Genomic DNA, 55,805 nt, shown 5'->3' on the forward strand with positions numbered 1-55,805 from the left:
ATTTAAAACCATATATAGGTACAGAAGGTGAAATCAGCTATGATGATGGCTCGGCTGAAAGTGTCTTGCTGGTCTCTGGAACTGACGAGATCGCAGTAAAAATGTCATTGAAGGATGGACAGGAACAAGCATTGCTGACCGCCGGACTGTTTTATATCGACCCCCGCTGGTATAGCCCAGGCGGTGAAAGTTTTCAAGTTGATGTATATGATGCAACTGGACATGAAGGAGGGCCTGGAAAGAAATTAACGGAATCAATTCCTGCAAAATCGGATATCGTTCCTGGCTGGGTGAAAGTAGATCTTAGCCCTTACTCTATTTACGTACCGAAGGAGTATTTCCTTGTATTCAGCGTTCAAGCTCCAGATCCATATGTGCCGGCCCTTGGATTCGATTACAGCCCTTTCTCAGACAGATTTTGGAGGTTTTACAAAGGCACATGGATGAAAGTAGACGATGGATCGGTGATTGGACCATTTGATCTTGATGCAAAGAATCCGATGATTCGCTCTGTCGTTTCATATGAAATGAAATAAAAATCTAAAACGCCCGATTCCGGTCTGCCGGTATTGGGCGTTTTATTATTAAATTGAACCATGGGCTACGCCTGCTTGGTTTTTTCTCATTCAGGAATTTTAGATAGTCATTTTTTATTATTCATTTAAATACTTAATCGATTTGATTAAAAATCCAGTATTGTTAATATTTCAGAATACTTATACCATTTGGTCTAGTAGTTTTAAATTTCAAGGAGGGATTTCACATACGCTCAGTTAAGATCAAAAATGTATAATAGAGGTTTTGGGAAAAATTTTCAATAGTATATTATATGGCTTTTTCTTTAATATGGATTTATAGATATCTAAGGGGTAGGTGTAGAATATTGGAATTAAGACAATTAGAACATTTCATGGCTCTTTGTGAAGAAATGCATTTTACAAAGACTGCAGAAAAACTAAGGATTGGGCAACCTACTTTAAGCTACCAAATGAAAGCTTTAGAAGATGAACTAGATGTTCGTTTATTTGATCGTTTAGGAAAGAAAATAGCAATTACAGAGTCTGGTAAAATCCTTCTTGAACACTGTAAAATGGTATTCGCTAATTTAGAAAGTGCTAAAGAACAAATAGAAGAGCTTCAAAATGTTAAAAGAGGAAAACTAGTAATTGGAACCCTTTCAGGAGATTTAAATCAAATTGCATCCACGGTATTAGTGGAATTTCATTCCATTTTTCCGGATGTCCAAATACAGATTTTCTCTCTAGATGATGTGGTTGAAAATGTTATACAAAATAAAGTTGATTTAGCCTTGACACTATTGCCAGAAAAAGATGAAAGGTTAACAAATATTTCATTATACGAAGAAGAATTTCTCTTAGCCGTACAAAGGAATCACGTTTGGTCAAATAGAAATTCGATAGATTTTAAAGAGATTCAGCGCATACCCTTAATATTAAATCCTATAGGCCACTGTTTTAGACGATCACTTGATGCAGCCTGCATTACATCAGGAATTCAAATCAGGCCAATCATAGAATTAACTGATTCAATATCAATATTGAATCTAGTGAAGAAAGGGATAGGAGCAACTATAATATCTAATACACTTTTTTCTCTTGAAAATGAAGGTGAATTGAAGGCGTTACAGATTATGAATCCAACTATTATTAGGGAAGTCACCATTGTACACCATAAACAAAAACACATAGGTACTGCTGCAAAAGGCTTTATTGAATTATTGATTTCATATGTGAATAGAAATAAATTAGGTGCCTATAGTGTAAGTAATTAACCTCGTCTTAGGGATTTTTCACTTGTTTAGCTTACCTATTAGTAAGTAAAGCAATTTTGGATTTAAATACTTTTCAGGTACTTTTTATTAGATTGCGATGCACAAAAAATCTTAAAAAACTAGAGAAAAATACTACTAAAGCTTTTGAAAACCAAGACTTTAAAAGTCTTTTTTAACAATTTTATTCTTTATTTAAGACTAAATTAAGTTAAATGGAAGGTTTCACGGGTTAATAGATATTTACGATAAACCGTTTACCAGTCATGGTAAGCGGGTTTTTATATTGGGAGGATGGTTTAGAATCACGTAAAACTTTTTGCTGATAAAGGTAGAATCTTTTAAAAATTTTATGCATGCAGGAATTTTCATAATTAGAACAATTGAAGTTGCTGTTATATCAAAAAATTTGATGATATTTCGCTAATAATGAGGTTACATTTGGAAAATTGAATGTAAAATTGTTAAAGTTGATTATATATAGCTTAATAAGCCCTATATACACTTTTTATAGATGGTCTCCATGCCCTAAAGTGGGGCTTTTATCGAAAATTCCCTGCTTAAGAGGTGTTTTTATATAAATATTAAATTTTACCTTCTTAAAAAGAAAAAAACGGAGGTGTTTTAATGATTATCATAGGCGTAACAGGCTGGGGCGACCATGATAGCCTTTATGCTGGCAATATTTCGCCGAGAGATAAATTAAAGGAGTATGCCGGCCATTTTCCGACTGTGGAGGTGGACTCTGCTTTTTATGCGGTGCAGCCAAAGCGCAACTCTTCCAAATGGGTAAAGGACACGCCTGAATCTTTTCAATTCATAGTCAAAGCCTACCAGGGCATGACCGGCCATCAGAGAGGCGAAATCCCCTTTGAAAGCAAAGAAGAAATGTTTGAAGCTTTCAAAGACTCATTGGAGCCTTATATCGAATCGGGAAAACTGGCTATGGTGCTGTTTCAATTTCCGCCATGGTTTGACTGCAAAAAAGCCAATGTCGACTATCTTCGCTGGTGCAAAGAGCAGATGGCAGATATCCCATGTGCCCTGGAATTCAGGCATCAATCATGGTTTCGGCCGGAGTTCAAGGAAAGTACATTAAGGTTTATGAGAGAAGAAGGCTGGATTCACAGCATCTGTGACGAACCGCAAGCCGGTGAGGGTTCAGTTCCAACTGTCCTGGAAACAACCAGTCCTGATAAGGTGCTTGTTCGGTTTCATGGCCGTAATTTTCATGGCTGGCAGAAGAAGAATGGAGACAACTGGCGCGAGGTCCGCTATCTTTACCGCTATAACGAAAAAGAACTGGCTGAATGGGCAGAACATCTAAAACAGCTTGAGAAAAATTGTAAAACTGTATTCGTCGTCTTCAATAACAACTCTGGCGGTGACGCGGCAGACAACGCTAAACAAATGATCGAAATGCTGAATATCGAATACCAGCAGCTCGCTCCCAGACAGCTTGATTTATTTTAAGCGGTGCCTGGCACTTTCACCTTTTTTCTTGTCCGCACATATTGTGTAAGGGAAAAGGAAAGGAGTGGCGGCAAGTATGATTGATTTAAAACCGATTGATATAGATGGCCATACTTTTTTGAGTGTATCGGTGCAATTGCCGAAGACCAATCTGCTGGCGGTAACGAATGATAAAGGGTATATCATGTGCGGCGCCCTTGATGTAGCATTACTGAATGAGAAGCTTAAGGACCGCAAAGTAATTGCCGGCAGGGCGGTCGGCGTAAAAACCATAGAGCAGCTGTTAAATGCCCCCCTTGAATCTGTCACTTATGAAGCAGAGGAACTGGGCATAGTTAAAGGGACTATTGGAAGAGAAGCACTTTTAAAAATGATCTAAAGGCATGCCTTAATAGGGCTGTCTTTTTTTATTTGGTCATATACGAGCCTTCGCCGCACATAAATTTTTATCTGCACGTAAAAAAGGGTTATCCGCACATAAATTTTTTTATCCGCACATAAAAACAGCTATCCGCATATAAAAAAAGGTTATCCGCACATAAAATACATAATTGAGGAAAATAGCTCCCCGGAGTGAAGACAGGCACCCTAAAGTTATCCTTAAAAACGGCATAAGAATCAATTTTCATAAAAACTGTGAGAACTTCCGCCAATGCCGGAATTTTGTCGTATAATGTAAATAAAACCAAATTATACCCGAAATAAAAAGTAGCACTGAAAAAAGGATATGGGAGATACATATGAGATTAGCAGCAACCAATACAATTGAGACTGGCAGCGTTTTGGCCAAGGCTATATATAATGACAAGGGTCAGGTCCTCTTGCATGAAGGTGTGGAGCTGGCTGATAAATTGATACATAAATTGCAGGAAATGGGTATTACTTATGTGTATATAAGGGATTGGCGCACTGAGGATATCCAATATAGGGACCCTCTGACTGCCAAAATGCGCACGAAGGCAATCGAAACCATAGAATCTGTTCTGAAGGAAGTAGAAGCAAATAAAGATTTATCAGACTCTTTAGTGATTGAGAAAGCCTCAAAACGGCTATCAGGGCTAATTCGTCAGCTAATCGGTGAAATAAGGGGAAATAGAGAGCTGCTTTCGATCCTATCAGACGTTTATACATATGACCACTATATTTTCACACACTCCCTGAATGTAACCCTTTATTCTCTGGCAATCGGGATGAAGCTACAGCTCCTGCCAAAGGAACTTGAAATCCTGGGGCTAGGTGCTATTCTCCATGATGTAGGTAAAATGAAGGTGCCAGCAGATATTCTTTTGAAACCGGGTAAATTGACAGCTGAAGAATTTGAATCAATAAAGAAGCATCCTGAAGATGGATTTAATATATTAAGAAAAGTAATGACGATTCCGCTCCTTGTTGCACATTGTGCCTTTCAGCATCATGAGCGTTTGAATGGCTCCGGCTACCCGCGCGGCCTTGAGGGAGACGAGATACATGATTTCGGCAAGATTATTGCGATTGCAGATGTGTTTGATGCAGTAACATCTAATCGCATTTACAGACAGGCTATGCTCCCGCATGAAGGCCTGGAGATTTTGTATGCAGGGGCAGAAAAGTTATTTGATAAGAGGATAATAGAAGTTTTTCGTCAAGCGGTCGCGGTATATCCTGTGGGTGTTACAGTCGAGCTGAATGATGGCAGGAAAGGTGTTGTCTGCCGGCAGAACACGGGTCTGAGTGATAGGCCTGTCATCCGCGTACTTGAAGAAAAGGGCAGGAATGTGGAGCCGTATGAAGCAGATTTGAGGATTGAATTGAATTCTGTCATTATAGGCTGCGATACGACTTTTGTACAACAATAAACTATTTTGGATTTTTGAGCCTAGTTCCCTCTTTTACAGCATACATATAGCTTGTAAAGGGGGGATTTGTTTTGGCAAAATTTCGAGGCCGGCTGCCCCGGAAAGGTCCTCTGCCATTTCGCTATGTATTTCTGTTGACCTTTATATTTTTCGTCATCTCAACTGCTGCCGGCCTATGGATTATCAACGAAGGGCTTAAGCCCACTCTCATGAGCTATGCCGATTCACAGACAAGGAAAATCGCATCATTGGTGATAAACAATGCGATTAATAAAAAAATTACCAATGTGATGGATTTGGAAGATATGTTTGAAGCAAGTGAAAGCGGGGTTGTCAGCATAAACGTAGAAAAGCTGAACAGGGTCAAAGCGGAAGTAACCGAACTTGTTCAGGATAATATTAAGAAAGCGGAAAAGGGCGATTTGGATGCATTGGAGTCCTTTACAGATGTGGAAATTACTACGGAACAAATGCAGAATACAAATGGAATAGTTTATTACGTGCCGCTTGGCCAGGCAACCAATAATGCGCTTCTCGGAAACCTGGGTCCCCGGATACCGGTTAAATTTAATGCAGTTGGTTCTGTTACCTCCAACTTTATAACGGAAACAAAGGATCACGGCATTAATAATGTTGAAGTGAAGGTACTGGTCCGTCTGGATGTGCAGGTTCAAATCATTATACCTTTTGCCACCAAGATTATCACTGTACAGGAGGATGTACTGGCCGCTTATGGCATTTATCCGGGAAAAGTCCCGCAATTTTACAATGGCGGAGGGGGCACCTCGCCTTCAATAGAAATACCGGCCGGCCAATAACACTTGCAAAAAGATTAGTATTTTGATAAAATTTCAATATAATTTCATAAAAACCTTATCATATCCGATGGGGTAGAGGCGCAAGATTTAAGAGTACGCTGTGCGAGGATGACAACTAGGACCGCAGCCGAAAGGGAATGTTGCCGAAGCATGATTAGTGAGTCAGAACTAATCTTGCTGGGGTTACTTCGAATAGGAGTAACACTGTCATTATGAGGGGAAAGTATGAATATACTTTGTCAAAGCCTTCATAATGGGGAGCTACAGATCGTGATGGAGAAACTAATTACTTCAAAAGAGTAATGATAGATTTTTCTCTATCGTTACTCTTTTTTTATTTTGACTCTGTCATCATCCTTGTTGTTCCCCTACGAAAAGCTACAGGCGCCCGCTTATCGGAGCCTGTAGCTGGACACCAATCAAATTTCAGAGGAGGACAAGTAATGGCAAACACGATTTTCTCCCTTCTGCCGCCTTTGGTAGCAATCGCCATGGTTATCCTGACCCGGCGCGTATTGCTGTCATTGGGAGTGGGGATCGTAACAGCCGCACTATTGCTGGCTGAATTCAGCATCACAGAAACATTCAGCATCATTTGGGATGCTGTAAAAGGAATTTTTGTTTCAGACGGAGAGCTGAACACCTGGAATGTATATATTATTTTATTCTTGCTTGTATTAGGAGTTATTACTGCATTTATATCTATTTCAGGCGGAAGCCGCGCTTTTGGAGAATGGGCGATGAAGCGGGTCAAGACCCGTGCAGGCGCACAGATTGTCGGAGCTGTTTTAGGTATTATCATATTCATTGACGACTATTTCAATGCTCTGGCTGTCGGCCAGATATCACGTCCGATTACAGACCGCCAGCGTGTATCCCGTGCGAAACTTGCCTATTTGATTGATTCCACATCAGCACCTGTTTGTGTGGTTTCACCGGTATCAAGCTGGGGAGCATACATTATTGCGCTGATTGGAACTATCCTTGCTGCCCATAATGTTACCGAGTATTCAGCTTTCTCGGCATTTATTCAGATGATTCCAATGAATCTTTATGTATGGGCTACCCTCGCTATTGTGTTTATTGTTGCATTAAGAGGCCTTGAAATTGGACCAATGAAGGTTCATGAGAAGCGTGCAGTTGAAGAGGGGCTAGTAATGGATCCTGAGAAGCCGGCGCCTGGTGAACTGAAGGATGACCTTCCTACAAGTTCAAAAGGATCGGTCGGAGATCTTGTGTGGCCGATAATAGCACTTGTCATTGGTACAGTGGGCTCGATGTTTTGGACTGGGTCACAGGCGGTTGAAGGAAGTGCGACCATTTTACAAATATTTGAGAATACAGATGTCTCAAAATCTCTTATCCTTGGAGGCCTGGTGGGTCTATTGGTATCATTGGGACTATTCTTCCGACAAGCCTATGCTTTGAAAGGTGTTAACCCAAATGTTTTTGGTAAAGGGGTATGGGAAGGCATTAAGTCTATGCTTCCAGCTGTCTATATCTTGCTGTTTGCCTGGGCGATTGTTGATTTGATCGGCCGTCTGGAAACTGGAAAATATTTAGCCGGTCTTGTGGAAAGTTCAAATATGAGCACATCATGGCTTCCGCTTTTACTTTTTGTCATAGCTGGAATTATGGCATTCAGTACTGGAACTTCATGGGGATCTTTCGGCATCCTGCTTCCAATTGCAGGAGACATTGCTGCTGCAACAGATATCTCTCTGTTATTGCCGGCTATGTCAGCAGTTCTCGCCGGTGCAGTGTTCGGGGATCATTGTTCACCGATTTCCGATACAACGATTCTTTCATCAACCGGGGCTGGATGTAATCATATGGACCATGTGATGACCCAGCTTCCATATGCATTGATTTCAGCGGGAATCGCTGCTGTTGGTTATTTAATTGTCGGTTTTACTGGCAGTACTGCAATCGCATTACTTACAGTGGCTGTTCTTGTAGCGGCATTTGCTTTCCTTGCCCGTGGCAAAAAAGAAGCCTGGCAGGAAAATAGAGCTAGTTAAAAAACCATAGATAAAGGCTTTCTCTTTGAGAAGGCCTTTTTTGGTGTTCATCCATCATGATTAAAGAGGTCCCCCGGAAGGGACCCTTTTAATTATAGGTTGTCATTATTTCTTCTTTTAAGAGAGCGATTTAAGTCTTCATCGTCAGTAACATATTCACGGCCGCCCTCAAGATGCACTTCTTCTTTCTTGAGGTTTTCTTTAACCTGCTGCGTTTCCTGAACCTCCCGTTTGCCTACGACAATCTCTTCGGTGACAACAGGCTTTTTGGAGACTTCCACTCGCTCCTCTGTAATTGGGATCCTGATTGTCTCCTCATCTGATATTGGTGAGGTGCTTGCGCCAGTTGGATCATCCACTTTTCTTCTTTCTACATATACTTCTTCATGCTCTACCGGTACATTGATTGCTTTTTGTTCTTCCACAACGTCTTTATGGATTTCAACTTCTCCGGCTTGAACACGTTCTTTTGACACATCCAGCTGTTCTTCCCGAAGTTTTAATGATTGTTCATCTTCTTCCGCGGGATTTCTCTGCTGGCTATAACCCCCAGTGTAGGTGCTATCCACATTGGCTTCAGAAGTCCCTGCATTGGTAAGACCTGTTGCAGTATCAATTCTATCGCTGTACAAAATGATTTTTCCCTCGTTCACATAAGTTTCATATTTGCGGGCTTCATCATCTGACAAGCCCAGTTCCTTGAATTTTTCAACTGGAGAGTCACTGCTCATGCGATCATCATCAAACCATGATGCGAGACTATTTAAGAATCCTGCGCTCTCACTGCTCTCTCGATCCTTAGTTTCGAAGGTTTCTGTTTGAACACCGGTTTTATCTTCAAGAGACGTATCCAGGTGTTCTGTCTGCCCAATGATGGATAGATCCTGAACAGGGTATCCGTCATTCTGCAGTTCTTGAATGGCATTTACTACTTCCCTTTGTGAATTATAAACTCCAATAATATTGGCATCCATTTGTAAAACCTCCTTTATAGTGCTTTATGCTATATTTGGTAATGGTTAAGCACACTGGTTATATTCCCGGGACCTGGTAGACCAAACGAGGATAATATTGGCATACCGACAATATTATTTTGAATTATCTGAATAAATAACGAAAGTTTTTTACTTTTAAGAATAAATTTTACTAAGGGGGTGAGGACAAAGAAATACTTGATCAGCTTTGCTGGAATAACTCCTGGCCGAGTTGAATTCTAATGATAATTAAAATACGAGTATACTAATTTTCTTATGTGCTTTACTCTGGCAATGTACTAAAACTTATTATTTCGAAAAATAATACTATTAGGAAAATAATGTTTTGACAGATTATCAAAAACTAGCTATACTAGGCTTAGTTAGATTTAATTATCTGAAAATATAAAAAGTTCCCATTGTTCTTTTTAATTGGGAATATTTACAGGGGGTAGTAATTACTATGGATAATCGTCCGCAGTGGGGATCCAGAGCTGGCTTTATAATGGCAGCGGTGGGTTCTGCAATTGGTCTAGGAAACATCTGGCGTTTCCCTGCAGTTGCATATGAAAATGGAGGGGGAGCATTCTTTTTTCCATACTTGTTTGCTCTGCTGACAGCAGGTATACCGCTTCTGATTATGGAATTTACCATTGGCCATAAGTATCGCGGTTCAGCACCACTGTCTTATGCTAGATTAAGTAAAAAATACGAATGGTTAGGCTGGTGGCAGGTAGCCATCTCATTTGTCATTTCAACATATTATGCGGTTATTATCGCATGGGCAATGTCCTTCGCAGGCTTCTCGTTTAATCTTAAATGGGGTGACGATCCAAACGGATTCCTATTTGGAGAATATTTGAAGCTTTCTGAAACGCCAGGAGATGTAGGCGGGATTGTACCAGGAGTTTTCATTCCGTTAATAATTGTTTGGGTAGTAACACTTGGCATCCTGTTCAAGGGAATTAAAAAAGGTATTGAAATCGCGAACAAAATCTTTATTCCTGTCCTTGTAGTTTTATTCTTAATTATTGTTGTTCGCGCATTGACGCTTGATGGAGCAATCGCAGGCTTGGATGCATTCTTTAAGCCTAACTGGGAGATGATTGCAGAACCTAAAGTTTGGGTTGCAGCATATGGCCAGATCTTCTTTAGCTTATCAATTGGATTTGCCATCATGGTAACATATTCAAGCTACCTTCCTAAGAAAACGGATCTGACAAATAGTGCTTTCATTACAGGTTTTGCAAACTCTGGATTTGAACTTCTAGCAGGGATCGGGGTTTTTGCCGCATTAGGATTCATGGCTGCACAGCAGGGTGTAGGTATTAATGAAGTGGTATCATCCGGTGTAGGATTAGCATTTGTGGTATTCCCGCAAATCATTAACGAATTCCCTGCTTTTAATGGGCTATTCGGGTCTTTCTTCTTTATCTGTTTAACACTTGCGGGCTTAACATCGCTAATATCAATTGTTGAAACATTTGTTGCCGGAGTACAGGATAAGTTTAATGTGTCACGTAATAAAGCTGTTCTTGTTGGCGGCGGTTTGTCTGCTGTTATTTCCATCCTTTTTGCGACACAGGGCGGTTTATACTTCCTTGATGCAGCGGATTACTTCATTAACCAGTTTGGCGTTGCCCTGGCAGGACTTGTCCAGGTTGTAATTGTTGGATGGGTATTGAAAGAATTGAAAAATCTTCAAAACCATGCAGATGCTGTTTCCGATATTAAACTTGGAGCATGGTGGAAAGTGTGTCTAATTGGAATTACACCAATCGTTCTTGGTTATATGATGATTCAAAACATTATTACCAATGTTAAAGATAATTATGAAGGATATCCTACAAGCTTCCTGCTCTATTCAGGTTGGGGAGTAGCAATTGGAGCCATTATCTTAGGCTTTGTATTTATGGCAATTAAAAAGAACGAAACACAGACTAAACTTACGATCCCAAATGATAAGGAGGTATCTCAATAATGTCCGGTGGCGCAATTACAATGATGGTGGTTGGGATGCTCATTATCTGGGGCGGTCTGGCAGCAAGTATCATGAATGCCGTATCTAAAGCAAAACAAGCTAAATAATTGAAATTAAGGACTGTCCGTTTAAAGGGCAGTCCTTTTTTACATTATTTTCTCCTGGCTTTTATCCGATCCTGTCTTTCCCATAATCTCAAATGAGGATATGGATCATAGGACCACTCAGCATAGCCATTGTCTTTGTAGATGCCATAATGGAGATGGGGAGGGAATTTGCCTGATGTACCCGGAGGCCCGTAGCCAGAGCTTCCTACCCCTCCTATCATCATCCCGGGTTCAACGATTTGCCCAACTTTCAGGTCTTTTGCAAATCCGCTTAAATGGGCAAAGTAATGATAGTTGTTATTAATATCACGGATTCCGATTCTCCATCCCCCATATTTGTTCCAGCCTTTCATTTCCACTATTCCATAGGATGTAGCCCGGACGGGCACCCCGTAATCAGCGAAAATATCGGTTCCCTCGTGAATCCGTCTTCCGCCCCATCCTCTTGCGTCACCCCAGGTATTTCTATAGCTGTAATTGCTCCTCAGGGGGACAGGGAAGGCGTGATCATCAAGATCAAGGCGGCCGAACTGCTTATAAATCTGGGCTTTGCCGATAATGATGCCGACAGCTTTATCACGCTTATAATAGTTCCACAATCCAATTTTTAAATTATCATGGTCTGTACCATAGGAGAGAAGGAAATTGGCAAAGGAATGAAGAACATCTTCATCACTTTTCAAGCTGGCTTTTCCGTCCCCGTCCCCGTCTATTCCTATTCCGTTGAAAAATTGAATGGATGTAGGATTTTCATCAGATGGATCTGGATTCAAAATCCCCGCCCATTCTTCAGGTTTGAAATAGATGCCTGTAATGCCTTCGGCTTTGGGAATATCCCTTCTGGACTGCCTGACATTCCGTTCATACTGATCAATCCCCGCAAGGTAATACCAGGGAATATTCGTAACAGCTTCAACTTTTTTATATAAGGTCATTCTTTGTTTATATACATCAGCTGGATTTTCTTGAGCGTTCACTGTGCATAAGGAAATCAGAAAAAACGATAAGGCCGCAGCTGCGGTAAATAATATCCGCACGGAAATCCTCCCTTCTTTTATGGTCTGCTTATTTAGTTTGTGAGGAATAGATAATTTAATAAATATCAATTAATGGTAATACCAGAATCTTCGGCTTGTCCTCTTCAATTCATTATGATAAAGTGGCATCAGGTGAAGCCTAATCAGCTTAGTCGGAATTTGCTTATGACTGGCTTTTTTAATTGGCAAGAATGTATAAATTCTGAAATTAGATTACTGTCTGGCTCCAGCGCCTACCCCCTCGAGGTCACAAGCTTGTCTTGTTTCGGCTCCTAGGGACTCGGGGTCATAAGCCGTTTCTTTCAGAAGGAAAAACGCCTTCTTACAGGAACCGTCCTTATGCCTGTCGTCCCTGGGCAGTCGCCTCCACATTTCGAGCATCCTCACAAAAAGGCAAAGGACGCCTTTCTGTGAGGCTCGTCTTGTGCTTGTCGGGGGTGAACAAGGCGCCTCCGCTTTTCTATACGTCTAGCTTCAGTCTTTTAAGGAGTGGGAAAATGAGCAAAAAAGAAGAGTACTTGCGCAAGCCGGAGTGGCTGAAAATAAAGTTAAACACAAATGAAAATTACACTGGCCTGAAAAAAATGATGAGAGAAAAGAATTTGCACACTGTTTGTGAAGAGGCTAAGTGCCCCAACATTCATGAGTGCTGGGCAGTAAGAAGAACTGCTACGTTCATGATTCTTGGGGATGTTTGTACGCGTGCCTGCCGTTTTTGTGCAGTTAAAACGGGTCTGCCAACTGAATTGGATCTTCAGGAGCCTGAACGTGTAGCAGATTCAGTAGCGCTAATGAACTTAAAGCATGCAGTGGTGACAGCTGTAGCAAGAGATGACTTAAAGGACGGCGGTGCTGCGGTTTTCGCAGAAACGGTCCGTGCCATCAGAAGAAAAAGCCCTTTCACGACGATTGAGGTATTGCCTTCAGACATGGGCGGTGTGTACGATAACCTGAAAATGCTTATGGATGCCCGGCCGGATATTCTTAACCATAACATCGAAACAGTTGAGCGCCTGACTCCAAGAGTAAGAGCTCGTGCAAAATATAAGCGCTCTCTTGAATTTTTAAAGCGTGCAAAAGAGATGCAGCCAGATATCCCTACAAAATCCAGCTTAATGATCGGGCTTGGCGAAACAAAAGAGGAAATAATTGCAGTAATGGAAGACCTGCGTGCTCATGATGTTGACATTATGACAATAGGGCAGTATCTGCAGCCATCCAAGAAACATCTTAAGGTTTTGAAATACTATTCACCTGAAGAATTCCAGGAGCTGAAGGACATTGCCATGAGCAAAGGCTTCAGCCATTGTGAAGCAGGTCCTCTTGTCCGCTCTTCCTACCATGCAGATGAACAGGTAAATGCGGCAGCTAAACAAAAGCAGCTTATGGGAGAAAAGGAAATCCAGCAGGCATAAAATGAAAAAGAGTTCAGCGCCATCGCTGGACTCTTTTTTTAAAAAATGGCAAGTAAAAAACTTTAAACGTCGATTCTGTTTGCGCAAGCAGCCTGCTTTCCCCTCAAGGTATCGGGGAGGATAGGCAAGGCGCTTCCGTTCTTCGTGGTTAACGGTTTCCTGCTTTTTTGACGGTTTCTCCAAGGTCATCTTTATCCATATCATCATTTCTTTCGCCTTGCATTTCACCGTTTTCATTTTCACTATCACTCATTCTTTCTCCTTGAGGAGAGTTAAGCATTTGTTTAATTAATTGGTTGATGCCATTTTCAGCATTTCGGCCATCGGAATCAACCGTTGCATAGTTTTCAACATTTTTTCTTAAGGATGTATCATCACTTACATAGACATGATACCATCTTGGAACAACAGACATGGCCATCTTTTTAACCTGATCAGCTGTCTGATTGCGATTTTTGGTGTCAGTGTTATATACGATCAGGACTTCTTCGTCGGTAACAAGTGTGGAGATATCATCCACATTCGGCACTTCAGTACAATATTTCCCAATAATATCTGCCACCTGCTCACGGTCGATAGCAGCATAATGGTCCGCTGAAACGTTGTCTCCCATGATTGGGCTTTTTTGATGGCGGACATATCCAAAGTCTTCGCTAACATTGTTTCGGCCATTTCGGCCGTTGCCCATATCTCTATTATACAAATCGGCACGCTGGTCATTAACATTTATTGTGTGACCGGTTTCTTCATAAATATCTTCTTTTGCGGCATTGTTTTGACAGGCAGTCAATGCAGCCATACCACTTATACCAATAATAATTAGTGGTTTTTTCACTATAGACACCTCCTCATCTATAGAATTGCCACAGCTGAATTTTTTTCTCTTAGTAATTGATGGGGAATCAGTTATAATTTAATTAGGACAATTCATTGGTTTGTTTTCATATCCTGTTATTTCCAATATAATATTTGTACATATGCTCTTAAGAAGAGGTGAAAAAATGGTTTGCATTAATAATGTTTGTTATGAATTAATTCAAGAAGAACGGAATGGTTTCAATGAGGAAGCATTTCGGGGTAGATATAGCGAAATTTTATCCAGATATGACTATATTGTTGGGGACTGGGGATATGGACAGCTTCGTCTCCGCGGTTTTTTCGATGATCAGAACCAGAAGGCTTCATTTGATACAAAAATCAGCACACTTACAGAATATCTATATGAATTCTGTAATTTCGGATGTGCCTATTTTGTTGTGAAAAAAGTGAAAAGCTAAAAAAGGGCTGGGGGAAACCCTGCCCTTTTTTGAAATACTGTCCGGCTCCAGCGCCTGCCCCCTTGAGTGTGCTTGCGCTTTTTTTTAAGTCTCTGTATATGGCGGCTCTTCGTTTTTATCAGGGTCATCATGCGGCGGGTGCGCCCCTGGCATTTGCCGCGGCAAGTTTTGGTGAAGGGACTTAAATTCATAATTGAAGGCGCTGTAATAGCGCTGGCCCTCTCGCCATGGGGTGCTTTTGTTCTCTACCGGCTCATCCGCATTTCTGGGAGAGCCATAGGCACCTTCAGGCAAGTCCTCGGGAATAAGGAAATTCCTTTGCGTTTCCACATTTGAGAAATCGGTGTATGTGCGTCTTTCTTTATCGTCCATGCTATCACTCCTTTGGAAGTTATATGAGCAGGGTCTTTAAAGAAGAAAAAGGAGAACCCACCAAAATAGGTTCCCCCTTAGTATCTGTTTATTATCGTATATTAAACGATTTCCATTAGAAATGACTTAAGCTCCTCTGCATCTTCCTCTGAAAGCTGAAAGACATGCTCAAGATAGCCTTCTTCCTTTAAATCATCTTCTCCAATAATGGCGAATCTGCTTCCCTGGATATCAAGGACCAATTGTTTGCCGTAATAGCGATCGGAACGAACAATAGCCAAATCGAATCGCTGGTTTTCTCCCATAAAGCTGACGAATCTGGTTTTTGTATCTTCAAGATCATCATATAAGAAAAAGCGTTCTGCCAAATATAACACTCCTTAGTTGTTTTATATCCAATTATAGCATGTCCTTAGTAGGTTTATGTCCGCAGGTGATGATTCTTTTTTCTCTTTTCACCCTTGAATGGGTGCGAGTGCAGCTGGATTGATAATTTTTTCTATCAGAGGAATAAATACTCAATTCAAAATATTGTGATACAATAGCTGGTAGGGTAGCATAGTAATAAAGGCTTATAGGCAATTTAAAAATAAAGCTGGCACCTGAGAGGAATGAAAGGTATGGTCCACCATTACATAAAGAGATTTAATCCGATTGGAAATTGGGGCAAACTTATGCTTCCTTTAAATAAGATAAAGTATTTCCCTCCCCAATTCATTATTCGTGACCCGGTTGCAGAAGGAGTAAATCTGGCGCTGAAACAAGGTTTTGAAGTGGCCGTAGCTGTTTTTAATTTTAGAAATTGGCAAGACCTGTCCGAACAGCTGGGTGAGCTTTCTTTCAGACAGTTTATAAAAAACATCAAGAAAATATTTCTGGCTGTCATTCAGCGGGAACTTGAAGATAATCAAATTATTATCCTTCATGATCATTATAGCGATGGCCTTGCCTTAATATTGAAAGTGGACCATAGCAGGGATTGTGTGACAGAGATTGATCAAACACTGAAAAAAATTGTCAGGGAAGCTGAAAACTACATAAATATTGATACACCTCATATAAAGCAGGTTATTGATGCGGGATATATGTTTGTTGAAAAGAAGCATCATTCGTCTGTTCAGGAAGCAATTTGCAAAGCCCATCAGCATGCTCTCGCAATGGCCGAAAAAAGGGCAAGATCCGAGTTTAATGAAATGATGTACAAAATGAATAAGATTATAGCTAAAAAGGATATCAAAATGCTGGCACAGCCCATTATTAATGTGGCTACAGGCGAGGTGAAGGCATGGGAAATGCTTACACGAGGCCCGCACGGCACTTCCCTGGAAAGCCCTCTTCAGCTTTTTACCATTGCGCGGCAGACGGGCAGTCTTTATGATCTGGAGCTTATCGTATTTGAGAAAACACTCGAACAAATAACCAAGACAGGCTGCACCCAGGATATATTTATTAACTTCACCCCGATTACAATGGGGAATGAAAGGTTTGTCAGGGACGTAAAGAAAATGCTCACAGGCTATAAAAATATCCCCCCTGAGCAGATCACACTTGAAATTACTGAACGTGATCCCATTGAAGGTATTGAAAACTTTATATACAATATAAAGGTATTAAGAACATTAGGATTTCGGGTGGCTGTGGATGACACGGGTGCAGGTTATGCCAGTTTAAATTCCATAAGTGAGATTATGCCGGATATTATAAAAATCGACCGTTCCGTCATTAAAGGCATTGATACGAACAGAGTAAAAGAATCCATGCTGAAGGGTCTTCTTTTAGTGGCGAAAGAAGCGGGTTCACTGGTGGTTGCCGAGGGAATTGAAAGTGAAGGGGAGGCTTCGGTTCTATTCAGAAACAACGTCGATTTAGCTCAGGGATATTTCTACGCTCGGCCGGATACTTTAACCAAGAGCCTGAAATCTTCATAGGAGGAAGGAAGCATTATGTATTTCGTAGACAGGGAAAAGATCGAAGACACACTTAGTTATCTGGAACAGCAAATCTCCCTTTTTGAAGAAGTGAAAGAGTGGACATCCCCTATTGAAAAGGCAGCCTTGGAACGGATTGCCCAAATTATGATCGAAGCTGTCCTTGATACTGGAAATACGATGATTGACGGCTTTATCATGAGGGATCCAGGCAGCTACGATGATATCGTGGATATTCTTGACGACGAAAAAGTAATCAGCAAAGAAATGAGCAATAGCTTTAAACAGTTCATTACATATCGTAAAATGCTCGTCCAAAATTACACAGATGTCAATCATGAGGGGCTAATAACAGCTATAAACAGTCATATGCCCATGATTAAAGAGTTTCCGGGCAGGGTCAGGGAGTATTTAATCAATGAGCTGGGACCGGTTTCTGCTTTTAAACCTCAATAAAGATCGGAGAAATCCGATCTTTTTCTCTATGGAGTATATTAGCTTGAATAAAGAGAAGGGCGGTGAATGTCATGCATGTTGGAGAAAATTCAACAAAAGAAGTTATTTTGAGATTAATCAAAACAACGGGGAAACTTTCCATACTGGAAATGGCCAAAGAGCTGAGAATATCAGAAATGGCCGTCAGAAAACATATTCAGACTCTTGAAAAAGATGGTTTTATTACATCTGACATCCAGAGGCAAACTAAAGGGCGCCCTTCAAAGCTTTATCAGCTAACAGTAAAAGGCGAAGATCTGTTTCCGAAAAAATACAAGCAGTTAAGTGTTGAATTATTAACAGAACTAAAAAGCATGGGGCAGGGCCATTTAATTACAGAGTTGTTTTCCAGAAGAAAAAACCGCCTTGTAAAGCAGTATGAGATTCAGACAGCCGGGAAACCTTTTTCAGAAAAGCTTCAAGTTCTTGAGGACCTCCTCCTGCTTGAAGGCTTTATGCCGGAAGTGCGAATAGAGGAAGGCCAAGTTCATCTTAAAGAGTTTAATTGTCCATATATTGAAACAGCAGAAGAATTTAAACAAATCTGCAGGTCTGAAAAAGAGTTTATCAAAGATTTTCTTTCTGCTGATCATGTTGATATAAAATCGTGTATGGCTGCCGGTGATGGGTGCTGTCATTATATAATAAAGCAAAATTAAGCGAGGGCTCCTATTCAAGGAGTTTTTTTGCGGGAATTACTGTCTTATTTATCCCTTCAATCGTGAAAAATTGCACAATGCACCACGTTCCTTTAAGATAGCTTTTATGGGCGATAGTTCAGTTGAAAAATAGGGATATTAAAAGCATAAATCATTTGGGAGTGATGGCTGTGAAAAAATATAAAGGATACTTAATCGATTTAGATGGCACCATGTATCGAGGGACTGAGCTGATCAGTGAGGCAGCTGATTTTGTCAATAAGCTTCGGGAACTGGATTTGCCATATTTGTTTGTAACGAATAATTCCTCTAGAACACCAGCCCAGGTGGCGGATAAGCTTGTGAAGTTTGGCATCCCTGCCGAAGAGGGTCAGGTTTTTACTACGAGCATGGCCACCGCTAACTACATATATGAACAGCAAAAAGATGCTTCTGTATATGTGATCGGAGAGGAAGGAATACGGGAAGCACTGGCTGAAAAGGGGCTAAGCTTTGCTGAGGAGCATGCGGATTACGTTGTGGTGGGGATTGACCGCTCGATTAACTATGAAAAGCTATCCATCGCCTGTCTGGCTGTCCGGAATGGAGCAGTATTCATTTCCACAAATGGTGACATTGCCATTCCAACAGAAAGAGGGCTGCTGCCGGGTAATGGGTCACTAACCTCTGTCATCACAGTATCGACACAAACACAGCCTGTATTTATCGGAAAGCCGGAATCGATTATCATGGAGCAGGCTTTAAAGGTGCTGGGAACAGCTAAGGAAGAAACTCTGATGGTTGGAGATAACTATGATACGGATATTTTAGCAGGAATGAATGCAGGTATGGACACCTTGCTTGTCCATACGGGTGTAACAACGAAAGAGTTATTGAAGGGGTATGAGAAAAAGCCTGAGTTTGTGCTCGAATCATTAGCGGATTGGGACTTTAAGTAGAAAAAGGATGGAGAATAGCTCTCCATCCTTTTCTATTCCACATTTTCGGCACTGTGTGCCAGTCTGCTCGAAGCGGCTGCAGCGATAGCTCCTACAATATCATCGAGAAAGGTATGGCATCTTCCTGAACTCTTATCGTTCAGATCCTTCAGAATGCCAGGCTTCAATTTATCGATATATCCAAAATTGGTAAAACCGATGGAACCATATACGTTTACAATGGATAAGGCCAATACTTCATCCGCTCCGTATAATCCTTCATCAGTAGCGATAATCGACTGCAGCGGTTCTAAGAGCTTCTTTTCCTCGGCCAGCATATCAAGCTGAATGCCTGTTAAAATGGCGTTTTGGACTTCTCTTTTTGATAAAACACGCTCAACATTATAAATGCAATCTTTCATCTGTAAATTGGGGTGATATTTCTCTTGAAGGAAGAACACTAAATCAGCTATATCCTGAATTTCTACCCCTCTTTCATGGAGCCATTTACGTGCTGTCTGCTCTGTAACGTTAACTGCTTTTTTTTCTTCATTCATTGGCTTCACCTTTTCTGGTTATTAAATAATTGCGGGAAAGTCCAGGCCTAACGTAAGGTCCTGTGGTTATGCACTTTTAGATTCTTTTCACTATGTATATACCCTTTTTTTATCAAATATGCCCGCTGCAGCTGAAACGGAAAAATTTCATTTCCTATATCATTTCCATGGTACATAGTCTTATCCAAGAAAACAACAAGTTTTAAAGTCTTCTATCATATATATCCCATAAGGATCACTCCAAAATGAGGTGGTATAATGTTTAGAACACTTTTGAAAGAACAATTTGGCATAGAAGCTGAGGATACGATGAGAATTGGAAAATATGATGCGTGCCGAAAGCAGGGACAGCTCTATTTGCTTGTGCCTGCGGGTCATACAGATAAAGAGGAACTCGAAGAATTGGACCTAATGGCTGAACACCTTTCCAATAACGGGGATAGGAACATAAGCACTTTTTTGAAAACGAAGGAAGGCAAACAGTCAATTGAGTGGAACGATAGCCGTTTTTGCATTCTTGTTAATCGGCATACACTGAGCAGAAAACAAAATCAGTTTGGGCGCAAGCTGGCAAAGTTCCATTACAGGGGCAGGAGCATTTCTTTTCCAGTGAAAAAAACGAGCAGAATCGGTCAGTGGAAACAGCTTTGGGAACAGAGGCTGGACCAAATGGAAAAGGTGTGGAATGAGATGCTTTTCCAAAAACCTGAAAATGATTTTGAGAGAATGTTTTTAGAGTCGTTTCCATACTATATGGGGCTGGCTGAAAATTCGATTCAGTACCTTGTGGATACAGAGCTTGATGACGAACCCGAAATGGCAGACAGCGGAACCGTTTGTCATATAAGACTAACATCGGCCACCTGGGGCGACAGTTATTATATGAAAAATCCATTTGACTGGGTATTCGACCATTCATCCAGAGATTTGGCGGAATGGACGCGAGAAAAATACTTCCATAATATCAAAACGTATCAGCCGGATCTCCGCCAATTTTTATCGGAATATCAAAGTGTAGGGCCATTATCCTCCTTCTCATGGCGGCTATACTACGCACGTCTATTGTTTCCTCTCCATTATTTTGAAACAGTAGAAAATTATTATGGCGCAGATTCTGAACAGCAGAAGCTAGTGCTTCAGGAGCGCCTGCAGAAGTATCTCTGGCAATCTGATGACCATGAGCGTTTCCTGGGGGGATTTTTTGAATTTGCCGAGGTTCCCATCAAAAAACTCAGGATTCCTCTGGTGAATTGGATTAAGAGATGAAAAAAGGCAGGGAAATACCTCTTTCTTGGCGAAAGGAACATAAAGCTGAGAATGTAAAGAGGGGATATTATTATGAAACCATACGTATTTATCAGCAGGAAGCTGCCTGAAGATGTTATTGCCATTTTAAAAGAAAAGTACACAGTTGAAATGTGGGATCGGGAAGATGTGCCGGTTCCTTACGATGTATTCATACAAGAGGCGAGAAAAGCAGATGCCCTTTTAACTATGCTATCAGAGCCGGTGAATGAAGAGGTTCTGAAAACAGGAGGGAAGCTGAAGATCATAGCCAACATGGCTGTAGGCTATGATAATGTGGATGTTGAGACAGCAAAAAGACTCGGAATCACGGTGACCAATACGCCAGAGGTATTAAATGATTCAACTGCCGACCTGACCTTTGCACTTGTGCTCGCTGCAGCCCGCAGAATGGTGGAGGCTGCTGAGTTTGTGAAGAAGGGCAATTGGAAGAGCTGGAGTCCGCTGCTTTTGGCAGGTATTGATGTGCATCATAAAACAATCGGTATTGTGGGAATGGGGAATATCGGGAAAACAGTTGCAAAGCGTGCCGCAGGATTTGATATGGAGATTCTATATCACAACCGCACGAGGAAACCGGATGCGGAACAGGAACTGGGAGCCCAATATGTCAGCTTTGATGAATTGCTTGAACGCTCAGATTTCGTTGTCTGCCTGACGCCTTTGACAGAAGAAACAAGAAATTTATTTAACCGGAACGCATTCCAGAAGATGAAAGACAAGGCTATTTTTGTGAATGCCTCCAGAGGACCGGTTGTAAATGAACAAGATTTATATGAAGCGTTGGAGGCTGGAGAGATTGCCGCTGCAGGTTTGGATGTTTTTGCGGAGGAGCCAATTGGTGCAGAGCACCCGCTGTTGGAGCTGAAGAATGTGGTAGCTATGCCACATATCGGTAGTGCCAGCATAGAAACGCGCTATGCCATGATGAAGCTGTGTGTGGAAAACATTGATCTCGTCCTTTCAGAAAAGAAACCGAAGACACCAGTCAAATAAAAGTGAGGAAGGCACCCAAAGCAGGGTGCCTTTATTAATAGATAAAAAAATTTAAAAAAATTAAAGCGCAATAAAACAATATGTTAAGCGCTTCCAAATACTATTTTCGGAAAATTACCTATTGTAAAAATGCCGCTTGCCCCCTATAATGTCTACTATACAAATACAAATGTACTTACATAGTGAACACTAAAGGGGGAGCTAGCGTGGAATCAATCTCAATCGGTTTATTAGGATTAGGAACAGTTGGATCGGGTGTAGTGCAAATCATTGAGAAACACCAGGATAAGCTCATGCACCAAGTCGGCTGTCCGGTTGTTGTAAAGAGAGTTCTTGTTAAAGATGCAGATAAAGAAAGAGCAGTTAAAGTGGACAGGAATTTGCTGACACTAAATCCTGAAGATATTATTAATGATGCTGATATAGATGTAGTAATTGAAGTAATGGGCGGCATAGAAGAAACAAGAGATCATTTAAAGAAAGCTTTGGATAATGGCAAGCATGTGGTGACGGCAAATAAGGATCTAATGGCTGTTTATGGACCTGAATTGCTGGCTGCTGCAGCGCAAAACGGATGTGATCTCTTTTATGAGGCAAGTGTGGCCGGCGGCATTCCAATTTTAAGAGGGCTGGTAGATGGATTAGCTTCAGACAGAATTACAAAAATGATGGGAATTGTGAATGGGACAACGAACTTTATTTTGACAAAGATGAGCAAGAATGGGAGCGCTTATGAGGAAGTTCTAAAAGAAGCCCAAGAGCTGGGATATGCGGAAAGCGATCCGACTGCAGATGTAGAGGGCCTTGATGCAGCAAGGAAAATGGCGATCCTGTCAACACTTGGTTTTTCCATGAATATTGACCTTGATGATGTAAAGGTTAAAGGCATTACAGAGATTACAGAAGAGGATCTGCAGTACGGCAATCAGCTTGGCTACACCATGAAGCTGATCGGGATTGCCCATCGGGAGGGGGAGAAGGTGGAAGTAAGTGTCCAGCCGACTCTGCTGTCCGAGTCTCACCCGCTTGCATCAGTTCAGGATGAATACAATGCTGTATATGTCTACGGTGAAGCGGTAGGGGAAACGATGTTCTACGGACCCGGGGCGGGCAGTCTGCCTACAGCTACAGCTGTGGTATCGGATCTTGTTGGTGTCATGAAAAATATGCGTCTTGGCGTAAATGGAAAAAGCGCGGTAGCACCTCAATATGATAAGAAATTAAAAGGTGCAGATGAGATATATTCGAAGTATTTTCTAAGATTGCATGTAAAAGATGAGGTAGGGACTTTTGCCAACATCACATCCATTTTTTCTGATCATCATGTCAGCTTCGAAAAAATCCTGCAGCTTCCTTTAAAAGAAAAAGGGCTTGCTGAAATTGTGCTGGTTACCCACCAGGCATCTTTAAAGGATTATGAGGATATTTTAGTAAGTTTAAGAGATTTGCCGGCAGTCCAAACAATCAAAAGTTCGTATCGTGTGGAAGGGAGCGCCAGAGTATGAGATGGGAAGGCCTTATAAAAACTTATAAAGATTTTTTGCCTGTTAATGAAAATACACCAATGCTTACTTTAAATGAGGGCAACACTCCCCTGATCAGGCTGGATAAACTCTCGAGGGACTGGGGGATTGACCTCTATGTGAAAACGGAAGGAGCAAATCCAACAGGTTCATTTAAAGACAGAGGCATGGTTATGGCTGTTGCAAAGGCAAAAGAAGAAGGTAGTGACGCCATCATCTGTGCCTCCACCGGCAATACCTCTGCAGCAGCGGCTGCATATGCAGCCAGAGCCGGCATGAGATGTGTGGTTGTCATTCCTGAAGGGAAAATCGCCATGGGAAAGCTGGCGCAGGCTGTTATGTATGGGGCCGAAGTCGTATCTATTGAAGGTAATTTTGACCAGGCACTGGCAATGGTGCGGAAGATAAGCGAAACAGAACCTATTACTCTCGTAAACTCTGTTAATCCGTATCGTCTTGAGGGCCAAAAGACAGCGGCCTTTGAAATCTGCGACCAGCTTGGAGGCGCTCCGGATATCCTTGCTCTTCCTGTGGGCAATGCAGGCAATATTTCTGCCTATTGGAAAGGGTTTAAGGAATACAATGAAGCAAGGAGTACAGGACTTCCGAAAATGCATGGAGTACAGGCTGAAGGTGCAGCGGCCATTGTGCATAACCGTGTGTTTGAAAATCCCGAAACGATTGCTACAGCCATCCGAATCGGAAATCCTGCGAGCTGGCACTTGGCCAATGCAGCGCTGGCTGAATCGAATGGTAAAATTGATGAAGTCAGCGACGAAGAGATTCTATGCATGTATCGTAAACTTGCTTCATCTGAAGGGATTTTTGCTGAGCCAGCTTCATGTGCTTCGCTTGCGGGTGTATACAAACAGCTGCGCAATGGAGAGATTCCTCATCAAACAAAGGTTGTGGCCATCCTGACTGGTAACGGACTGAAGGATCCTAATACAGCCATTGATTGCAGTCCTGTTAAACCAGTTTCACTGCCTAATGATGAAAAAGCAGTAGCAGATCATATCAGAGGAGCCGTTCACATATGAGCGAAGGTGAAATGGTTCTCATCAAAGTACCGGGCAGCACGGCAAATCTCGGACCTGGCTTCGACTCGATTGGCCTCGCGTTAAATTTGTATTTGACGCTTGAAGCCGAGAAGGCAGATAAGTTTGAAATGGTTCCTTTATCAGAGCCGCTAAGCATCTACCCTTCAGATGAATCGAACTTTATTTTTCAAGTTGCAATGGATACCGCAAAGAAATATAAAAAAGAGCTTCCAGGATGTAAAGCTAGGATTTCAAGTGATATTCCCTTAACGCGCGGACTTGGATCAAGCGCTGCAGCCATTGTAGCGGGAATTGAATTGGCTGACGCGCTTTGTGATCTTCAACTGAGCCAGTATGAAAAGCTTGAACTGTCATCACGAATGGAGGGGCATCCTGATAACGCGGGAGCTTCCCTTCTAGGAGGCCTTGTCATTGGCTGCATGTCAGAGGAAGAGGTATCTGTTCAAAGCATTAAAGATATAAAATTTGATGTTATAGCTGTGGTGCCAAAAGAAGAGCTACTTACAAAGGAATCAAGAGGCGTCCTGCCTGAAGAATGGTCTTTTAAAGAAGCCGTACAGGCTGGGGCAGTCGGCAATGTCATGGTAGCAGCTCTGCTTAGCGGGAATTATTCCCTGGCAGGCAAGATGATGAGTGCTGACTTATTCCACCATCCTTACCGAAAGAAAATGGTTCCTCATTTGGAGGTCATTGAAAAGGAAGCACCTCTTTTAGGAGCATTTGGAGTTGCCTTAAGCGGCGCTGGACCGGCAGTTCTTTGCCTTGCTGAATCAGAATGTGCTCCAGCAGTGACTGAAGGGCTTCAGCGGGTTCTCCCGGAAATGGAAATCCTTTGCCTTAAAATTGATCAGGAAGGCAGCACTGTTTTAAAAAAAAGCCTAGCTGAGCTGGAAGTCGGCCATATAGTATAAATAAAAAAAGCGATGTCATGCCGACATCGCTTTTAATAAGGTAAAATTAAAATACTTGTTCTACTTCGACTACACCAGGTACTTCTTCTAAAAGAGCGCGCTCAATACCGGCTTTTAACGTAATCGTTGAACTTGGGCAGCTGCCGCATGCACCAAGAAGGCGCAATTTAACGATGCCATCTTCAACATCCACCAATTCACAGTCCCCGCCATCGCGAAGAAGGAATGGGCGCAATTTATCTAATACTTCCTGAACTTGTTCAGTCATAGTCGTTTGTTCTGCCATGTGAAATCGACTCCTTTCCATACATTTATTATAATCAAATCAGTCTTAAAAATCTATTCCAAGAGCGTAATTTCCATGCATTAGGAGAATATTTTATTAGGTTTGCTCTTTGTTAATGTTGTAAAATGAAGGTAAGACCAAGTTTTGCATAGGGGGAGAAAAGATTGAAAAAAGAAATTGAAATCACTGTGTATGGTGCGGAGCAGCTTTGTCCAAGCTGTGTGAATCTGCCATCATCCAAGGAGACATACGAATGGCTGGAGGCGGCAGTTTCCCGCAAATTCGCCAATCAGGCTTTTAAAATCGTGTATGTTGACATTCATAATCCACCCGAAGAAGAGGCCAAAAAGGAGTTCGCCATGCGAGTGATAGAGGAAGATATGTTTTACCCGGTTGTTCTGATTGAGGATGAAATTGTCGGTGAGGGCAATCCGAAATTAAAAACAATCTATGCGGAAATGGAAAAGTACGGGTACCAGGCAGTTTAATAAAAAATGAGCATCGAAAGGGATGCTCATTTTTTATTTGGAAAGATTTTTTATATTAACAGTTGATTCTGCTGCGCTGGAGGTTAGATTTTATCGTTTTTTGACGGCAGTGATTAAACTTTTTGTTTTCTTCCGGATATTGTAGTCAAATTTTCTTCTCTCCAGCATTTATACAAGAATATTGGTCAGATTTTGATTTTATGGGTCAGATTACCAGAATATCGGTCAGATTCTGATTTTATCGGTCAGTTTTTTGATTTATCGGTTACTTCCCTTCAAATCAAGTTTTCAGCTAAGTCATGGTGCAAATATGAATTAATCTCTATCGTTATCCGCTATTTGGGGTTAAAACGTAAAAAAGAGCCCGCAATGGGCCCTCTTATCCATTATGGTATTTATACATCCATAAAATCCCTGATTTTAGCAGGCGGGCAACGCGTCCTGTGATAGGGCGTTCTGCGACTAGACCGAATCCGTGCTTTTTGCCCAGAGATCCAAGAACTCCTTTTAGCTTGATTACTGGCAATGTTTCAGGGAGTTCCTCACCTTTCCAGCGTTTCAATAGGATTTGAACAATTTGCTCTGCCTGCCCTTCAGCAAGCTGGGCACTTGGTGCATGGGGAAGGCTTGCACAATCCCCTACCACATAGACATGTTCATTTCCAGGGATATTGTGATGCTTCGTTAAAACTACGCGTCCTTGCTGATCCTTTTCCACATTCATCTCACGAACCACTTTGTTCGGCTGGATGCCTGCGGTCCAAACGATGGCATCACAATGGATGGCTTCGTCATGATTATAAAGGGTTTTTTCTTCTACTTTAGTAATATTTGATTGGTTAATAATTTCTACATTATGTTCTATGAACCAACTTTCTACATACGTGCTTAATCTTTCAGAGAATGCGGACAGTATATGCTTCCCTCTATCGAACAATTTGACTTTCAAATCTGGACGGCTTTCATTTAATTCAGAAGCCAGTTCCACTCCGCTTAGTCCTGCACCGACAATTCCAACAACAGAGCCTGGCGGCAGATTATTTAAAGCTTCATACGTTCTGCGGGATTTTTCAATTGTTTGAATGCTATATGTGTGAATGTCGGCTCCTGGAACATTGTGGTACTTATCTTCGCATCCAAGGCCTATTATAATATCATCATATGATACAGGCTCTTCACCCTGAAGATATACCTTGTTTTCCTCGATGCTGATTTTTGTCACTTCACCATATTTTATGGTCAATCTTTGATGTTCAGGGAAGGATACGCGCACATGCTGATCAGAAATGGTGCCTGCTGCAAGAGCGTAATATTCAGTTTTTAAACAATGATAAGGCACACGATCTATTAGTGTAATGGAGACATCATCAGGAAGCTGATTGGGCAAAAGTCGGGCAAGCGCCCTCATACCGCCATAACCTCCGCCAAGTATCACAAGATTTTTCATAGTATATTTCCCCTTTATGTCCGTACTGTTTAATTTATCCGAACTCAAATAAACGTTAATTAGTTATCTTAAAAAAATAAATTAATGATATTAATAACCTCAAACCCATAAAAAGTATAACGAAATTGTGTCAAAATCACAACACATATCAGCAGAAAACTTGACAATAAACGACATGAAGTGGTAAATATGTGCACTTTTAAAGGCGAGAACGGAATCCAAATCTTGCAGGATTCAAATAAAAAAGGTAGCATTAACAGGGTAGAGAGGTGAAAGATGTGATTAAGCCAATCATCGAGTTTTGCATCAGCAATTTGGCCAGCGGCTCTCAAAAAGCACTGGAAAAGCTGGAAAAGGATTATGACCTGGATGTCATAGAATATGGCTGTCTCGGGTATTGCGGCAAATGTGCAAGCACTCTTTTTGCGCTTGTGAACGGAGAAGTGGTTACTGGAGAAACGCCAGATGAACTGGTTGAAAATATATATCAATATCTGGATGAAAATCCAATGTTTTAATATAGAAAAGGAGCGATTAAATTTCGCTCCTTTTCTTGTTTCATGGCTCCATCACTTGCCCCTTCGAGAAGTCAGAGGCGGGTATGGTTCTGCTGCTTTCCTTAGTTGGCAGCAGTATCTTTTTGTGCCTGTCTCATCTCATACCATCGTTCTCTGGCCATTTCAATTAATTTAGGTTCAGTGGAGCGGCTTTGCAGTTCAATTACTTTCGAGTAGTATTTAACAGCCTGTTCGAACTGATATGTCCTTCTGGATAGCTCTCCGATCAGATAGAAAATCCTCGTTTCAGAAATGGATGATCCTTTAAAATCATCTGACATATAAGAGTCCGAATATTCTTTTAGAGCAAGTTTCAAAAATCGCTGTTCTTGATGATCATTCTTTATACTCCGGTAGAGCCAGGCAAGTCTGATATATAAACCAGCCATAATAATATGCTTCTCCCTTTTTAAAGTTCCGCAATAAATGGCAAGCTTATAGGTGTTGATGGCAGCAGTGATGGTGCGTTCCTGGCAATAATCCTGCGGTATCCAGGCACCCGCAACTTTAGAAATGATCATGTCCAGGGCTCCGGGCGGAAAATAAGGGGAGAAGTCCTCTGATTCTGAGTAGCCGCATTGCGGGCAAGTATTAATATAATATAAAAGAGGATTCATGCTTTCACCAGAATAATTTGGGCAAAAATCACTGTCATAATTAAATACTTTTACAAATCGGGAGCGGAGTTTTTTTGTGGTGAAACTCTTTTTGCAGACTCTGCATCCGCATTTTTTATCATAAGCAGGCTTTAATTGCTGCATAGAATGCCACCTCCGAAGATAACTATTATGACTATTGTACCATTTCCTGCTGGTTTCAGGGTGTAAAGAACTATTTATTAAGCATTGTTCAGAAAAAACAATAAAAAGAAAAAGTCTCTTAAGTTGAGCACATGCACTTTACTGTATATACTATGAATATAGAAGTATCCTTACATGGACAGGAGGGAATAACATGGAACAAATTGTGGATATAACAGAAGCTGCAGCTTTGCATATAAAAGAAATGATGAAACAAAATGAGGAAGAAGATGCATTCTTGCGTGTAGCCGTTAAAGGAGGCGGGTGCAGCGGACTTTCCTATGGAATGGGGTTTGCCCACGAAGTCGGGGAAGATGATATCCAGTCAGATCACTATGGTATCCAGGTTCTTGTCAGCAAGGAAGACGCCCCTATCTTAAAAGGCACAAAAATTGATTACAAACAATCCATGATGGGCGGCGGATTCACAATCGACAATCCCAATGCCATTGCATCCTGCGGATGTGGATCCTCTTTCCGTACCGCTTCAAATACAGGTACTCCGGAAGAGTGCTAAATACTGCATTTAAAGCTTCTAGACAGTTACTGAACTGATTTCGAATAGCTGCCTTAAAAAAGGACGGTCCCCAAAGGGGGCGTCCTTTTCATATTTTATTTGCCAAACATGGAAGAGCTGTGCATTGGCTGGACTTTCGCTTTTGGATCAATGTAGGATTTTGCGTGATTCACTGCAGTTGGTGCTTCACCGAAACCGCAGGCAATAAGCTTCACTTTTCCATCGTAGGTGCAGATGTCACCGGCAGCATAGATGCCTTCGATATTTGTTTCCATTCTTGAGTTAACAACAATGGAGTTCTTTTCAATTTCAAGACCCCATTCCTTAATAGGACCGAGGGAGGAAACGAAACCGTAGTTTACGATTACAGCATCAACATCAAATACCTCTTTTTCCTTTGAAGTAACACCTTCCAGGACGACTTGTTTGATTCCTTCGCTGTCACCGATAAGCTCAGCGGGCACATAAGGAGTTTTGATTTCGACTTTAGAGCTCTGCAGATTCTCTACACTGTGCTCATGCGCACGGAATTTATCGCGGCGGTGAACAATCGTTACTTGTTCAGCGATAGGCTCAAGCATTAATGCCCAGTCTACTGCAGAATCCCCGCCTCCGAAAACAACTGCTTTCTTGCCGGCGAATTGATTTAAATCATCAATGAAGTAATGAAGGTTCTTGCCTTCGTATTGAGCTGCGCTGTCAAGTTCAAGACGGCGAGGCTGGAACGCGCCATTGCCGGCAGTGATAATGATGGTTTTTGAGTAATGTACTTCTTTATTGGTTGTAAGCTTAAATGTTCCATCAGCTTGTTTCTCTAATTTTTCAACAGATTGTTCAAGTGATACAGTGGGCTCGAATTTAGCCATTTGTTCTTTAAGGTTATCAATTAATTCCTGGGCGCGGACTTTCGGGAAGCCGGCAACATCATATATGTATTTTTCAGGATAAAGAGCAGATAACTGTCCCCCAAGCTGGGGCAAGCTTTCAATAATCTTAACTGATGCTTGTCTCATGCCCCCGTAGAAAGCAGTGAATAAACCAGTTGGCCCCCCGCCAATGATGGTTATGTCATACACTTTTTGATCTTCTTTCATGCAATATCCCCCCACGTATGTATTGAAATTCCACTCTTTATTCTAACATAAATCGTTTAAAACCTCATCAATCGAGGTAAATATTATGAATAATGGGAAGATTTCAAATGAAACACTGAATTTAAAACACGTATATTCTTTTAAGTTATCCTGAGATTTTTAAGTTTTTCGTCTATTTTTTTAGGCTTGAAAAACTATATGAAGTAGAATAAGATGTAATGGAGGAATAATGTTAATATTTTATGACAATTTTGTTGAGTTTTTTTGAACTAATTCGTGAATAACATCACAAAGTTTTTTTATGTTTTTTGCTATAAAAAATATAAAGCAGTGGAAGATAAGAAAACATTAGAAAATACTTAAAAAAGGTGGAAGTGATACACTTGAGAAAGCCAAAGATTGTTATCCTCGGTGCAGGCTACGGAGGTTTGATGGTTGCAACCCGTTTGCAGAAATCTGTAGGAGCAAACGAAGCGGAAATCGTTTTAGTGAACAAGAATGACTACCATTATGAAACTACATGGCTGCATGAGGCATCAGCCGGAACACTTCATCACGATCGTGTACGCTATGATATAAAAGATGTTATTGACCGCAACAAAGTTGAATTCGTTCAGGGAGTTGCTCTCGAAATTAAAACAGAAGAAAAGAAAGTCATTTTGGAAAATGGCGAAATTGACTATGATTATCTAGTTGTTTCTCTAGGAGCTGAGCCGGAAACATTCGGTATTAAAGGGCTTAAGGAACATGCATTTTCTATTGTCAATGTTAATGCTGCGCGTCAGATTCGTGAGCATATTGAATATCAATTTGCTACTTACAATACAGACGCCGAGAAAAAAGACGAGCGCCTTACAATAGTTGTCGGCGGTGCAGGCTTCACGGGCATTGAATTCCTTGGAGAATTGGCAAACCGTGTTCCTGAGCTTTGCAAAGAGTATGATGTAGACTACCACAAAGTGAAAATCATTTGCGTGGAAGCAGCACCAATGGTTCTTCCTGGCTTCGATCCTGAGCTTGTTAATTACGCTGTATCTCACCTGGAGAAAAAAGGCGTACAATTCATGATTGGAACAGCTATTAAGGAAGCTACGCCTGAAGGCATCATCGTTGGTAAGGGCGAGGATGAAGTAGAAGAAATCAAAGCTGCAACTGTTGTCTGGGCTGCAGGTGTACGCGGAAATTCCATTATTGAAAATTCCGGCATTGAAGCAATGCGCGGCCGTGTAAAGGTTCAGCCTGATTTGCGTGCTCCTGGCCATGATAATCTGTTTATCATCGGTGACTGCTCATTAATCATCAATGAAGAAATTAACCGTCCATACCCTCCTACTGCACAAATTGCTATGCAGCAGGGTGAAGTATGTGCACGAAACATTACTGCATTAATCCGCAATAAAACTGAACTTGAAACATTTACTCCAGATATTAAAGGTACTGTATGTTCTCTTGGTGAACACGATGCGATCGGTGTTGCATTCGGCAAGAAAATGGTTGGTACTAAAGCTTCATTCATGAAGAAGATGATCGATAACCGTGCTCTTTACATGGTTGGCGGACCATCTCTTGTATTGAAAAAAGGTAAATTCAACGTTCTTTAATAAATCAGCTATCATTTATATAAGGGGATGGACTCTATAGTCTGTCCCTTTTTTATTGGAGATTTTTCGTGGTAGAATTTATGTAAAAGGGGGTTTTTGGATGGGAGTCGAACATAAAAGGGGAAAGGTCTGGCTGGCGGTTTCCGGGCTTGTTATTTCCGCGGATGGCAAATGGCTGGTCGTTAAAAAGAAATACGGAGGCCTTAAAGGCAAATGGTCTCTGCCGGCAGGGTTTGTGGAAACAGGCGAAACTGCTGATGAAGCAGCAGTTCGTGAAGTAGAAGAAGAGACGGGAATCAAATGTTCAGTGAAAGGCTTGCTTGGATTGCGTACAGGCGTCATCAAAGGGGAAGTCAGCGATAATATGGTTTTGTTTTTACTGGAGGCTGAACCTGGACAATCATTAAAAGTTCAGGAAAGTGAACTTTTTGACGTGCAGTATCGCAATCCGAAAGAGCTCGCCAATGATCCGGATGCATCAGTTCTATTAAAATACATATTAGACTCTTCTGATTCCTCTATAAAGCCTTTGATTAATGGCATTAATCCCGGAGATACTTTCGGATACACAGCATATAAATTATTTTTATAATTTTCTGAAATTTAGAGATAGAACGAGAAATTAGAAGCAAACAGTGCTTGTATGCGTTTCCAACGATAGTTTTTCATGAAATATGGAGCTTTTCATTTATTCATATCCTTGATATATTATCAGAAAATTCAGTTACGAAATTCAAAGGAGATGAACGAAATGACAGCTAAGAATTATGAAAATAAAGAGTGTATGTATTGTTCAGGGAAAGGATATTTCCAATTATTATTAGGTGGATCTGAAACTTGCAGCTGCTGTGGCGGTACAGGAAAGAAAAAGGAATAAACAAAAAATTTCGCGGAATGCGAAGTTTTTCTTTTCAAAGGAGAAAGCATAAATTCTGAAATTAGATAACTTTCCAGCGCAAGCAGCCTGCCCCCTCGAGGAGGCCCCCAGGATGGGGGTCATGCAGATGTTGCCACAGGACGTGGCGTTCTTAATCTGCGATCTTTTAGTGGGAAAGACGCTTCCGCTTTTCTTGTTGACTCCCCAATCCACATTAAAGTACACTAAATATTGATGTGCTAAGGGAGGAAACAAGTTCATGCAAATGACGATTTTCGTTTTGCCTATTTCGATGCTTCTATTTTTTGTGCTGTTTTTTGGGATAGGTTTTATATTAAATATGCTGTTAAGAATGTCTTGGATCATGGCCATTATTTATCCTATTATCGCCATCTTTATCATTGATAAAGTTCGTTTTATTGAATATTTTCAAAACCCGGGGGAATCGTTTTCCAGTCTTGGCGTTGAATTGTCCAGCCTCGCTCTGGCTGACATCCTCATATTAAGCAGCGGAATGGCAGGCGCCATCGTTGCTGGAATTACGATTAGGCTGCTCCGTAAAAAAGGATATCGGATGTTTTAAATTGGTTATGAAATCTCTGCTGAAGGCAGGGATTTTTTATTTTTTTTGATTAGTGTGATCAAATCGCCTAAGCCTATGGTATCACTGGCTTTAGCCTGTCTGAAAACGGATGCTCGGAGGCCGCCGCTCCCCTGAGTTATGAATATTTCTCTCGAAGATGGGAAATGAATAACTTTGGGAGGAGTGTAATAGATGAGCAAATTAAAAATATGGATGAAACGTTCGGTAATGTCAGCCTTATTTATTGGCGCGTTATTGACAACTTTCCATTCGATTTCCGGAGTGGATGCAAGATCAATTGTTCAGCTGCATCAAAGTGATGCTGAACAAGCTGACGAGGATGGAAATTCAAAGTTTGACCATACATTAAAATCGGTTGGCGTAGCATTTAAGTTTTTAAAGCAGGCAGTGAGTCTGGAGCCTAAGATTTCAGCAAGTGAAGTTGTGGCAAGTGAACAGCCGCCGACCCTGGAAGAATCGATTGACTGGTCACAGTATCAGAAACAACAAGTAATAGCTACTGGGTATACGGCATTTTACGAGTCGACAGGCAAAAATCCGGATCATCCGTCCTTTGGCATTACATACTCAGGTGTTAAAGTAAAAAGGGATTTATACTCTACCGTCGCAGCAGATTTGAATGTTTTTCCGATTGGAACGATATTGTTTATCCCTGATTATGGATATGGTGTTGTAGCCGATAAGGGCGGTGCCATTAAAGGGAATAAATTGGACCTTTATTATGAAACAGTGGATGATGTTTACAATAACTGGGGAAAGAAAACGCTCGATGTTTACATCGTTGAAATGGGCGATGGAACCCTGACGGAAGAAGAATTAAAGTTACTGAATGAAAATGAATCTATGCAGGTTTTTAGACAGCAATATATTAAATCTGAGAAAAAATAATTACGGAATGCAGGCAAATCCGCGAAACTAATCGGATTTGCCTCTTTATTTTTATAACATTGAAAATGACTGCGGATGAATTTTTTTAGCTAATTTGATAGCTCCTTCAATCAGGCGTGGTGATGGCCTGCAAAAAAGTTCTTCTTCCAGAATCAGGACTTTGTTCTGCTTAACTGCTTCCATTTCACTCCAGCCTGGACGTTTCAGAATAACTTCCGGATTTACCTTTTCTCTTCTGACACCGACCCACGCGAGACAGATATAATCAGGCTGGCGATTTAGGACATCTTCCCAATCAGTCTGTATACTTGCCAGCTCAACATCCCTGAATAAATTCGTTCCACCGGCAATTTCACTGATTTCCGTCAGCCAATTGACCTTGCCCGGTGTAAATACGGGCTTGGGCCACCATTCCCAATAGAGGCTAGGTTTTTTTTCAATCCTGCTTGAGATGAGCTTAAGTTCCTCTATTTTTGCAGCAAACTCTTTAGCAGCCAAAATGCCTCTTTCAGGCTTCCCAATTTTTTCAGCTGCAAAAACCAGGTCCTGTTCAATATCTGCCAGGCTTTGAGGATTTAAAACAATGTGGGGAATCTGCCTTTTTTCAAGCTCCGCTACATTCTTTTCCATGCCGGGTACACTAAGGGATGCGAGCACAAGATCAGGCTTCAATTCTTCCACTTTGTCCATATTAATAGACAAGTCAGGGCCAAGCCGGGGCAGCTTGGAGATTTGGCCGGGCCAATCCGAATAATCGTCCACCCCCGCGAGCATATCAGTAAAACCCAAGTATTCCACTAATTCCGTATTGCTTGGGCATAAGGAAAGGATTTTCACTTCAAATCACAACCTTCAGGAAAATAAATAATGAAGTCCTAAAGTTAATAGGATTCCAGTCAGGCCGCCAAATAGAACTTCTATCGGCTTATGGCCCAGCAGCTCCTTCAATTCTTTCTGTTTTTCTTGGTCTTCTTTCTTCTGCCATGTCTTTGCTTCTTCAACAAATTTATTGAAGTCGGCAACAAGCTGGTTTAATACAATCGCCTGTTCCCCAGCCTGGCGTCGCACTCCGGTAGCATCAAACATCGTGATAATGGCAAATACGGCTGAGACAGCGAATACAGCGGAGTCTATTCCAGTCTCTAGTGCCACTCCGGTTGAAAGGGCAGTTACTGCTGCTGAGTGTGAGCTGGGCATTCCGCCAGTACTTGTCAAAAGGGACCAATCCACTTTTCGGGTGGCAATAAATTGAATGGGTACTTTTACAAATTGGGCAAAGAAGATGGCTGCCAATGCAGACCATAAAGGGAAATTCGTCAATAATTCCATATGAGACCACCTCTTGAGTGTATGATACTCCCGCTGCAGCTTCAAATAGGCAGTTTACCGGAACTGCCGAAAGCTATACTAACTAATATTCTCCAACAGATTGTTCCTTCCTGCAAGCTGATCTATTTTAAGTTTTTGTTAATCGATGCTTTTTCTGAAAATAAGCTGTTGCTGTCAGTGAAATCAAAAGAAGCCATTCAAAGGCATTTATGGCAGCTTCACTTTCAATTGGAATATCAATGGCGCTTCCGATAATCATCAATGCAGTTCCGGAAAAAAACCAGAACCAGCCCTGTTTGCGCCAAACAACAACAGATGCCGCCAGCAGCACAGCAGATACAATCAGCACCATAAGGGGAGGGCCTCCTGATGTCTCTGAATCTGAATAACTAAGAACGCCAAATTCCCATTTTGGTTCCAGATTAAGTCCGAATACTTCAGCAGCAAGTTCCAGAATAATTAATCCTGCTGTAAGCAAATAGGCCATCGATTTGGATGTGCCTGTTTTGGCCCATTCTAGATCTGCTTGTTTTAAAGTTTTCCAGGAGTAAAGGACAAGCAGTGGGGTGAAAAAAGCGTGTATCCAAAAACGGGCATAATTCAGATGCTTTAAAATATTGCCCTCCCCGATAAAACGGCCGGCAGCCAGAATAGCGTTATCGTAAATTAACCCGAGAAGAACAGGAAGCAGGAAAGCAGCACTAATGGAGCCATTGTCTTTTGCAGCACATAGCGCCCAGAAGAATAGCAGGATATATCCCGCTGCAAAGGCTGCAAATAATAGAGGATCCATATCATTCTCCTTTCTGTCTCTATTTTCTTTACCCAATAATTAAAGAATATACTTAAGGATTGTACATATAGGATAATCACTTTCGTTTTTGTTAAAATGAAAGTGATAGGAAGTTCTGAACATGGGGTGATTTCATGGAAGATTATCCTCTTGAATATTACGAATTCTTTGTCAGTTTCAATGAAGGTGACTATTACACATGCCATGATCTTCTTGAGGAAATATGGATGACTGACAAAGGCAATCTATTTTTGAAAGGCCTGCTGCAAATGAGTGTCAGCATCTATCATTATGAATACGGCAATGTCAAAGGAGCAAGGCTGATGATGCAGGCGGCACAGGAATACTTGCAGTCTTACCGGCCAAAACACTGGGGGATTAATCTTGAGCATGTGTATGGATTTATTGAAGAATGCCTCTCTATTTTTCCGGAAGATATCGATCGGATCCCATTTGAAATGATAGAAACTCTTCCTAAACTGCCGCAGCTGGTGCTATATTTGGAAGATTAGCAAGAGCAGAAACATCATAAAATTAGATAGTCGAAATAATTTAATATTTTCGATATAATAAGATGAAAAATATATTATGGGGGTGCGAGAATGTTTTCAGTAAAGAAAGAGTTTGACTTCTCAGCCGAACAGGAATGCCTGATTGTTGGTGTCTTCGATAAACCAGCCAGGTTTGAAGGTGTGCTGGCCCGTGCAGATGACCAATTTGACGGCCAGCTGACAGAACTGGTGAAAAGCGGGGATATTTCTGCCAAGAAAAAAGCCATTGCAAAAATACATACTTTTGGAAAAATCGGGCCTAAACGATTAATTACAGTCGGCCTTGGAAAAGAAAAAGAATTCAGCTTTGAAGGGTTGCGTGAAGCATTGGGCAGGGCATTCAAGGAAGTGAAATCGTCCAGGCTTCAAAATGCGGGTGTTTACCTTGATACATTTATTGGAGGAAATGTTGATGCGCTTGATGCAGCCCATGCAGCCAGCGAGGCGTTTGCTCTTTCCACCTATAAATTTGAAGATTACAAACAGAAATCGAACGAACCCGAAAAGGAAGTTGAAAGTATTGCCGTTTTTTGTGAAGCCGCAGATGAGGAAGATGTAAAGGCCTCCCTTACTGTAGGGTATGCCCACGGGAAAGGAACGAACTCAGCCCGTACATTAGTTAACCTGCCAGGCAATATGCTGACTGCCACTGATCTGGCAAATTACTCTTCTGAACTGGCATGGAGATACGGATTTGAAGTGGAAATCCTTGAAAAAGAAGATATGCTTAAGCTTGGCATGGGTGCTCTTCTGGCAGTTAATCAGGGATCAGCAGAGCCTCCTAAGATGATTGTCATTAAATATCAGGGCAAGGAGGAATGGAAGGATGTCATCGGCCTGGTGGGCAAAGGAATTACCTTTGATACAGGAGGCTATTCCCTTAAGCCGAAAGACGGCATTGTCGGGATGAAAACCGACATGGGCGGTGCAGCCGCTGTGCTTGGCGCAATGGAAGTCATCGGCGAACTGAAGCCTGAACAAAATGTTGTCGCTGTTATTCCTTCTACAGATAATATGGTGAGCGGAACAGCTTTTAAGCCGGATGATGTCATAACATCCATGAGCGGGAAAACCATTGAAGTCCTTAATACGGATGCAGAAGGGCGTCTGGCTCTTGCTGATGCGGTCACATATGCAAAGCATCATGGAGCAGATTACCTGGTGGATGTTGCAACTCTGACTGGCGGTGTCATCGTTGCACTGGGGGAAGAAACAACTGGTGCATTAACCAATAATGAAGAGTGGTTTGAGCAGGTGCTGGAAGCATCCTATGAAGCTGGCGAACCAATCTGGCGTCTGCCTCTTTTTGAAAAAGATAAAGAAAGAATCAGAAGCAGCAAGGTTGCGGACCTGAACAATTCGCCTGGACGTGCCGGCCATGCCATTATGGGCGGAGGATTTGTAGGTGAATTTGCCGAAAACACACCATGGGTGCATCTTGATATTGCAGGTACAGCCACAACAGCCAAAAGCCATGATCTTGGACCAGACGGCGCGACAGGCGTTATGGTGCGTACATTGGCACTGCTGGTTGAAAGGTTTGAAGCAAACTAACGATGAATTCAGAACTCCGGAGAAATCCGGAGTTTTTTTGCAGTTTTTTAGCTTGAATTCTCAATGGAACGGTGAAAATGAACTTTACCCGCCGGTTAACCTGAAATACCGGCCAAAATCCTCAATTTATCCGCCCAATTCCTAAAAAATACCGGCGAAAACAGCGTCTGGCGCAAACTCCCATTTTCGAATCTCCCCAAAATCATTGACACGAAAAGTGGAAGTATGATAGTTTAATACTTGTGTTTTAGTTCTCTACCAATTTAGCGGAGTAAAGTAATGGGATATAAGTACAGAAAGAGGGTATCATCATGAATGCAGTTATACTTGCAGTTTTGATTATGCTTGTTCTCAGCCTTTTGCGTGTCAATGTGGTTCTTGCCCTAGTGGCTGGAGCATTGGCAGGCGGGCTGGCAGGCGGTTTAAGCATAGATAAAACAATTGAAGTTTTTTCAAATGGGCTCGGCGGCAGTGCAGAGGTTGCATTAAGTTATGCGTTATTGGGCGGATTTGCCTTAGCCATTTCCGCAGCCGGACTTCCGAATCTATTAGTGGAATGGGTTCTGGCAAAGGTGGGAAAAGACGGGGAATCCAGAGGGAAAACCTTATCAAAGGCACTTATCATATTTTCTATTTTATTAATGTCTATTTTTTCTCAGAATCTGATTCCAATTCATATTGCGTTTATTCCGATATTAATTCCCCCTTTATTGAAGGTTATGAATGAGCTCGAAATGGACCGCCGGCTGATCGCATCTGTATTGACATTTGGTTTAACAGCTCCGTATATACTGCTTCCTGCGGGATTTGGCCAAATTTTCCACGGAATACTCGCGGAAAATATGGAGAATAGCGGATTGGCTGTGGAAATGGCAGACATCCCGAAAGCCATGCTTATTCCTGTAGCCGGCATGGCTGCTGGTCTTTTAGCTGCATTATTTTTTTACCGTAAAAAAAGGGATTATCGCCCATCAGAATTAATGGAGACGGAGAAAGGCAACTATTCAAAAAAGAGCATTATTATTTCACTCATTGCGATTGCAGCAGCTCTCATTGTACAGCTGCAGCTGGATTCAATGATCTTTGGGGCGCTGACAGGTATTTTAGTTATTTATATCAGCGGAGCTATCAAATGGAACGAGGCAGATCAGCTTTTAACAGAGGGCATGAAGATGATGGCATTTATTGGATTTGTTATGCTGGCTGCATTTGGATTTGCAGATGTTTTAAAAGAAACAGGCGATGTTGAAAGCCTTGTTGAACAGGCGGCAGGAATCATCGGTGATAATAAATCACTAGCTGCATTGCTTATGCTTCTTGTCGGCTTACTTGTTACAATGGGGATTGGATCTTCATTCTCAACCATCCCGATTATTGCAACCATATTTGTGCCGCTTGCACTAGAGGTTGGCTTCAGTCCGATGGCAACTATTGCTCTAGTAGGGACCGCCGCTGCTCTTGGAGATGCCGGTTCGCCTGCGTCAGATAGTACATTGGGGCCTACAGCAGGCTTGAATGCAGATGGACAGCACAATCACATATGGGATACTTGTGTGCCAACATTCCTTCACTACAACATTCCGCTCATCCTGTTTGGATGGCTGGCGGCAATTATCTTATAATTTTAAGCAGCTTCCATAAAGGGGGCTGCTTTCTCACTGCTTTTATCAGTTCGTAAACTAGGGTACGATAAAGGAAAAAGAACTGAGGTGGCTTCAGTGTATTTTGGGAAAATCAGAAAACCGGCCTCAAGCCGGGTACCGCCAAATCAAAATGTTACGACTGCCTTTCCTGTACTGCACTATGGAAATGTTCCGCATTATAAGGATATGCAGGAATGGAGTCTGCAGATATTTGGGGAAGTGGAAAAGGAATTATCCTTTTCGCATGAGGAGGTAATGAACCTTCCTCAGACACAGTACAAAAATGATATCCACTGTGTTACGGGCTGGTCAAAGCTTGATAACGTTTGGGAGGGAGTCTCCGCCGCTGAAATTGCCAGGCAGGCAGGTGTAAAAGAAACCGCACAATTTGTAATCCTCCATGCGGAAGAAGGTTGGACAACGAACCTCCCCATTAAAGATTTTTTAAAAAGCACAAGTCTGCTTGCCCATACCCATAACGGTGAGCTCCTGACTCCTGAACATGGGTTTCCACTAAGAGCCGTGATTCCGCATCTTTATTTTTGGAAAAGCGCAAAGTGGATTAGAGGCATCGAGTTTTCTGAAATTGACAAGCCTGGATTTTGGGAGAAAAACGGCTATCATAACTATGGTGACCCCTTCCGTGAGCAGCGATTCAGCTGGGATGATTAATCAGCATAAAGCGTTACATCACGTAACGCTTTATTGCCTTTTTAAAACCCGAATAGCATAGTAAAAATATTTTTCTTTTTCAATTTCTTCCTGGGCTTCTCCTGATCAAAAACCAAAAGGGTGTCAGCGGGGATGCTTCGGCTTTTTACAGCAGTCCTGGCTTCAAGAACCTCAATCCGTTTGAGCAGGCGTGCATTCTCTTTTTGCAGCTCTTCTATTTCGCTGCGGTGCTGCAGCAGCTGATAGGAGACAACATCATCCGCTTTTCCGTTCAGCCGCTGTTCAAGCTCACTGATCTTCAAATATATTTTCTCCATGGCTGGTTCCGCTGTTTCTCCCTGAACCGTACCTTTTCTGGCCTTTTTGCCATTTACCGTAACGTCCTGCAATATAATCCCCTGGTTAAGCTGATCCTGCACCTGCTTAAGCAGGTTAATATCTTCTTCCGTAAATAAGTAATGGCCTAGTTCATTGCGTTCCGTCCGGAGTCCCAGTTGTTTAACCCATCGCTGAATAGTGCTTGGCGAAACTCCTAACAATTTGGCAGCAGCACTTGTGTTCATTCTGATCCCCTCCCGTTTTCACAATGGATTCTATCCGGATAACGGGAAGTCCTTCCAGGCTGACAAAACAAGTTTTCTTTCGGCAAAGATAGTGCGGATTTTACATTTTTTTATCATCCTGATTTACGGATTTTGAATTCATATATAGACATTTTTCTGTCATCCAGCCTATTGCGCCGCCAATTAGGGCGCCGCCTATTACATCAGAAGGGTAATGGTGGCCAGCCCAGATACGCGCGAAGCCTGTAAGGGCTGAAACCCACAGCAAAATACGACCTAAAAATCGATTGCCGTAAAAAATGACGATAGAGGCAGCAAATGACACCACTGTATGTTTGCTTGGAAAACTGGAATCTCTTTTGGCTGGGATCAATATGCCAATCTTGTTTTTTATGAAGGGGCGGGGCTTAAAATAACAAATTTTAATGATCTTGTTTACCAGGATAGCGATCAGGGAAGCTGCAGCCGCTTTTTTAGCGGCTGTTTTGGAGGGGCCTTTTGCCAGCCACATGCATCCCAGTACAAATAAAAATAAATACCTTGCCCTATTTGATAAAAGAACCATTAAAAAGTCCATGAAAGCAATACGTCCGGACAACCGGTTGATTGCCTTGAAAATCTTCATGTCCATTAGTAGTCTCCTTTGCTCTTGTCATTAGGCTTATTCCTGCTGTCAGGCTCTCTTTTGGGAGGGACTTCAAACTTTTGTTCATTATCTTATTATTTGCAAATCTGCACTTAAAAACACAATTTCAGTAAAGACATTAAAAAAATAAAACCATGCAGCAGCTGCATGGTTTTAAAAGCCTACACATAGAATAAATCTTTAAACACAAATGAAGCGAAACCCATATAGGCACTGATGGTATGGCCGCTTATAATATAATTTGGGTAATTCCAGAAAGTCATTAAGATACCTCCTTTAAACGTGAATCCCCTGCAGATGCAGGGGAATGGAATATTATATTTGTCCTGATCTTGATGACAGCCATTTGTCCATGTAGTCAGGAACTTTTCCTTCTGAAGTAAGGTTGGCATGTCCCCCCTGAAGCAGATGAAAAGTTTTATCAGCGCTTGACACGAGGTCCATGACCGGAAGAATCTGCTCTTTTGGAACAAGGCGATCATTATCCGAAGCAACAGCGAGTAAATTAGCTTTAATAGCACTGAGAACAGCCTTCTTATCACCGATGGTTAATGTGCCCTTCACAAGCTTATTTTCTTTTGCAAGATCATGATTGATTTGCTTCAGCGCTGCCCCGGCAAATGGAATATGGCCATTGGTCCAGGTGTTAAACCGTTTCCACCTGGATGCGTATGCTTCATCGTCGCCCCTCGCCAGCAGCGATAAATAAGGAGAGTAATAAACGGGTGAAGTAAATAGCCGCATACCAGATTTGATGGCAAAGGCGGGGATAAGTCCCCATGCATCAAAAATGGAATCCAGGCTGCCTCCTCCATTCCGCAATTCTTCTGCCCATTTATCAAAGACAGGCACGGTGCTGAAATCAACTGGTGAGACAGACAATACTAAGTTTTTGACCGGCTCCTCCGCAATGGCCGCATAAATGGCTGCAAAAGTGCCGCCCAGGCAAAAGCCCATTACGGTTATTTCCTCTGCTCTGGCGTGATATAAAGCTCTTTTTACTCCCTTTTGGATGTATTCCGTAATATAGTCATTCATCGTAATGTCTTTATCCTCATAACCAGGAGTCCCGAAATCCAGCAGATAGACATCGTACCCGCTGTTAGCCAAAGCTTCGATTAAACTGCTTTGCGGCCCCAGATCTAAAATAAATGGCTGATTGACAAGCGAATAAACCAGGAACACCGGAATTCTGTATTTTTTACTGGAAGGGGCATAGTGCCAGAGCGTTGCCTTGTTTTTTTTCCAGACAGCAGTCCTGGGAGTTAAATGAATCTCCGGATCGGGCTGAACCATGGTCTTAAAGAATCCATGCAGTTTTTTGGAAGCGGTATGTTGTGCCATTTATTTTCCCGCGCTTTCACTGCTGCCAAGTGCTTTTTTTATTTCTTCTACTGATTGAGCCAATGCAATGACTTTTTCGTCAATCAGATCCATTTTTTCTTCAGCCTGCACAGTTAATTTTGCTGCGTTTGCCACGTCTGTCTTGGTAGGGAAATTAAGAGGGATGGATAGTGTCTCAATAGCTTCCTGGAGTTTTTTCATGCTTGCAGCGGTCACCTCGGAACGGGTGATCAGATTTTTAAATATTTCTTCCTTGTTAATAGAGTTCTGAATGGATTCGTTCAGTTCTCTTTCCACTTTTGTCCCTACCTTTTTTATTGCCTGTAATAGGGCTTCAGTATGGTTAATAGACATAAACATTCTCCTTTCTATGAAGTCAATCCAGGGAAATCAACGGACTTAGAGTGACACTGTCATTCCTCCATCTACGACTAGAACCTGCCCTGTCACGTAATCAGACGCTTTGGATGATAAGAAGACAGCAGCTCCTTTTAAGTCATGTTCACTTCCAAATCTTCCGGCAGGAATTTTTCCGAGAATAACTGAACTCGATTTTTCCAGGACCTTTGTTATTCTGGTAGGGAAGAAGCCGGGAGCAATAGCATTCACTTGAATGCCGGCAGGTGCTAATTTTACAGCTAAATCCTTCGTAAGTGCGATAACAGCTCCTTTACTTGTACTGTAGGCCACTGCATCAAGAAATGCGGAATGAGTACCCCTCAATCCATTTACTGAAGAAATATTGATGATTTTGCCGCTGCCCTGCTTCGTCATCACTTTTGCCGCAGCCTGTGAAAATAAAAACAGTCCCTTTAGATTCACATTCATGACTTTGTCCCATTTATCAGCAGGCAGTTCAAGAAATGGCGCAACCCAGGATGTTCCGCTATTATTAATGAGAATATCAATGCTTCCAAATGTCTCTAAGGTCTTGCTGATGACCATTTGAATGTCTTCCTCATTGGTTATGTCACATTCAATCGCCAGAGATTTAACTCCCTTTGCTTCAAGGCTTTTTCTTACATGCTCACATGCTTCAATGCTTCGTGAGCAGACGACAACATTTGCTCCTGCTTCCCCAAGTGCATTTGCCATTTGCTCGCCGAGTCCGCGGCCTCCTCCTGTTACAATTGCTGTTTTATTGCCTAAATGAAATAACTCGTTCAATTTCATCGTTATCCCTCCCTTAGTCTTTTTAAAAATCAATCCTTCTGAATAAAATAGACTTCGATATAGTATAGACAAGTTAACTCCATGTGGTGCTAAAATTGTATATTTGCCTTGTCCCAAAATGTATAAGGAAGATAAAAACAGAAAAGGCTGGATAATATAGAGGAGGGGGGCTTAAAAGGTGGAAAGGGAGCAAATAGAGGAGCTATTTGAAGATAGCGGATATCACGGTTTAAACAGCAAGCTTGCCTATAAAATCTGGTTGACCGGGGTATGGGATGAAGAGGATGAAGACAAAATTGAAGCTTTTATAGATGCTTATTCTTTTGAAGGAGAAGCAATATTAACTGACAATTTTCTCTATCACTATCGAATATTTGCCTATATTCACGATAAAAATGAAGGTTCGTTATTCCATCGGCAGATATTTTAGTATCACAGCTTAAAACCAAAAACAAACACAGATTCAGGACCTGTGTTTGTTTTACATATACAAAATAAGAAAGTTTAAAACTTTGAACTTCGATAATTTTCTGGCTCCGGGCTCCGATAAGCGGGCGCCTGGGGCTTTTCTTATCAGCCAGCTTTCTTAAGCTGCTTCTTTGCTGCTTTATAGTGGTTTTCAAAGAATTCATTAGTATCTTTAACAACCACTTTGCTTAAAAGGATTAATGCAATTAAGTTAGGAATCATCATTAATGCATTTGCCATGTCAGCGAAGGCCCAAACGGTAGTTAAGTTGGCAACCGCACCAATTCCAGTCGCAAAGATGTAAATGGCACGGTATCCCATTATTCCTTTTGTGCCAACCAGGTACTCAAAGCATTTTTCGCCGTATACATACCAGCCGACGATTGTTGAGAAACCGAAGAATATAACAGAGAATGCAACGATATATTCACCCGCTGTTCCAAGGACATGAGTAAAGGCTGCACTTGTTAATGCCCCGCCGTCAAGGCTGCCATCGTGCGCCACACCAGAGATCAATCCTCCTGTTGTATCCCAGAAGCCAGTCATGATAAGCACCAGTCCAGTCATCGTACAAACAACGATTGTCACAATAAATGTGCCAGTCATCGCAACAAGAGCCTGTTTTACAGGGTGGTCTGTCTTGGCGTTGCCTGCGATTAACGCTGCGGTACCAAGACCGGCTTCGTTAGAGAAAATACCCCTTGAAACACCATTCTTGATCGCTTCAGATACTACAACACCGACAAAACCGCCAGTCGCTGCAACCGGATTGAAGGCATAGTAGAAGATAGTCTGGAAACCAGGAATAATTTGATCATAATTAACAGCCAAAATAATTAAAGCACCGCCAATATAAAGAACCGCCATGACTGGTACAAAGAATCCAGCAACTGTACTAATACGCTGAATGCCTCCAAAAATGATTAAAGCAGCCAGTACAGCAAGAATGACACCTGTAATCCAATTATTAATTCCGAATGAAGTATCCATAACTGCTGCAATCGTATTCGATTGAACACTGTTTCCGATTCCAAGTGCTGCAAATGCTCCAAAGATTGCAAATGCAACTGCAAGCCATTTGAACTTTTTGCCAAGACCGCGTTCAACATAATACATTGGTCCGCTGGAGTACTCGCCATTTGCGTTCTTCACCCGGTATTTCATTGCCAGCAAGGCTTCGGCATATTTGGTTGCCATTCCCAGCAGGCCAACAATCCACATCCAGAAGATGGCCCCTGGTCCTCCAAGTGTAATCGCAGTGGCAACCCCGGCGATATTACCATTGCCAATTGTTGCTGCGAGGGCTGTCATAAGCGCCTTAAAGTTACTGACATCACCCTCATCATTAGATCCAGCCTGTCCTTCTCTGGTAAACCCTAATTTAAACGCATATATCAGCCTTCTGAATTGAAGGCCCTTCAGCATGAATGTTAAAAGAACACCAGTACCAAAAAGCAAAATCAAACTTGGTGTGCCCCAGAGCACCCCGTTAATTTTATTAAGCGTCTCAAGCATAAATTCCATCGCCTCCTATATGTTAACGCTTTCAATTGCTGTGAACAAAACTATTATTATATGATTTTTTTGTGAACATGTCCTATTGTAAAATTATCTGAATATAACTTCAAGTCAAATGGGAGAAGTAAAACTATTAGCAATTTTTTAAAAAAGGAGGTCGGGCACCGAGCGAAATATGTCGAATGGCTTGATGGCTTTGGTAGAGTGCAGGTTGGGATTGAGGTATAATATAATAGGATAGAAAAAGTGAATTGGCGTTTAAAGGAGTTTTACGATTGGGTGATGATAAAATGGAAAAAGATCCGTTTAAGAGGGCATTTAGTGATCTGGAGGAATTGGTAGATAAGATTCGCGATGTCCTGGAATGCCCTGTTACAATAGAAGATGTTAACCATCGCCTGCTGGCCTACAGTACACATGATGACCAGACAGATACCGCGAGAATCGCAACAATCATCAGCAGAAAGGTTCCTGAAAAGGTGATCAATCGTTTATGGAAAGAACGTGTGATTCCTCAGCTGATGCAAAGCGGAGAACCACTTAGAATCCCTGAAATAAAGGAAATAGGGCTGGGAAATCGGGTAGCCATTTCCATACGCAATCATAATGAAGTATTAGGCTACATTTGGGCAGTCGAAGAAGAAGCCCTGTTAACAGAAAGCAAGCTGAACCTGCTAAAGCTTGCTGCAAAGTCTGCAAGGACGGAAATGCTGAGATTAAACGCCCAAAAGAAAAAAAAAGCTGAGGGATACCGGGATTTTTTCTGGGAACTGTTAACCGGCCATTTCCATACTCATGATGAAATCGCAGAAAGATTTGAGGACTTAAGCATTAAACCGCCAACGCCGTTTGCTGTACTTGTCTTTAGGTTTAAAGAAGAAGTTACCTCTAAAATAGAACAAAATATCATTTATCTGATCACGACGAGCCAAAAGGTTCATATAACCTTTCATGCAGCGATGGGAAATGAATTTATTATACTGGCTGCGCCGCCGGAACCTGCTCTTTCCGAAAATGCTTTTATAGACTTCATCCATTTTTTCATTGATCAAATGAAGACACGATTTAACATTGATCATATTAGCGGGGCAACTGGAACAACTTATCAGCACTATGAGAAAGTTGAAAAGAGCTATCAGGAGGCACTGCAGGTCCTGCGTCTTAAAGAACAATTTCCGGAAGAGATCCATCATGTCTATAGCTATCAGCAGCTTGGCATTTTCCGCTATCTTGATGCCATACTCGAAAAGAAACGGCTGGAACCATATGAGCATCCGGCTATCGAAAAGCTTAACAAATACGATCTTGAGCATCGGACCAATCTGCTCACTACTCTGGAAGCCTTCATTGATCATGACAGCAATGTGAATGAAACAGCTAAAAAGCTGCATATCCATATGAATACTTTGAATTATCGCTTAAAGAGGATAACCGATATCGGGGAAGTTGATTTGAAGAATACAAATACAAAACTTTCATTATATCTTGAACTTAAAATCCGGAGAATCGAAAAGAAGAGCCCCCATTTGTAGATTTTCACAAATGGAGGCTCTTTTATTTTACCGATTCAACAATGACAGCGCTTTATTAAAATTATTATACTGTCAATAGTAAATATCATATTTGATAGATTGAAAGGGGATTTTTCCATGATTATTGGAGTACCTAAAGAGATTAAAAATAACGAAAACCGTGTTGCTGCAACACCAGCAAGCGTTGACGCATTAGTAAAAGCCGGACATAAAGTATTTGTAGAAATCGATGCAGGAATTGGAAGCGGTTTCACAAATGAAGATTATACAGAAGTAGGAGCTGTTATCGTAGATACTGCTGCAGAGGCATGGGCTGCTGAAATGGTTATGAAGGTTAAAGAGCCTCTAGCTTCAGAGTATGGTTATTTCCGTGAAGGTTTGGTACTTTTCACATACCTTCACCTTGCAGCAGAGCCAGAGCTTGCAAAAGCATTAACTGAAAAAGGTGTTACAGCTATCGCCTATGAAACAGTAGAAGTAAACCGCACATTGCCTCTTCTTACTCCAATGAGTGAAGTTGCAGGACGCATGTCTGCTCAAATTGGAGCTCAATTCCTCCAGAAGACAAATGGCGGTATGGGTATTCTTCTGGCAGGTGTTCCAGGCGTTTCACGCGGAAAAGTTACCATCATTGGCGGCGGTGTAGTTGGAATCAACGCAGCGAAAATGGCAATCGGGCTTGGCGCACAAGTTACGATTATCGACTTAAGCCCGGAACGTCTGCGCCAGCTTGACGATATCTTCGGAAACAGCATCCAAACTTTAATGTCTAATCCTTTCAACATTGCACAAGCTGTTAAAGATGCTGACCTGGTAATTGGTGCGGTTCTAATCCCAGGAGCTAAAGCGCCTAAGCTTGTAACAGAAGAAATGATTAAAACAATGAAGCCTGGTTCAGTAGTAGTTGACGTGGCGATTGACCAGGGCGGTATTTTTGAAACAGTTGATCACATTACAACTCATGACAACCCAACTTACGATAAGCATGGCGTTGTTCACTATGCTGTTGCGAACATGCCTGGTGCCGTACCAAGAACATCTACAATTGCTCTTACAAACGTTACAATCAACTACGCGCTGCAGATTGCAAACAAAGGCGTTATTAAAGCTATTGAAGACAATGCAGCACTTAAGCTTGGCGTTAACGTTGTAAACGGCAGCATCACATACCCAGCGGTTGCGAAAGACCTTGGCTATGAGTATGTTTCTGTCGAAGATGCATTTGCTAAAGTAAAAGCAGCTAACTAATAGATCTTAAATCCCCTTGGCCAGAGGCTAAGGGGATTTTGTTTTATGCATAGTTGTTTCCGCTTATCTAGTGCTGTCTAGCTCCAGGCGCCATCGTCTCGAGGTCATAAGCTTGTCTAGTTTCGGCTCCTAGGGACTCGAGGTCATAAGCCGTTCCCTTCCAGAAGGAAAAAACCCCTTCTTTCAGGGACCGTCTTATGCTAGTCGTCCCTGGGCAGTCGCCTCAACATTTCTTCAATCCGTCCAAAAGGTTAAAGAACAACCTTTCAGCCGGCTCGTCTTATGCTTGAGGCCCGCAGGATGCGGGTCATGCAGACGTTGCCACAGGACGTGGCGGTTTTAGTCTGCGTTCCTTTTAAAGCGGGTGCCCGCTTTTCTAATGCTGTCTAGCTCCAGCGCCTACCCCCTCGAGGTCACAAGCCAATCCTCCCAAAAAGGCAAAAATCGCCTTTCCGAGAGGCTCATCTTGTGCTTGTCGGGGGTGAGCAAGGCGCTTCCGCTTTTCTAATGTTGTCTAGCTCCAGGGCCATCGGCTCGAGGTCAAAAGCCAATCCGTCCAAAAGGTTATAGAACAACCTTTTAGCCGGCTCGTCTTATGCTTGTCGCCGATAAGCGGGCGCCTTCCGCTTTTCTAGTAGCCCACTCAAAATGAGGACATCTGCATATTAAATAGAGAAGGCATTAAAAATTAAGGAGGTTACCCTGCATGTATTATTATAGAGGCCCATATAGAAACGGGGGAGAAAGGTTCTTCTTTTTAGGAGCTCCTTTTGTCGGCGGCCTGCTCGGCGGTTTCCTGGGAGGCGGGCTGGGAGCAGCATTATTTGCTCCACGTCCTTTTTATGGACCTCCGCCGCCATTCTATGGCCCGCCAGCTGCACCATATGCTCCCTATGGCGGAGGCGGATACCCTGGCTATGGACCATATGGAAACCCTTATTATCGCTAAACATGTAAAGCTCTCTTGATTGAGAGCTTTTTTATTAATGTTTACTTACAACCATCTCAGCTTTAGTGTCAGATCACAGCATTTCTGGGGATCCTCTTTATCCGATTCAAAGTGGAGGCTTAGCCCGTCAGGTGTATAGGACACCTTAGGAATTCGGGATATTCCTGTTGATTTTATCATTTTATCGACTGCATCTTTTTTTGACTGCTGAGCCGCTGACATCAGTTCATAAGAAAACTTTTTTGACTCTGCCATATTTACAAGCAATGTGCTGGCGTCTTTCATGAGGACTTCCATTTTTTTAGCGGAGCTCATGAACATTTGAGGATCGACAGCAGGAAAGGTTCTGTAGAGATGGACAGGATGATAATAAGACTGGCAGGCTTGCGGATAATTCCAGCAGGTTTGAAGCTGAGGGTTGTATCCAGGTTTTGGGTAGCGAAAATAATAATAGGGGTACATCCGGTTCTGCCCCTTTCGATTAATAATCAATGCACACATACCCAATATATGAAACGAAGGCTATTCCTATGAGAAAACAAAATGAAAATGCTTTCGCGAATAAATGCGGCTTGCACCCTGCATAGATAAAAAGGGGTTGCAGAAGGTGCATTAGAAAGGCAATTTTAATAAGGCTTGATATAATTAGAAAAGGGGTAAAAGAACTGCATGAAGAATATATTAGTGTAATGAATATAAATAAGTGAGCACCGCTTACATAGATGGGAGGCCCCGGATGGAACTGGAACTGGTTTTGGAAATTATTGAGAATAACGGATATTTGGGGCTGTTTCTATGGCTTTGGGTAGGGGTCTTTATTTTTCCTGTGCCGAATGAATTAATCGTGATGACTGTTGGGCTTTCTGCCTCTTTAAAAACACTTCACCCTGTGCTTGCTTTCATTGTCATTTATCTTGGCATCCTGGCTGCATTGTCAACCTGTTATACAATCGGACGTTTGATTGGCCGGCCCTTGCTTAAATACTTCCATAAAAGTAAAAGGATGTCTAAAACCATTAATGCTTCTTTAAAACTAATGGAAAAGTATCATGCCTTTTCCCTCTCTTTCAGTTATTTTGTTCCGGGTATCAGAAATTTCCTCCCTTTCTTATACGGCTTCAGTAAATTGCCATTTAAAAAATTCGCTTTGTTTGCGTACAGCGGCGCACTAATATGGCTGTTTGTGACTTTCACGATTGGCTATGTATTTGGAGATCATATTGATGCCATCATCAAACATGAAAAAGAATTACTGCTTGGCCTTGCAGGCTTTGCATTGCTCCTCCTTATTTTTCGCTTTACCAGAAGAAAGCGGGGGAAGGATCAGGAAAAGCTGCATGATCAGGGGTTGGGACTTTAAAATAAAAAGGCAGCTCCCAGGCTGCCTTTTTTACTTAATACTGATTGCGGTGCTCTACCAGGTCGATGGCTCCAAGTACAATATGAGCGAGCCCGAAACCAACGATGGTATCTGATAACATGTTATTGGTTCTGCGGTTTTGTTTCATTGCATATCCAGCAGCAGTAACAGCGGTGCCGAGAACAGTTGGAATTAATCCTTCGCGAACGCGATTCATGACGGTCACCTCTTTTTTTTATGATTGTCCTGCAGGACATACATAGTTTGATCTTATATAATGAAGTATAGTATGACAACATTTTACATATGGAAAGGGGTTAGGGGAATGGAGTTGAAAGATACTTTAATCGAAACACTCGGAATGGAAATCGTGTCACTTGAAAAAGGCCGTGTAGTTGCTACTATGCCTGTTGATGAACGCACCCGCCAGCCGTTTGGCCTGCTGCATGGAGGGGCATCTGTCGCGCTTGCGGAAACTGTTGCAAGCATAGGAGCATTTGAGCTTTGTGACAAAGAAACGGAATCTGTTGCAGGGCTTGAGATCAATGCCAACCATATACGTGCTAAAAAGGATGGAATTGTGACGGCTGTCGCAACAGTGCTGCATCAGGGAAGAACCACAATGGTATGGGATATCAAAATATCGGATGAAAATAACAAGCTGATTTGCACATCCAGATGCACAATGGCCGTAATAAAAAGGAAATAAAATAAAAAAACCGCAAGAGGATTTCTTGCGGTTTTCCCATTTATAATTGTTCCTTGCTGCCTGCCTTTTTCATATGTGGTGCATCTTTTAAGTCATCCTGTACACTTTTATCCCATAGCTCTACACCAGAGTTATATGCGGCCCGGGCAATTAAATGCCCGGCTACAGGCGAAGTCATGAAGATGAATATAATTCCGAGCAGGACTCTGGAATTGAAAAAGCCATCTTTAACATAAAAGAACAGCAGGGCTCCGAGCAGTATGGACATAACCCCCAGTGTAGCGGACTTTGATGCCGCATGGTTCCTGGTATAAATATCAGGAAGCCTGATAACGCCATATGCAGCAACAAGACTTAAAAAAGCTCCCAGAATAATCAGCACAATAATGACAATATTAGCGATCTCGTTCATTTTCGATAATAACCCCCTTCTCCAGATATTTAGAGAAGGCTACGGTCCCTATAAAGGCAAGAATCCCAATCAGAAGGATAACCTCCACAAACGCACTTGTATTAAGGGCGATAGAAATCAATGCAACAATTGCAACTAGATTTATGCCAATAGCATCAAGTGCAACCACACGGTCTGGAGTGGTCGGGCCTTTAATCACTCTGTAAATCAAACCGATGGTGGCAGCCGAAATGATCAGGATGGCACTTAGAACAACAGTATTCAGCATTACCGGCTCACCTCCATGATCGCTTTTTCAAACGAGTTCCTGATTGAATCAATGGTTTCCTCTGCATCTTCAATATCAATTGCATGAATGTAAAGAATCTTATTATCCGGGGAAACGTCTACAACCAATGTCCCCGGAGTCAGTGTGATCAAATTCGAAAGCACTGTAATTTCCCAGTCCTTTTTCAGAACGGTGGGGTAGGCAAAAATGCCTGGCCGCATATCAAGCTTGGGCCTTAACAATACTTTGAGCACGCCGATGTTCGCTAAGATCAGCTCTTTGATGAAAAGAAATAAAAGATTGATTACTGCCACAACTCTTAATAGATAAAAGCGTGAATCGAAAAATCTTCTGAAAGTAAAGATGATGAGCAGGCCAAAAAGGTATCCTTTAAGGAACGCAACCGGTTCGTACGATCCTGTTAAAAACATCCACATAAATCCAAGGAACACATTTAATAATATTTGAAATGCCATACTCAATACTCCTTTAAAACTGCTTCAATATATATTTCCGGATTTGCAAGAGTTTCAGCAGCCTGTGAGATATAGGGATAAACATACTCCGAGCCGACTCCGTAGAAAACGGCAATGACAATAAGGATAACCGGGGCAATCATCATTTTGCCGACAGGTACTTTGTCTTCCCCTTCATAGGCGCGGGGGGTACCCCAAAAGCCATTAATGAAGACTTTCATGATTGAAAAGAGCACAAGAAGACTGGACATTAAGACAATTCCTGCTCCCCAGTAATGTTCTGCTTCGAATCCGCCTTTCACAATTAGAAGCTTTCCAACAAACCCGCTTAGCGGCGGTATTCCCGCAAGAGCAAGCGCTCCGATGAAGAAGGTCCATCCCAGACCAGGATAGCGCTTGATCAACCCGCTTATCTTATGCAAATTGCTTGTACCGGCTATCGCTATAACGATGCCGGCAAGTAAGAATAGAGCCGCCTTAATAATCATATCATGAATCAAATAGAAGATGGACCCGGTAAGGGAATCAGTCGTCATCGCTGATACTCCGAACAAAATTGCTCCTACAGCAATGATGATATTGTAGATGATAATCTTCTTAATATCCCAGTAGGCAATGGCTCCAATGACTCCGGCGATGATCGACATAATCGCCAAAAAGCTCAAGAGCTGATGGGTAAATCCAGTATCATGATAAAAGAACAGCGTATAGGTTCTTGTGATGGAGTAAACACCGACTTTAGTCAGCAGCGCTCCGAATAAAGCCAAAACAGGAGCAGGCGGTGCATAGTAAGAGCCCGGCATCCAGAAATATAAGGGAAAGATGGCTCCTTTCAATCCAAATACGATTAAAAATAGCACAGCAATCACTGTAATGATTCCTGGAGGGGTCCCTTGGCTGGCTTCGCTGATGCGGACGGATATATGCGCCATATTGAGCGTTCCAACAACAGAATAAAGATAGGCTACAGCTATAACAAACAGTGCGGAAGATATAACATTGACAAGTATATATTTAATGGACTCCCTAAGCTGTGCCTTTTTTCCTCCCAATACAAGCAGAACATAGGAAGCCATCAGCATAACCTCGAAAAATACGAAAAGGTTGAAGATATCTCCTGTTGTAAAGGCACCGTTTACGCCAACAATTAAAAAGTTGAAGGCAGCATAATAGTAAAATTTCTCTCTGGCTTCCCCAATGCTCCAAAATGAATAAATCAAGCATAGAAATGCTATTATACTGGTTGTCAGCACCAGCAGAGCTGACATCATGTCAGAAACAAGGGTGATTCCAAACGGAGCCTCCCAGCTTGAAACATCCAGCGTTTGTATCCCGTCAACTCGAACCTTCTGAACCAGCAAGGCAGAAAAAATGATCGCAATCACTGATGAAATGCCTGCAATCCACCTTTGCAGCATAATTCTTTTAGCGGCGAAGATGAGAAGGACACCCGTAACTAAAGGGATCAGGATGGGCAATATTAAAAAGTTAATCATTTCCTTCAGTTCCTCTCATTCGATCCATATTATCAGTGCCAAGCTCCTGGTAGGCACGGTATGCCAGTACAAGGAAAAACGCAGTGACCCCGAAGCTGATTACAATTGCCGTCAGGATAAGAGCCTGGGGAATCGGATCGGTATATGAGGGTGCGTTTTCACCCAGCAGCGGGGCAGCTCCTGTTTTTAAACCGCCCATCGTTAATATCAGCATATGTGCCCCATGACTTAAAAGCCCGGTTCCGACAATAATGCGCAGCAAGCTTTTTGACAGCATAAGATAAGTAGCTGACATGAATAAAATTCCAATTACAAAAGCCATTAATATTTCCATTATTCATCCTCCCCTATCGTTTGAATAATGGTCATCGTAACGCCAACAACAACCAGAAAAACACCCAGGTCAAACAGTGTAGCTGTGTGAAGGGAAGTGTCCCCAAGTACTGGTAAGTCAACATGTCCAAAAGCATGGGTAAGGAAAGGGACATTAA

The 55,805-nt window shown here is 42.0% G+C and carries 64 protein-coding genes, 1 pseudogene and 1 riboswitch (2 of these 66 cut by a window edge); of the genes and pseudogenes, 38 read left to right on the plus strand and 27 right to left on the minus strand.

Annotation, left to right across the window (positions count from 1 at the left end; genetic code table 11):
- The 7 genes from JI665_RS14625 to JI665_RS14655 form a co-directional block, all read left to right on the plus strand.
- A protein-coding gene (locus tag JI665_RS14625; protein ID WP_206840291.1) for a S8 family serine peptidase crosses the window boundary here: on the plus strand, positions 1–536 show its 3' end. The gene continues 2,905 nt to the left of window position 1, outside the view; 536 of the gene's 3,441 nt are visible here — the last part of the coding sequence; the start codon falls outside the window, past its left edge; the stop codon is at positions 534–536.
- Between the two features lie 347 nt (positions 537–883).
- Positions 884–1,792, plus strand: a complete 909-nt coding sequence (locus JI665_RS14630) for a LysR family transcriptional regulator (RefSeq protein ID WP_206840293.1) — start codon at positions 884–886, stop codon at positions 1,790–1,792.
- Between the two features lie 624 nt (positions 1,793–2,416).
- Entirely contained in the window at positions 2,417–3,262 is an 846-nt protein-coding gene (locus JI665_RS14635) for a DUF72 domain-containing protein (protein WP_206840294.1), read from the plus strand.
- A gap of 76 nt (positions 3,263–3,338) precedes the next feature.
- Complete coding sequence (locus tag JI665_RS14640) at positions 3,339–3,641, plus strand: YunC family protein (RefSeq protein ID WP_206840295.1); 303 nt, start codon at positions 3,339–3,341, stop codon at positions 3,639–3,641.
- 361 nt (positions 3,642–4,002) lie between these two features.
- Positions 4,003–5,097, plus strand: a complete 1,095-nt coding sequence (locus JI665_RS14645; RefSeq protein WP_206840296.1) for an HD-GYP domain-containing protein — start codon at positions 4,003–4,005, stop codon at positions 5,095–5,097.
- A gap of 71 nt (positions 5,098–5,168) precedes the next feature.
- The gene (yunB, locus tag JI665_RS14650; RefSeq protein ID WP_206840297.1) at positions 5,169–5,915 is read left to right on the plus strand and encodes a sporulation protein YunB; all 747 of its coding nucleotides are present in this window, start codon (positions 5,169–5,171) and stop codon (positions 5,913–5,915) included.
- A gap of 65 nt (positions 5,916–5,980) precedes the next feature.
- Positions 5,981–6,187, plus strand: a riboswitch (Lysine riboswitch).
- Positions 6,188–6,358: 171 nt separating this feature from the next.
- A complete protein-coding gene (locus JI665_RS14655; RefSeq protein ID WP_206840298.1) occupies positions 6,359–7,936 on the plus strand; it encodes a Na+/H+ antiporter NhaC family protein in 1,578 nt (525 codons plus the stop codon).
- 92 nt (positions 7,937–8,028) lie between these two features.
- Here JI665_RS14655 and JI665_RS14660 read toward each other — a convergent pair whose 3' ends face one another.
- Complete coding sequence (locus JI665_RS14660; RefSeq protein WP_206840299.1) at positions 8,029–8,910, minus strand: YsnF/AvaK domain-containing protein; 882 nt, start codon at positions 8,908–8,910, stop codon at positions 8,029–8,031.
- A 463-nt stretch (positions 8,911–9,373) separates the two neighbouring features.
- Here JI665_RS14660 and JI665_RS14665 point away from each other — a divergent pair, with 463 nt between their 5' ends.
- Both JI665_RS14665 and JI665_RS14670 read left to right on the plus strand, forming a co-directional pair.
- Positions 9,374–10,891: a sodium-dependent transporter gene (locus JI665_RS14665; protein ID WP_206840301.1), complete on the plus strand. Its 1,518-nt coding sequence runs from the start codon at positions 9,374–9,376 to the stop codon at positions 10,889–10,891.
- On the plus strand, positions 10,891–10,998 hold the full coding sequence (locus tag JI665_RS14670; RefSeq protein ID WP_206840302.1) for a methionine/alanine import family NSS transporter small subunit: 108 nt from the start codon (positions 10,891–10,893) through the stop codon (positions 10,996–10,998). Before JI665_RS14665 ends, JI665_RS14670 begins: the two co-directional genes overlap by 1 nt.
- Positions 10,999–11,042: 44 nt before the next feature.
- On the opposite strand, the gene JI665_RS14675 is transcribed toward JI665_RS14670, so the two are convergent.
- On the minus strand, positions 11,043–12,035 hold the full coding sequence (locus JI665_RS14675; protein ID WP_206840304.1) for a M23 family metallopeptidase: 993 nt from the start codon (positions 12,033–12,035) through the stop codon (positions 11,043–11,045).
- Positions 12,036–12,532: 497 nt separating this feature from the next.
- Here JI665_RS14675 and lipA point away from each other — a divergent pair, with 497 nt between their 5' ends.
- Positions 12,533–13,450, plus strand: a complete 918-nt coding sequence (gene lipA / locus JI665_RS14680) for a lipoyl synthase (RefSeq protein WP_206840306.1) — start codon at positions 12,533–12,535, stop codon at positions 13,448–13,450.
- 148 nt (positions 13,451–13,598) lie between these two features.
- On the opposite strand, the gene JI665_RS14685 is transcribed toward lipA, so the two are convergent.
- Entirely contained in the window at positions 13,599–14,285 is a 687-nt protein-coding gene (locus tag JI665_RS14685; RefSeq protein WP_206840308.1) for a YhcN/YlaJ family sporulation lipoprotein, read from the minus strand.
- 166 nt (positions 14,286–14,451) lie between these two features.
- Here JI665_RS14685 and JI665_RS14690 point away from each other — a divergent pair, with 166 nt between their 5' ends.
- Complete coding sequence (locus JI665_RS14690) at positions 14,452–14,727, plus strand: YutD family protein (protein WP_206840310.1); 276 nt, start codon at positions 14,452–14,454, stop codon at positions 14,725–14,727.
- An 84-nt stretch (positions 14,728–14,811) separates the two neighbouring features.
- Here JI665_RS14690 and JI665_RS14695 read toward each other — a convergent pair whose 3' ends face one another.
- Positions 14,812–15,099 (minus strand): cytosolic protein, encoded by a 288-nt coding sequence (locus JI665_RS14695; protein WP_113883627.1) that lies wholly within the window; start codon positions 15,097–15,099, stop codon positions 14,812–14,814.
- Positions 15,100–15,200: 101 nt separating this feature from the next.
- Entirely contained in the window at positions 15,201–15,467 is a 267-nt protein-coding gene (locus JI665_RS14700; RefSeq protein WP_206840312.1) for a DUF3055 domain-containing protein, read from the minus strand.
- Between the two features lie 306 nt (positions 15,468–15,773).
- On the opposite strand from JI665_RS14700, the gene JI665_RS14705 reads away from it, so the two are divergent.
- The 4 genes from JI665_RS14705 to JI665_RS14720 all read left to right on the plus strand — a co-directional run bounded on the left by JI665_RS14705 (position 15,774) and on the right by JI665_RS14720 (position 19,119).
- Positions 15,774–17,027, plus strand: a complete 1,254-nt coding sequence (locus tag JI665_RS14705) for an EAL domain-containing protein (RefSeq protein WP_244671202.1) — start codon at positions 15,774–15,776, stop codon at positions 17,025–17,027.
- Positions 17,028–17,042: 15 nt separating this feature from the next.
- A complete protein-coding gene (locus tag JI665_RS14710; RefSeq protein WP_206840315.1) occupies positions 17,043–17,483 on the plus strand; it encodes a DUF86 domain-containing protein in 441 nt (146 codons plus the stop codon).
- 71 nt (positions 17,484–17,554) lie between these two features.
- Positions 17,555–18,181 carry a helix-turn-helix transcriptional regulator gene (locus JI665_RS14715; protein ID WP_206840316.1) on the plus strand — a complete coding sequence of 209 codons (627 nt, stop codon included), beginning with the start codon at positions 17,555–17,557 and terminating at the stop codon, positions 18,179–18,181.
- 170 nt (positions 18,182–18,351) lie between these two features.
- On the plus strand, positions 18,352–19,119 hold the full coding sequence (locus tag JI665_RS14720) for a TIGR01457 family HAD-type hydrolase (protein WP_206840317.1): 768 nt from the start codon (positions 18,352–18,354) through the stop codon (positions 19,117–19,119).
- 32 nt (positions 19,120–19,151) lie between these two features.
- Here the strand turns inward: JI665_RS14720 and JI665_RS14725 are convergent, their stop codons facing one another.
- Positions 19,152–19,655 (minus strand): phosphatidylglycerophosphatase A family protein, encoded by a 504-nt coding sequence (locus JI665_RS14725; protein WP_206840318.1) that lies wholly within the window; start codon positions 19,653–19,655, stop codon positions 19,152–19,154.
- A gap of 258 nt (positions 19,656–19,913) precedes the next feature.
- Between JI665_RS14725 and yutH the strand changes: the two genes are divergently transcribed.
- The 5 genes from yutH to thrB all read left to right on the plus strand — a co-directional run bounded on the left by yutH (position 19,914) and on the right by thrB (position 25,451).
- The gene (yutH, locus tag JI665_RS14730) at positions 19,914–20,921 is read left to right on the plus strand and encodes a spore coat putative kinase YutH (RefSeq protein WP_206840319.1); all 1,008 of its coding nucleotides are present in this window, start codon (positions 19,914–19,916) and stop codon (positions 20,919–20,921) included.
- Positions 20,922–20,993: 72 nt separating this feature from the next.
- Positions 20,994–21,956, plus strand: coding sequence for a 2-hydroxyacid dehydrogenase (locus tag JI665_RS14735; protein ID WP_206840320.1), 963 nt, complete (start codon positions 20,994–20,996; stop codon positions 21,954–21,956).
- A gap of 206 nt (positions 21,957–22,162) precedes the next feature.
- A complete protein-coding gene (locus JI665_RS14740) occupies positions 22,163–23,461 on the plus strand; it encodes a homoserine dehydrogenase (RefSeq protein WP_206840321.1) in 1,299 nt (432 codons plus the stop codon).
- Complete coding sequence (gene thrC, locus JI665_RS14745; protein ID WP_206840323.1) at positions 23,458–24,519, plus strand: threonine synthase; 1,062 nt, start codon at positions 23,458–23,460, stop codon at positions 24,517–24,519. Before JI665_RS14740 ends, thrC begins: the two co-directional genes overlap by 4 nt.
- Entirely contained in the window at positions 24,516–25,451 is a 936-nt protein-coding gene (gene thrB / locus JI665_RS14750) for a homoserine kinase (RefSeq protein ID WP_206840325.1), read from the plus strand. The genes thrC and thrB overlap by 4 nt, the downstream gene beginning before the upstream one ends.
- A gap of 46 nt (positions 25,452–25,497) precedes the next feature.
- Here the strand turns inward: thrB and JI665_RS14755 are convergent.
- Positions 25,498–25,719, minus strand: a pseudogene (locus tag JI665_RS14755) (NifU family protein); the annotation flags it as partial.
- A gap of 182 nt (positions 25,720–25,901) precedes the next feature.
- On the opposite strand from JI665_RS14755, the gene JI665_RS14760 reads away from it, so the two are divergent.
- Entirely contained in the window at positions 25,902–26,225 is a 324-nt protein-coding gene (locus JI665_RS14760; protein ID WP_206840327.1) for a YuzD family protein, read from the plus strand.
- A 379-nt stretch (positions 26,226–26,604) separates the two neighbouring features.
- Here JI665_RS14760 and JI665_RS14765 read toward each other — a convergent pair whose 3' ends face one another.
- Complete coding sequence (locus tag JI665_RS14765; protein ID WP_206840329.1) at positions 26,605–27,672, minus strand: NAD(P)/FAD-dependent oxidoreductase; 1,068 nt, start codon at positions 27,670–27,672, stop codon at positions 26,605–26,607.
- Between the two features lie 278 nt (positions 27,673–27,950).
- On the opposite strand from JI665_RS14765, the gene JI665_RS14770 reads away from it, so the two are divergent.
- Positions 27,951–28,190, plus strand: a complete 240-nt coding sequence (locus JI665_RS14770; RefSeq protein ID WP_009331689.1) for a YuzB family protein — start codon at positions 27,951–27,953, stop codon at positions 28,188–28,190.
- Positions 28,191–28,291: 101 nt separating this feature from the next.
- Here the strand turns inward: JI665_RS14770 and JI665_RS14775 are convergent, their stop codons facing one another.
- Positions 28,292–28,990, minus strand: coding sequence for a DUF2225 domain-containing protein (locus JI665_RS14775; RefSeq protein ID WP_206840330.1), 699 nt, complete (start codon positions 28,988–28,990; stop codon positions 28,292–28,294).
- Between the two features lie 193 nt (positions 28,991–29,183).
- Between JI665_RS14775 and JI665_RS14780 the strand changes: the two genes are divergently transcribed.
- Positions 29,184–29,546, plus strand: a complete 363-nt coding sequence (locus tag JI665_RS14780) for a HesB/IscA family protein (RefSeq protein ID WP_206840331.1) — start codon at positions 29,184–29,186, stop codon at positions 29,544–29,546.
- Between the two features lie 95 nt (positions 29,547–29,641).
- Here the strand turns inward: JI665_RS14780 and JI665_RS14785 are convergent, their stop codons facing one another.
- Positions 29,642–30,640, minus strand: a complete 999-nt coding sequence (locus JI665_RS14785; protein ID WP_206840332.1) for an NAD(P)/FAD-dependent oxidoreductase — start codon at positions 30,638–30,640, stop codon at positions 29,642–29,644.
- A 383-nt stretch (positions 30,641–31,023) separates the two neighbouring features.
- Here JI665_RS14785 and JI665_RS14790 point away from each other — a divergent pair, with 383 nt between their 5' ends.
- The 5 genes from JI665_RS14790 to JI665_RS14810 all read left to right on the plus strand — a co-directional run bounded on the left by JI665_RS14790 (position 31,024) and on the right by JI665_RS14810 (position 34,610).
- Positions 31,024–32,241 carry an NAD(P)/FAD-dependent oxidoreductase gene (locus JI665_RS14790; protein WP_206840333.1) on the plus strand — a complete coding sequence of 406 codons (1,218 nt, stop codon included), beginning with the start codon at positions 31,024–31,026 and terminating at the stop codon, positions 32,239–32,241.
- A 100-nt stretch (positions 32,242–32,341) separates the two neighbouring features.
- Positions 32,342–32,833 carry an NUDIX domain-containing protein gene (locus JI665_RS14795; RefSeq protein WP_206840334.1) on the plus strand — a complete coding sequence of 164 codons (492 nt, stop codon included), beginning with the start codon at positions 32,342–32,344 and terminating at the stop codon, positions 32,831–32,833.
- A gap of 159 nt (positions 32,834–32,992) precedes the next feature.
- Positions 32,993–33,118 (plus strand): YuiA family protein, encoded by a 126-nt coding sequence (locus JI665_RS14800; protein WP_019380032.1) that lies wholly within the window; start codon positions 32,993–32,995, stop codon positions 33,116–33,118.
- A gap of 259 nt (positions 33,119–33,377) precedes the next feature.
- Positions 33,378–33,701, plus strand: a complete 324-nt coding sequence (locus JI665_RS14805) for a YuiB family protein (protein WP_206840335.1) — start codon at positions 33,378–33,380, stop codon at positions 33,699–33,701.
- 192 nt (positions 33,702–33,893) lie between these two features.
- The gene (locus JI665_RS14810) at positions 33,894–34,610 is read left to right on the plus strand and encodes a 3D domain-containing protein (RefSeq protein WP_206840336.1); all 717 of its coding nucleotides are present in this window, start codon (positions 33,894–33,896) and stop codon (positions 34,608–34,610) included.
- A gap of 51 nt (positions 34,611–34,661) precedes the next feature.
- Here the strand turns inward: JI665_RS14810 and JI665_RS14815 are convergent, their stop codons facing one another.
- From JI665_RS14815 to JI665_RS14825, 3 genes are all read right to left on the minus strand, one after another.
- Positions 34,662–35,447: a cobalamin-binding protein gene (locus JI665_RS14815; RefSeq protein ID WP_206840337.1), complete on the minus strand. Its 786-nt coding sequence runs from the start codon at positions 35,445–35,447 to the stop codon at positions 34,662–34,664.
- A gap of 15 nt (positions 35,448–35,462) precedes the next feature.
- Positions 35,463–35,939 (minus strand): divergent PAP2 family protein, encoded by a 477-nt coding sequence (locus tag JI665_RS14820; protein WP_206840339.1) that lies wholly within the window; start codon positions 35,937–35,939, stop codon positions 35,463–35,465.
- Positions 35,940–36,066: 127 nt separating this feature from the next.
- Positions 36,067–36,732, minus strand: coding sequence for a hypothetical protein (locus tag JI665_RS14825; RefSeq protein ID WP_206840340.1), 666 nt, complete (start codon positions 36,730–36,732; stop codon positions 36,067–36,069).
- Between the two features lie 134 nt (positions 36,733–36,866).
- Here JI665_RS14825 and JI665_RS14830 point away from each other — a divergent pair, with 134 nt between their 5' ends.
- The 4 genes from JI665_RS14830 (at position 36,867) to JI665_RS14845 (ending at position 41,152) form a co-directional block, all read left to right on the plus strand.
- Positions 36,867–37,244 carry a DUF309 domain-containing protein gene (locus JI665_RS14830; RefSeq protein ID WP_206840341.1) on the plus strand — a complete coding sequence of 126 codons (378 nt, stop codon included), beginning with the start codon at positions 36,867–36,869 and terminating at the stop codon, positions 37,242–37,244.
- A 90-nt stretch (positions 37,245–37,334) separates the two neighbouring features.
- Positions 37,335–38,837: a leucyl aminopeptidase gene (locus JI665_RS14835; protein WP_206840342.1), complete on the plus strand. Its 1,503-nt coding sequence runs from the start codon at positions 37,335–37,337 to the stop codon at positions 38,835–38,837.
- A 311-nt stretch (positions 38,838–39,148) separates the two neighbouring features.
- Complete coding sequence (locus JI665_RS14840; RefSeq protein ID WP_206840343.1) at positions 39,149–40,459, plus strand: Na+/H+ antiporter family protein; 1,311 nt, start codon at positions 39,149–39,151, stop codon at positions 40,457–40,459.
- A 96-nt stretch (positions 40,460–40,555) separates the two neighbouring features.
- The gene (locus JI665_RS14845) at positions 40,556–41,152 is read left to right on the plus strand and encodes a sulfite oxidase-like oxidoreductase (RefSeq protein WP_206840344.1); all 597 of its coding nucleotides are present in this window, start codon (positions 40,556–40,558) and stop codon (positions 41,150–41,152) included.
- Positions 41,153–41,193: 41 nt separating this feature from the next.
- Here JI665_RS14845 and JI665_RS14850 read toward each other — a convergent pair whose 3' ends face one another.
- The 5 genes from JI665_RS14850 to JI665_RS14870 all read right to left on the minus strand — a co-directional run bounded on the left by JI665_RS14850 (position 41,194) and on the right by JI665_RS14870 (position 44,878).
- Positions 41,194–41,715, minus strand: a complete 522-nt coding sequence (locus JI665_RS14850) for a MerR family transcriptional regulator (protein ID WP_206840345.1) — start codon at positions 41,713–41,715, stop codon at positions 41,194–41,196.
- 100 nt (positions 41,716–41,815) lie between these two features.
- Positions 41,816–42,346, minus strand: a complete 531-nt coding sequence (locus JI665_RS14855) for a phosphatase PAP2 family protein (RefSeq protein ID WP_206840346.1) — start codon at positions 42,344–42,346, stop codon at positions 41,816–41,818.
- A 330-nt stretch (positions 42,347–42,676) separates the two neighbouring features.
- The gene (locus JI665_RS14860) at positions 42,677–43,705 is read right to left on the minus strand and encodes an alpha/beta fold hydrolase (protein ID WP_206840347.1); all 1,029 of its coding nucleotides are present in this window, start codon (positions 43,703–43,705) and stop codon (positions 42,677–42,679) included.
- Positions 43,706–44,059: a hypothetical protein gene (locus JI665_RS14865; protein WP_244671203.1), complete on the minus strand. Its 354-nt coding sequence runs from the start codon at positions 44,057–44,059 to the stop codon at positions 43,706–43,708. It lies immediately after the preceding gene.
- Positions 44,060–44,104: 45 nt separating this feature from the next.
- Entirely contained in the window at positions 44,105–44,878 is a 774-nt protein-coding gene (locus JI665_RS14870; RefSeq protein ID WP_206840349.1) for an SDR family oxidoreductase, read from the minus strand.
- A gap of 178 nt (positions 44,879–45,056) precedes the next feature.
- Here JI665_RS14870 and JI665_RS14875 point away from each other — a divergent pair, with 178 nt between their 5' ends.
- Entirely contained in the window at positions 45,057–45,308 is a 252-nt protein-coding gene (locus JI665_RS14875; protein WP_206840350.1) for a hypothetical protein, read from the plus strand.
- Between the two features lie 143 nt (positions 45,309–45,451).
- Here the strand turns inward: JI665_RS14875 and JI665_RS14880 are convergent, their stop codons facing one another.
- A complete protein-coding gene (locus JI665_RS14880; protein WP_414635272.1) occupies positions 45,452–46,861 on the minus strand; it encodes an alanine/glycine:cation symporter family protein in 1,410 nt (469 codons plus the stop codon).
- Between the two features lie 278 nt (positions 46,862–47,139).
- Here JI665_RS14880 and JI665_RS14885 point away from each other — a divergent pair, with 278 nt between their 5' ends.
- The 3 genes from JI665_RS14885 (at position 47,140) to JI665_RS14895 (ending at position 50,593) form a co-directional block, all read left to right on the plus strand.
- Entirely contained in the window at positions 47,140–48,396 is a 1,257-nt protein-coding gene (locus JI665_RS14885) for a PucR family transcriptional regulator (protein ID WP_206840352.1), read from the plus strand.
- Positions 48,397–48,513: 117 nt separating this feature from the next.
- The gene (gene ald / locus JI665_RS14890) at positions 48,514–49,644 is read left to right on the plus strand and encodes an alanine dehydrogenase (protein ID WP_206840353.1); all 1,131 of its coding nucleotides are present in this window, start codon (positions 48,514–48,516) and stop codon (positions 49,642–49,644) included.
- Positions 49,645–50,350: 706 nt separating this feature from the next.
- A complete protein-coding gene (locus JI665_RS14895; RefSeq protein ID WP_019380049.1) occupies positions 50,351–50,593 on the plus strand; it encodes a hypothetical protein in 243 nt (80 codons plus the stop codon).
- Positions 50,594–50,638: 45 nt separating this feature from the next.
- On the opposite strand, the gene JI665_RS14900 is transcribed toward JI665_RS14895, so the two are convergent.
- Positions 50,639–51,055, minus strand: a complete 417-nt coding sequence (locus tag JI665_RS14900) for a hypothetical protein (protein WP_206840356.1) — start codon at positions 51,053–51,055, stop codon at positions 50,639–50,641.
- Positions 51,056–51,329: 274 nt separating this feature from the next.
- On the opposite strand from JI665_RS14900, the gene JI665_RS14905 reads away from it, so the two are divergent.
- Entirely contained in the window at positions 51,330–51,953 is a 624-nt protein-coding gene (locus JI665_RS14905) for a DedA family protein (protein ID WP_206840357.1), read from the plus strand.
- Between the two features lie 34 nt (positions 51,954–51,987).
- On the opposite strand, the gene JI665_RS14910 is transcribed toward JI665_RS14905, so the two are convergent.
- Positions 51,988–52,170, minus strand: a complete 183-nt coding sequence (locus JI665_RS14910) for a hypothetical protein (protein WP_009331661.1) — start codon at positions 52,168–52,170, stop codon at positions 51,988–51,990.
- 108 nt (positions 52,171–52,278) lie between these two features.
- Here JI665_RS14910 and JI665_RS14915 point away from each other — a divergent pair, with 108 nt between their 5' ends.
- Positions 52,279–52,662, plus strand: coding sequence for a hotdog fold thioesterase (locus JI665_RS14915; protein ID WP_206840359.1), 384 nt, complete (start codon positions 52,279–52,281; stop codon positions 52,660–52,662).
- A 40-nt stretch (positions 52,663–52,702) separates the two neighbouring features.
- Here JI665_RS14915 and mnhG read toward each other — a convergent pair whose 3' ends face one another.
- The 6 genes in view from mnhG to JI665_RS14945 are tightly spaced (at most 2 nt apart) and all read right to left on the minus strand, a layout consistent with a single transcriptional unit that may run on beyond the window.
- Positions 52,703–53,074, minus strand: coding sequence for a monovalent cation/H(+) antiporter subunit G (gene mnhG, locus JI665_RS14920; RefSeq protein ID WP_206840361.1), 372 nt, complete (start codon positions 53,072–53,074; stop codon positions 52,703–52,705).
- Entirely contained in the window at positions 53,058–53,342 is a 285-nt protein-coding gene (locus tag JI665_RS14925) for a Na(+)/H(+) antiporter subunit F1 (protein ID WP_035332019.1), read from the minus strand. Before JI665_RS14925 ends, mnhG begins: the two co-directional genes overlap by 17 nt.
- Positions 53,342–53,818, minus strand: coding sequence for a Na+/H+ antiporter subunit E (locus JI665_RS14930; protein WP_206840363.1), 477 nt, complete (start codon positions 53,816–53,818; stop codon positions 53,342–53,344). Before JI665_RS14930 ends, JI665_RS14925 begins: the two co-directional genes overlap by 1 nt.
- Before the next feature lie 2 nt (positions 53,819–53,820).
- A complete protein-coding gene (locus JI665_RS14935) occupies positions 53,821–55,314 on the minus strand; it encodes a Na+/H+ antiporter subunit D (protein WP_206840365.1) in 1,494 nt (497 codons plus the stop codon).
- The gene (locus JI665_RS14940; protein WP_206840367.1) at positions 55,307–55,648 is read right to left on the minus strand and encodes a Na(+)/H(+) antiporter subunit C; all 342 of its coding nucleotides are present in this window, start codon (positions 55,646–55,648) and stop codon (positions 55,307–55,309) included. The genes JI665_RS14935 and JI665_RS14940 overlap by 8 nt, the downstream gene beginning before the upstream one ends.
- A protein-coding gene (locus tag JI665_RS14945) for a Na(+)/H(+) antiporter subunit B (protein WP_206840368.1) crosses the window boundary here: on the minus strand, positions 55,648–55,805 show its end. 265 nt of this gene lie beyond the right edge of the window; the window shows 158 of its 423 coding nt (coding positions 266–423); the start codon falls outside the window, past its right edge; it ends in the stop codon at positions 55,648–55,650. Before JI665_RS14945 ends, JI665_RS14940 begins: the two co-directional genes overlap by 1 nt.

Source organism: Bacillus sp. NTK034 (genome assembly GCF_017303275.1).
Classification (GTDB): domain Bacteria; phylum Bacillota; class Bacilli; order Bacillales; family Cytobacillaceae; genus Cytobacillus.

What these genes read in the sequence shown, in the direction of transcription:
- JI665_RS14635 (WP_206840294.1), top strand. Translation starts at nt 2,417, where the DNA reads ATGATTATCATAGGCGTAACAGGCTGGGGCGACCATGATAGCCTTTAT.
- JI665_RS14640 (WP_206840295.1), top strand. Translation starts at nt 3,339, where the DNA reads ATGATTGATTTAAAACCGATTGATATAGATGGCCATACTTTTTTGAGT.
- JI665_RS14645 (WP_206840296.1), top strand. Translation starts at nt 4,003, where the DNA reads ATGAGATTAGCAGCAACCAATACAATTGAGACTGGCAGCGTTTTGGCC.
- JI665_RS14655 (WP_206840298.1), top strand. Translation starts at nt 6,359, where the DNA reads ATGGCAAACACGATTTTCTCCCTTCTGCCGCCTTTGGTAGCAATCGCC.
- JI665_RS14660 (WP_206840299.1), bottom strand. Translation starts at nt 8,910, where the DNA reads ATGGATGCCAATATTATTGGAGTTTATAATTCACAAAGGGAAGTAGTA.
- JI665_RS14665 (WP_206840301.1), top strand. Translation starts at nt 9,374, where the DNA reads ATGGATAATCGTCCGCAGTGGGGATCCAGAGCTGGCTTTATAATGGCA.
- JI665_RS14670 (WP_206840302.1), top strand. Translation starts at nt 10,891, where the DNA reads ATGTCCGGTGGCGCAATTACAATGATGGTGGTTGGGATGCTCATTATC.
- lipA (WP_206840306.1), top strand. Translation starts at nt 12,533, where the DNA reads ATGAGCAAAAAAGAAGAGTACTTGCGCAAGCCGGAGTGGCTGAAAATA.
- JI665_RS14690 (WP_206840310.1), top strand. Translation starts at nt 14,452, where the DNA reads ATGGTTTGCATTAATAATGTTTGTTATGAATTAATTCAAGAAGAACGG.
- JI665_RS14695 (WP_113883627.1), bottom strand. Translation starts at nt 15,099, where the DNA reads ATGGACGATAAAGAAAGACGCACATACACCGATTTCTCAAATGTGGAA.
- JI665_RS14705 (WP_244671202.1), top strand. Translation starts at nt 15,774, where the DNA reads ATGCTTCCTTTAAATAAGATAAAGTATTTCCCTCCCCAATTCATTATT.
- JI665_RS14710 (WP_206840315.1), top strand. Translation starts at nt 17,043, where the DNA reads ATGTATTTCGTAGACAGGGAAAAGATCGAAGACACACTTAGTTATCTG.
- JI665_RS14715 (WP_206840316.1), top strand. Translation starts at nt 17,555, where the DNA reads ATGCATGTTGGAGAAAATTCAACAAAAGAAGTTATTTTGAGATTAATC.
- JI665_RS14725 (WP_206840318.1), bottom strand. Translation starts at nt 19,655, where the DNA reads ATGAATGAAGAAAAAAAAGCAGTTAACGTTACAGAGCAGACAGCACGT.
- yutH (WP_206840319.1), top strand. Translation starts at nt 19,914, where the DNA reads ATGTTTAGAACACTTTTGAAAGAACAATTTGGCATAGAAGCTGAGGAT.
- JI665_RS14735 (WP_206840320.1), top strand. Translation starts at nt 20,994, where the DNA reads ATGAAACCATACGTATTTATCAGCAGGAAGCTGCCTGAAGATGTTATT.
- thrC (WP_206840323.1), top strand. Translation starts at nt 23,458, where the DNA reads ATGAGATGGGAAGGCCTTATAAAAACTTATAAAGATTTTTTGCCTGTT.
- thrB (WP_206840325.1), top strand. Translation starts at nt 24,516, where the DNA reads ATGAGCGAAGGTGAAATGGTTCTCATCAAAGTACCGGGCAGCACGGCA.
- JI665_RS14765 (WP_206840329.1), bottom strand. Translation starts at nt 27,672, where the DNA reads ATGAAAAATCTTGTGATACTTGGCGGAGGTTATGGCGGTATGAGGGCG.
- JI665_RS14775 (WP_206840330.1), bottom strand. Translation starts at nt 28,990, where the DNA reads ATGCAGCAATTAAAGCCTGCTTATGATAAAAAATGCGGATGCAGAGTC.
- JI665_RS14780 (WP_206840331.1), top strand. Translation starts at nt 29,184, where the DNA reads ATGGAACAAATTGTGGATATAACAGAAGCTGCAGCTTTGCATATAAAA.
- JI665_RS14785 (WP_206840332.1), bottom strand. Translation starts at nt 30,640, where the DNA reads ATGAAAGAAGATCAAAAAGTGTATGACATAACCATCATTGGCGGGGGG.
- JI665_RS14795 (WP_206840334.1), top strand. Translation starts at nt 32,342, where the DNA reads ATGGGAGTCGAACATAAAAGGGGAAAGGTCTGGCTGGCGGTTTCCGGG.
- JI665_RS14800 (WP_019380032.1), top strand. Translation starts at nt 32,993, where the DNA reads ATGACAGCTAAGAATTATGAAAATAAAGAGTGTATGTATTGTTCAGGG.
- JI665_RS14805 (WP_206840335.1), top strand. Translation starts at nt 33,378, where the DNA reads ATGCAAATGACGATTTTCGTTTTGCCTATTTCGATGCTTCTATTTTTT.
- JI665_RS14810 (WP_206840336.1), top strand. Translation starts at nt 33,894, where the DNA reads ATGAGCAAATTAAAAATATGGATGAAACGTTCGGTAATGTCAGCCTTA.
- JI665_RS14820 (WP_206840339.1), bottom strand. Translation starts at nt 35,939, where the DNA reads ATGGAATTATTGACGAATTTCCCTTTATGGTCTGCATTGGCAGCCATC.
- JI665_RS14825 (WP_206840340.1), bottom strand. Translation starts at nt 36,732, where the DNA reads ATGGATCCTCTATTATTTGCAGCCTTTGCAGCGGGATATATCCTGCTA.
- JI665_RS14830 (WP_206840341.1), top strand. Translation starts at nt 36,867, where the DNA reads ATGGAAGATTATCCTCTTGAATATTACGAATTCTTTGTCAGTTTCAAT.
- JI665_RS14835 (WP_206840342.1), top strand. Translation starts at nt 37,335, where the DNA reads ATGTTTTCAGTAAAGAAAGAGTTTGACTTCTCAGCCGAACAGGAATGC.
- JI665_RS14840 (WP_206840343.1), top strand. Translation starts at nt 39,149, where the DNA reads ATGAATGCAGTTATACTTGCAGTTTTGATTATGCTTGTTCTCAGCCTT.
- JI665_RS14850 (WP_206840345.1), bottom strand. Translation starts at nt 41,715, where the DNA reads ATGAACACAAGTGCTGCTGCCAAATTGTTAGGAGTTTCGCCAAGCACT.
- JI665_RS14855 (WP_206840346.1), bottom strand. Translation starts at nt 42,346, where the DNA reads ATGGACATGAAGATTTTCAAGGCAATCAACCGGTTGTCCGGACGTATT.
- JI665_RS14860 (WP_206840347.1), bottom strand. Translation starts at nt 43,705, where the DNA reads ATGGCACAACATACCGCTTCCAAAAAACTGCATGGATTCTTTAAGACC.
- JI665_RS14865 (WP_244671203.1), bottom strand. Translation starts at nt 44,059, where the DNA reads ATGTCTATTAACCATACTGAAGCCCTATTACAGGCAATAAAAAAGGTA.
- JI665_RS14870 (WP_206840349.1), bottom strand. Translation starts at nt 44,878, where the DNA reads ATGAAATTGAACGAGTTATTTCATTTAGGCAATAAAACAGCAATTGTA.
- JI665_RS14880 (WP_414635272.1), bottom strand. Translation starts at nt 46,861, where the DNA reads ATGCTTGAGACGCTTAATAAAATTAACGGGGTGCTCTGGGGCACACCA.
- ald (WP_206840353.1), top strand. Translation starts at nt 48,514, where the DNA reads ATGATTATTGGAGTACCTAAAGAGATTAAAAATAACGAAAACCGTGTT.
- JI665_RS14895 (WP_019380049.1), top strand. Translation starts at nt 50,351, where the DNA reads ATGTATTATTATAGAGGCCCATATAGAAACGGGGGAGAAAGGTTCTTC.
- JI665_RS14900 (WP_206840356.1), bottom strand. Translation starts at nt 51,055, where the DNA reads ATGTACCCCTATTATTATTTTCGCTACCCAAAACCTGGATACAACCCT.
- JI665_RS14905 (WP_206840357.1), top strand. Translation starts at nt 51,330, where the DNA reads ATGGAACTGGAACTGGTTTTGGAAATTATTGAGAATAACGGATATTTG.
- JI665_RS14910 (WP_009331661.1), bottom strand. Translation starts at nt 52,170, where the DNA reads ATGAATCGCGTTCGCGAAGGATTAATTCCAACTGTTCTCGGCACCGCT.
- JI665_RS14915 (WP_206840359.1), top strand. Translation starts at nt 52,279, where the DNA reads ATGGAGTTGAAAGATACTTTAATCGAAACACTCGGAATGGAAATCGTG.
- mnhG (WP_206840361.1), bottom strand. Translation starts at nt 53,074, where the DNA reads ATGAACGAGATCGCTAATATTGTCATTATTGTGCTGATTATTCTGGGA.
- JI665_RS14925 (WP_035332019.1), bottom strand. Translation starts at nt 53,342, where the DNA reads ATGCTGAATACTGTTGTTCTAAGTGCCATCCTGATCATTTCGGCTGCC.
- JI665_RS14930 (WP_206840363.1), bottom strand. Translation starts at nt 53,818, where the DNA reads ATGGCATTTCAAATATTATTAAATGTGTTCCTTGGATTTATGTGGATG.
- JI665_RS14935 (WP_206840365.1), bottom strand. Translation starts at nt 55,314, where the DNA reads ATGATTAACTTTTTAATATTGCCCATCCTGATCCCTTTAGTTACGGGT.
- JI665_RS14940 (WP_206840367.1), bottom strand. Translation starts at nt 55,648, where the DNA reads ATGGAAATATTAATGGCTTTTGTAATTGGAATTTTATTCATGTCAGCT.